The following is a 57,671-nucleotide window of genomic DNA, read 5'->3' as shown; positions in this document are numbered from 1 at the left end:
CCGAGAGATTCTTCAGTGCTGCTCTTCCAAGTTCTTGACACCTTCCATGGTCTTCTCCTTCCTTTGCCAGGATCGACTTCTCCTTGTCCACGTGTGGGTCTGCTGACGAGGCGGCAGGATTCACTTTTATGTTACGACCTGTTAGGTTGCTCGCACTACTGAGTGTGCTTTGTCACAAGGCTTCAACCTTAGGATTTCTCCACCAGTTACTTGTCAGCTACCAAGCGTCTTGGTACTTACTTGGGTTGGACTTTCACCAACTCGCAATTAACAGCGTGCTGGGCACGCCAAAGGCGCAAGCGCCCGGTTAGCGGCGTATGTGCTGGACTGAGCCGTAGGAGATAAAGGAAACATGCCCCTGCAAAAGGGGTATGCCGACGTTGGACGCAAAGTCCGTTTTTAGTCGGCCTTCCTTCCTACCCGAGTCGATGTTGACTTATCGTACGGAGGCGGGTGTTGCACACTAGCCGCTGGGCGCTGGAGCCGGACGTGGCTTATCCGGTTATTAAGTTATCCACAGCCGCAAAATTTTATAATTTCCCACTTGCGTTGCAGGAAAATAAAATAAAAAAGTCAAGAAATATAATTTATGTAAAATTGGGAATAATGGCAATTTAACCTTTAAAAACCATAAAAAAACCCTTATAATTAGAGTATGGTAGTCCTGTCCAAATCCCTAATTATAAGGAGTCATCCATGGACTATAATACCATAAAAACTGTATTCAAGGAATACATTCATCCATTAGATTCAAAAGTTATTCAAAAGATGATTGACCATGCCCAAATCGATAGGTATGTTAAAAAGCTTGACGTGCTAACATTTACTAATCTTTTCATCTATGCCCAGCTCCAAGGATTACCTAGTCTAGGGCGTATAAGTGAAAAAGTAAAGCGCAAGAAAAGTATACAACGACTGGTCGGCATCGAAGATATCAGTAAGTCGCAACTTTCCCGAAAGCTTGGTGCTATACCATCTGAAATATTCCAAGTTATGATGCATCATTTGGTTCAAAAGTTGCACCAGGCACTGGGTCCGCAAAAGGCTGATAAAGCCCTCGAGAAGATTCATTTGATTGATTCCTCTACTATTTCCATGTGTCTTAGTCAGTATGAATGGGCGGATTTTCGTGATACTAAATCCGGGGTAAAGCTACATACATCCATCCATTTTTGCGATGGCGTTTCTTACCCAAATGATGTGATTGTTACTCCTGCAAGACCTGCAGATGAAACACAACTGGATTCGTTAATCGTAGCCGACAAAAATACACTTCACGTATTCGATCGAGGTTATTTCAACTTTGAAAAATTCGATACCTACTGTGCGGAAGGAATTCACTTTGTCACTCGAATTAAAACCAATACCGTTGTACATGTGATAGAGGAATTACCTGTCAACCCTTGCTCTCCCATTATTCGAGAGGCAATTGTGAAAATCGGCAAAATGAAATATCCTCTACGTTTAGTAGAAACACAGGATAACGAAGGAAACAACATTTCTATTGTGTGCAATGACGCAAAACGAAGTGCACAAGAAATTGGTGATCTATACCGGACACGTTGGCAAATTGAATTATTTTTTAAATGGGTGAAACAACATTTAGTTTTGACAAAGCTTTATGGACAAAGCGAGAACGCTGTATACAATCAAATTTACATCGCAATGATCACATTTTGCTTAACCCTATTATTGAATCATCAATTAGGTTATAAAGGTACCTTACTAGAAATGCTGAACTGGATTTCCGATTTCTGTTCAGTAAAACTAACAACCTTTATTTCAGAAATATTCAAGGAACCCGACCGATCATCCAATGGTCGGCGAAAACTGCAACATCAGCGTATTTTTGAAGAGACCCTAGCACAATATGAATCAGGAGATGTTTATCATTTAGATGATCTAACCTACGATCCAATCATTTAAATAATTTACAAAAAATGGATGAAGGACTACCTCAAAAACCCTGTTGTCCTTTTTTCTTTAATAGCAAAGAAATTCAAGTCTGAATATTCCTTATAGGGAATAAATGGTAATTACCCCAAAATTAAAATGGTTGACAAGCTAGAAAGTTTTTTATGCAACGCAAGTGATAATTTCCTAGACGATAAAAAAGCAACCCGAAACAACTATCTGCTCCGGGATGCCATTTACTTACAACTTTCGGATCAACGCTTCAATTTCATTTTTGTCTAAGTCCATAACCTCGCATTGAACTACCCACCGCTTAACAAAGATCGTTTGAAGCGGGGGATTCTGAAATAATCAGACGTACACTGCTGTACGACCGCTTCCCGTTCAACTAGGAAGCGGCTTTTCTGCTTTTTAATTTCGACAAACGTTTTTGTTCCAGAGCAAAGGATGTTCAGCTAAGAGCGCCACGTCCTGTGGCAACGCTGAATTAACCCACGTCTAGCGGGCCAAGAGCACCCGAAACAAAGAATTCACCTGTTTTGTGAAACCTGTCTACATCAAAAAGCTCTGCAAGATAGAAGGCATGTGTATGCACTTTCTTCAGGTGGTTGGAAACGTACCTCCACTGCGCCCAATGATGCGCACCTATCATCTTCTCCGGTAATAGTGCACGCAACACTGGTGGAAGTTTTTCACGAAATCCCATTGCTCTTCTGGCAATTACATAACTTGCCGCCTGGTGAATGGATATCCCGAATCGTTTCATGTATTTCATTTTGCCAATTTGGCTGGTGTAGGCTGGGTTAATCTCATATACAGTCACCCCTATTTTCTCTGCTCTGGATTTAATGGCGGCGATCATTTTCTTATAAGCAAACATGGCCATTTTCCGGTTTGCCTTTTTATTGCCATACGGATTCGATACGTTGGAAGTGGTTGTATTGATTCTTTCCAAAGCAATTGGCTTGTTCGCTTTCAGGGCAATATCTACAACTCCAATCGCTTCAGCTTCGATGATCTTGGTAATTTGCCCTGACGTTTTGCCTTCCAGCTTAAATGGTAATGTGCAGGATGAAAGTAACTGACCTTTTGCATTGATGTTGGCAATGGCGAAATGATCGACATTACAATCTACGCCAATGACCCCATCGGATTTCGAATAGTTTGTTTGCGAATTGGTTTCAACATCCATCATACATTTGACTATATAGTAATCACCATGATCTTCAAGGGACCAGGCAATCGGTTTCCCATACTTTTTCTTATTTTTACAGTTCTGTTGGGTTTGGATGGCAGATGCCACTTTTTCCTGGCCATATGGGAAATGAACTTGTTCCATGTTAATGAAAACCCCACTTGGTGTTTTGAAATGGAGCTGTTTATTTTCTGTATCGTAGTTAAATACAAAATTCCCGTTTGCGGCATCTTTCCGTCCGGATAGAATCATTTTTTGGTTGCGAGATTGTTGCCATTCCTCCAGCCAAGCGTCATGATTGTCTATGTAGAAATCCTTCGTATGTTGCGATTTGAATCGCTTTTTTGAACCGAAAACAACACTTGGAATATTGGTCCGTAACTGTTTTAATTCCTCTTCTTTCCGGTTCAGCCTTGACGTCAGAAAGCCAATTCTTGTTTTGTGTTGTTGTATCGCTGGATCAAGATATGTATGTTCAAATTGATACGCATGATAATAGATGTCCGTTTTCTTTTTATAGCTTATGACAAAGTAATTGCCTTGTTTTTGTTCTCTTGCATGCTTGGGAAATTTAGGTTTGTCTTTGATGATGGATGTTTTGATTTTTCTTAAGGTGGTTAATCTGGAGCGTTCCTGTTTTAATTTCCGTTTGATGGAACGGATTTGTGCTGATTTATTTTCGATATAGATTTTTTTCAGTTCGTCCAGACTTTTTAATTGGGCGTTGGCAGCTTGAACAGCACTGTTGGCATAATAATCGTCCAATTGATATTTTTCCTTGACGTGTAAATGGATCGATTTTTCCCGCCTATTCTGGCCCGAACGTTTTTCCTTGACCAAGGTATTCAATACCAACTGTTTTGCACGGTTGAAGCGGGATAAGCTATCGCGAATAGCTTCAACAACTGAATTGGAAAGTGTATTTTTATAGATTCGATTAGAGAAATATGCTTTTGTGCTCATCCCTTAAAAGCCCCTTTTTCTTTCCATCTATATGTATTATCACACGAATACACGTTCTTGTCAAATTCAAAAAGTCTCCCTTGGAGAGGCGATTCATCCCCTACCTACTCATTTGGTTTTACCCTATACATTCCTTGAGGAAGGGGTCTTCTCGCCAAAGGAAGATAAATTCAATGGAGGCACCCTTCTCTAGCAATTTTAAAGTTACTTTCCTTTTCTCTTCAGCTTTTCCCCATAAGAAATCGGGATCTCCATAATTTTATTCGACGCATCCATGTGTTTGATTTCATCCTTCAATTATTTTTCTTCGTGTTCATTTAATTTTAAGTAACGTTCAAAAAGTCCGTAGACCTGCTTTGTTTCGTGGATCCAATTTCATTTTGACTAACCTTTTCCGTTTGGATCCCCACTTCCTACTATAAACAATCTAACCCGAAATCACCTGCTAAACCACATCGATATACTCCCCCAACGTATCTGTTGTAAAGTACTCGGCAATCCCCTTTTTTCCAAGAAGATAGGATACTATTTCATCATTGGTTAAACCCAATTCTCTTAACCCCCGCACAATCATTGTTAAATAGGAGGCTGAAGGCTTGTTGAATGTTGTTCGGTCCATCGGCGTGTTTGCTGTAAATGTAAACATCGGAAATCCGTCTTCTTCGCCAAGATAAAGAAGGCTTCCATACCATCCATCCGTTATGGTTTGCTTACCCTTTTGCAGCACCTGCTGCAACTCTACTAATAAGCCGGGCTGATTATTTTCTTGGGCAACAACCTCTGAGAATTGCTCGGCGGTAATCAAATATTTCCGGGCATACGTCCGATCCGTATAAACTGGCCTGTCCCCAATAAACGCTACTCCGCCATCACCCCATTTGCTCCGTTCTTTGGCAAAATATAGCGGGTACGGCAACTCCACCTTTTCACTTCTTTTCGGCGGGGTTTTATCCGTGCATCCGCATTCTTTTGCTGTCGATCCTTTTGGGGTATCTCCGTATATATAGCACAGAAAACGATCTTCGCAAATATTGGAACCATAGCTTACGTACCAAACATCCATTCATATCTCCCCTGTCGTACGGTAGTTTTGTAATAATTATAAAGCACGCTACCGATTTTAATCCAGTTACACGAACTTCTCATTGACGACACCAATTCATGGGTATAATATGTGACTAAAAAAGAGTCTTTTCATGAAACGCATTCAGGAACAATGGAAATCTATAAGGTTTATCAGGATGGCAAGGTGTTAAGAAATAAAAAGTTGTAAAATTTATAATAAGTCATTTAATTCACAAAAAGGTGGTTTGAATGCTGTGTGCTTACGAGAGATATATGGTACTGTTTAAGCAAAGGGTTATTCAAGAATGGAGCCAGATTATGAATAAACTTAGTAAAACGTGAATTTATAAAGTTTAGGATAGCTTCTAGGACTACCATGTTTTCCTAGAAGAATTATAGATGGGGGGAGCCTGATGAAAAACTCTATTGTGTTACGTGCAGTAGATATCGGAAACGCAGAAGACTTATCGTTTGTAAAAAATGCAGCACAGTTATTACAGGAACTCGTTTCAAACGGTGCAGCAATTGGGTGGGTTGATCCACCCTCAACAGAAGAGGTGGCTAGCCTACTTCGAGAGTTGGCCATTGCAAGTGAAAATAGTGACGCATGCCTAATTGCGATTTGGGTCGATCAAGATCTTGCGGGTGTTGGGTACTGGAGACGCTACAATCGTCCGACTCATCATCCCCATGCCGACATAGAAAAGGTGGCAATCGATCCACGGTATCAAGGTCGTGGCTTAGGTCACCAACTCATGAATCAATTGATTTCCGCTGCTATCAATGCTGGGATCGAGGTGCTAACGCTTGACTTTCGTGGTGACAATACGCGGGCCGCAAAACTGTACAAATCTCTAGGATTCACAGAATACGGTCGATTGCCCCGTTTTGTTGCCGTCGGTAATGCCCGATATGACACAATATTCTATGCCCTTGATCTGCGATAATCCAGAAATGGGCACGCTAATCGAATAAAGGACGTCCTTCTGAATTGTGCCGTTTTGTTGAAGTGAATCTGTAAGCATTTTATAAAAATAGCTTAATTAAATTCTTTGTTCTTGATTTAAGGAGAGTTGTTATTTACATGTCTGAACATAATGATGATTCATTTCGTGATATGAATATGAAACAAAAAATAGGAACAGTTGTGGGAGTAACACTTTTCATAGCCGTAGTATCAGGTTTTATTATAGGGATTTACCTGTTTGGGATGGCGGGTATTTTTGAATTGCTTGGTATTCAATACACATCTGTTTGGTCATTGATTATTTTTGTTGTCAGTTTTTTTATTCTTAAAAACTCACCGTAAGTGCAGGAAAGGAGTGTATTTATTATGAAAAAAGGTATGATGATATTTTTACTTGTTGTAAGCGTATCAATTTTACTTATGGGATGTGGTACAGGAAAGAAAAACGATGATAGCGGTCTTGCAGATAGCTTTGAAAAAACGCAAAAAGTTGAAGTATTCTCATCAGATGGTTCTGATGTTACAACAATTTCAGACGATAATGATATTGAAAACTTTGTTGATGCGTTAAATTGATAAGTAGGGTTCAGCGGATATCCCTTCAGGAGCTACTAAAGGAAAAAGATTTAAAATGTATCAAAAGGATACTGTTAAACTAGGCGAGTCAGAAAAGCAAAAAGATAATTTAAATGAAGTTGCTGCTATGACAACATACAAAGATCTTCCTTATATTGAATTTAGTGTAAAAAGTTATTCATTTAATTTCAAGGTGCCAGAAGAGGTTGCTGAATACTTGAATTCAAAGCAATAATAATTACCGCAAACTAGGGCAATTATGGAATAAGAACGCGTCCTTTAACTGAACAATAGGACCAGGCTATGGAGGAACTGCTATTTTTAAAGTTGGATTTTTACGCTAAGGCGAAAATATATGAAAGGAGTGTCGAATATGTCATTAACCATTATTATCATAGTAACAACGCTTATCTGGATTGCGGTATCTCGAGAGGCTGTAAAACCTTCAGAAGAGATAAACTGGCGAAAAACAATAACTTTAATGTCAACAGGTTCCTTACTGACACTAGTCCTGACCATTTCACTCTTTCAAGACATCCCATTTTTAAAATAGTTTTTGTTTAAGTTGCCACAAACGGCCGCAATTGTTGAAGAGATATAAGAGGATCACCCATTGTATTGATGATATGGGTGATCCTCTATTTTATGTCCACGTAAAATAAGCACCAAAACAGAGCAAATTAAATACTAACTTGATAAGCTATTCATCGAATTGAAGTTCTTCATAAAGATAAGTATGTATCACCTATTCGAGCACTTCTTGTTTTCCAATTCAAATCACCTGATCACTAATGATTACACCCTCAACCGCTAAACCTTCAGGAATGGGACATCGAACCCCCATTCCCTTTCTGTTCTGCTGATGGGACAAACGGATGGATAACCAGTAACTCCATTAAATTTTTTGGTTGACAGAACAATTGCGAGTCTACGTTCTGCTTGCTCTGTTCCTGTTCGAGGATTAAAGTCAAAATAAATTAAATCCCCTCTATCTGGAACTTGCATATTATAATTCTTCCTTTCCAACTGATTCGCTAAAAAATTCTTCGTGTGGATTCTCTCCTGCACAATTCGCTAACAAATCATCCAATGATACTGTCGCGATTAAGCCGATAAATGGCAGCGAAATACCAAAAAGAATACCCGAGAACATCGTTCATTTTGTCTTTGGGATCAAGGTTGAAATGAGCAGAACAAAGCTTACAATGTAAAACAAGAATATTAGGGATTGAAGATAGTCTTTTAGAAACCATGAACCAGAAATGATCAATAATATGGAAAAGGATACGGATATGACAACAACCCAAAATAACAACGTGCCTAAAAATTTCCCGAGCAAAATTTGTAATCTGGACGTCTTTGTTACGAGTAAACGCATCGTTCTCATTTCTACTTCCCTGTTTATCGAATCGTGGGATATTGCAAAAGCAAATAAAAATCCGAATACCAGGACAATCAATGCAATTGCGGCAGTATATACTGACCCTTCCTCCCCGCCATTTTCGAGAATTTTGTTGATCAACGCTTGATTGTTATCCGCAAATTTAGCAAACTGGTAAGAAACGAACGTTATGAATAAAACAATGATAATAGACCTTATACTTCTAAAAGAATCAATAAATTCCTGTTTTAGTATATGAATCATTTTTCTACTCCTTTCTGTGATTACCTATTGCATATCGTAGGTTTTCATTTTATTTAATTCTCTTATTCTTTTTTTCTTTAATGACTCTCTTCCTTCAATCCATCCACCTAGTAAAATAGCCAATCCGAGAATAAATGCGAAATAAAAATCAGAGGTATCTCCATCTTTTACTTTTGCAAATACCCAGCCCCACATGAAGACCGTAAAAATGATTGGTAAGATGGCACCAAAATAAGCTCTTTTTCTTGTTGAAAGAAAATGTTGAATTACAAGGGTTAAAATCGCGAATATAATATTGTAAACATATTCCATCACTTGTCACCTTTTTCCTTTTTATATTTCTCAATAATCAACTTCGCATCCTCTAAACTAATGCGATCATCAATCGAAAGTCCCTTAATAAATTTCACAAAGTCCTCGTTATCCGCAGCATCATTTACTGTTATTTTCTGAATTAGCCTATCCAGCCTAATTCGTACAGTTGGATAGGAAACATCATAGATTTTGGCGATTTCCTTTAAGGAGCCTGAATTCAATACAAACTTTTTAATGAATTCCATATCTTCTTCATCTAAAGCCAAAATCCAATTTGGCACATTTTTAATATCCATCCCTTTACTCCTTTCATTTTCTAAATATAGTTTAACATATTTATTAATAAAGTAAAACGAAAAATAAATATTATTTAAGTTTATTTGTATATTTTATTTAATAATAGTTACTCAACACAAAAAAATCCTGTTTTTGAAAAGCTAATCAAAAACAGGATTTTGTATAATATCCTTAGTATTCTCGCTTTTTATCTCTCCTAACATTATTCACCCAGGCTCTATCCTCATCCATCATTTTCTTCGCCGCATAAATCGTCAGAAACTGGATGACGATAATCGGGATACCCATGATTCCGGAGAGAACTTCCAGTGGATCCAGACCGCCGATGCGCATTAATAGCAAGGCAAGCGCGGTAATAATTGCCGCTACAATAATACGTACCGATTTTGACGGCTCGGCTTTACTCATATTCTGTGTACCCGCATACGTGGCAATGGTATACGTCGTAGAATCAAGTGTTGTCGTCAAAAAGATCGTGGCGATGATAATAAATGCCGCAATCATAATCGATGAAAAAGGCAGCGAGTTTAATATTGCAGGAATAGCTGCCATTTCATCTTCAGCGACGATATCCAGTACTGACACTTCGCCGGTCAAATACCGGTGAACACCAAGACCTCCGAGGATACCGGTTGCTACCCATGATATCATCGTCGGCGCTAATAAATATGTCAAAATCATTTCTTTTATTGTCCGCCCTTTTGATACTTTTGCTGCGAAAACACTGTGTAGCATTGCCCACGTCGCACTGTAGGCATACCAGAATACGGTATTTGTTTCGATAAATGTACTGCCGTTCAGATCCAGGGAATTGGTATAAAACGATAAATCAACATAATGGGAAACGAGAAATCCAATCGTATCGGTAAAGTAATTCAAAATAAATATTCCCGGCCCAAAAAGCAGGATTCCCAGTGCAAAAATAGCTGCCAGGTACATGTTGAGCGTACTTAACTTTTTAATTCCTTTTTCAATCCCCAGGTAGGCGCTTGTTGAAAATAGACAAACCCAAATAATCGTTACAATTAAGGTCAGGCCAAACGTGATGTCAATATCAAATAACTCTGCAACATTATAGGTCACAATCGGTGCGCCAAGTCCCAGGGTTACCGCTGCCCCAGCAAGTATACTAATAAGAAAAATAATATCTAGAATTTTCCCGCCGATCCCATCGGTGAATTGGTCACCAAATATAACGCGACATGCTTCCGATATCCGCATCATCGGGCGTTTCCGAACGTGCAATATGTACCCCATTGCTGGCGCCGCCATCACGAAGATTGCGAATACTTGCAGATTCCACATAAACATGCCATACGCATTTCCCCACATCAATGCGTCAATAGATTGCGGCTCAACTCCCAAGGGCGGGTCATTCGCCACGGTTGCCCACTGAACCATCCCTGTCCGCATGATGGTCGAACCGAGCCCCATCGCAATCAAAATGGACGCATATTCGAACAACGTAAATCTTGGTTTCTCATTCGGATCACCGAGTACCACATCCCCATATTTGGAAAATGAGAGAAATAGTCCGGCGCCAACCAGAATAATCGTATACCAGATATAGCCCCATTTAAAGTTAGCCACGATACTTTCAAATATGGTGTTCATTAATTCCAGCGATCCGCTTTCATTTAATGAAAATGGGATGCTGATCGCTATAATAATAATCAATGAGGGCAGGAAAATACGATAGTCAATCAGCCCTTTTCTATCTTTTACTCTTTCTTTCATACTCAATGAAACCACCAACTCCTCATATATTTTTTCTTTATTCTGTATCCGTTTATAGTCTTTCTTAAACGGGTCTTTCCATACAAGGGGACGAAATTGATAGAATCCTGCCTAAACCCGACTGAGATTGGGAAGTTGAGCGCTAATCAGAGTGGATTCGGCGTATTTTCTAGTTTGTTCAGCACTAATCTGGGCGGGTTCAGCACTTTTCCAGTCATGTTCAGCGTATTTTGAAAAAATTGTTCAGCACTAATTCAGACGGGTTCAGCACTTTTCCAGTTTGTTCAGCACTAATCCAGTCATGTTCACATAATCAGAGCAAGTCCGCGAGGTGCACAATTTTAAGCGTGTTCGACGCAAAAATCGATCAAGAAACCGATCCCTTTATCTCCCATTACACATCCATTGCCTTCCCTCCCCACAACCTTTACAATGATCAGTGTGAAAGGAGTCTAGCAATGAACACAAACTACAACCTGCCTGAACAGATAAAGAACATGCTGCAAACAACGAAACGGAAAAATAACCACACTTTGCAAAACCTTATCGGGGAAGGCGGCTATGTTCCACCACATATCGATTTGGTCATTGACGCGATTTCCGCCTTAAGCCTGGGGAAAAATATTTTACTAAAAGGTCCAACCGGGGCTGGGAAAACAAAATTTGCGGAGACGCTATCCAATATGTTCTATCAGCCGATGTATAGCATTAACTGTTCGGTCGATTTGGATGCAGAAAGCTTGATGGGCTTTAAAACGTTGGCATATGAAAATGAAAAACAAGTAATTGAATTTGTACCGGGCCCAGTTACAAGCGCAATGATGCATGGAACTTTTTTATATATTGATGAAATCAACATGGCAAAACCGGAGACATTGCCGCTTCTAAACGGGGTGCTTGACTACCGGCGAACCGTTACCAATCCGTTTACGAATGAGATCATAACAGCCAAAGAAGGTTTTAATGTCATTGCTGCGATCAACGAAGGTTATGTTGGTACCGTCCCACTGAATGAGGCATTGAAAAATCGCTTTATCGTAATTGACGTTCCGTATTTGGAAGGCAAACAGCTCAAGCAATTGATCCAAACGAATACAAGGCTAGCCAATGAAACGACAATTGATCTATTTGTGAAACTGTCTGCGGATCTCATTCAGTCTGTCTATCAAGGCAAGCTGTCTGAAGATGCCGCATCGATCCGTGCGCTGCTTGATGCGTGCGATCTGAGCACATTAATCCCTGCAAAACGGGCAATTATCCGGTCGATTGCAGATAAACTGGAGGAAGAGCGCGAACGGAAATTTGTCAGTAATATAGCAGATACACTGTTTTAGAAAGGAGCATGCTGGATGGTGGACAACCGGTGGATTAATACAACTATCGATACGAATCTGTTTCTGCAGTTACAAGATTTAACGGCAGTATTATCCGGAAATGCGGATTTTACCTTTGAATACACGTATGGGTCATCAATCGATATCATTGATCATAAAGTGACTGGCAGCAGCCTTTGGGATATGGATAAACGGGACATCAAGGAATCTGGCTATAAGACGGATATATTTTTGCGAACAGAAGGGACATTGCATCACACCCATGTCCCTTCTTTAAAAGCGTATTTGCAAGATATGGATGAATCGAAGTTGTTAAAATTCGCCATCCAGCTCGTCACATTATTGGAGGATATCAGGCTAGAGGAAATGATAAAAAGGGAACGACCTGGGACGAAACGGGACTTTGCCATCCGTACCAAGTATCTCAAACACTATTTTGCGACACAATTAGCGACAAACGTGACAAGAAGCTATGCCCTTGATGAACTATTTTGCCTCATTTATTTATTATTACAAGCAAATGAGCCCGATCCAGCTTTTCCTCAGGCAAACACAGCCCAGCTTGATCGTCTGGAAAGCCTGAAACCGCTCCTATTTGCAAGCTTTGAAGCGAAAACGACCGCCGATATTACCGAAATCGCCTATAATATAGCATTTTCACTAACAGATCAGAACAAAGACATGGTCAATGACTATTTTACGTTTCCGATTTCTCATATAGAGCACTTGACACAGAACACGTTGTTTGATGAATTAACCCGGACAGACGAGCTGGCGAACCAGAACACGGAAGAAGTGGATGAAGAAAACAACAAGTATTTCGATCAGCCCTTCTCCACGTGGCATCGGGAAAACCAAAATAGTGACCGGAAGCAAAATTTTCTCCAATTCGAACTGGAGGTTGGCACGAAGACAAACATCCGGGGCGGTGCAGCACGCGAAACCGAGGATGCTGATCAAGCGATGGGCAGTGTTCAGGGTGCTTCTGGAAATAGTAAACGTAACGACTATTCCGAATTAGAATCACTAGAAAAACAGGAGGATAAGCGGTCGGGAAATGAATCCAGTGACCGTATTTATGGTGAGGAAAACAAACATGCCGTCGCAATCGAAAAAAATGCAGGAACGTCATCTGACGCTGATCTGGATTTATATCGACAATACGTCCAAGAGATTGAGCCGTTCAAACGGAAGCTCGCGGCTACCATTGAAAAAACAATCGAACACAAAAAGAATGCTCCGAGAAAGGATTTGGTTATTGGCCGGCTTTCCAAGAAATTGTTGCCGCTTGTTATCGACGAAAATCCGCGCGTGTTTTATAAGAAAAGTCAGGAATCAAGTGACATGGACGCTGTATTCACCCTGCTTGTTGACTGTTCCGCATCAATGCACAATAAAATGAATGAAACGAAACGAGGGATTGTCCTATTTCATGAAGTATTAAACCAATTAAAAATTCCTCACGCCATTGTCGGTTTTTGGGAGGATGCCAATAAGGTGAAGGAAAATTACCAGCCGAATTTTTTTCACCGAATCCATTCCTATGACGATTCTTTCTACAAAAACGACGGAGCAAGGATCATGCAACTCGAACCGGAGGAAGACAATCGGGACGGCTTCAGCATCCGTGTCATGACGAAGGAATTAGCCGCTAGAAGAGAAAAGAACAAGTTCCTGCTCATCTTTTCTGACGGTGAGCCGGCAGCTTCGGGATATGATCAGAATGGCATTGTCGATACGAATGTTGCGGTTGTGGAAGCACGTAAAAAAGGCATTGAAGTTATCGGTATGTTTCTTGCAGATGGCGTGATTGACGAGCATGAAGATGCCACGATGCAGAATATTTACGGGAAAGAACGCTTGATGATCCCGAGTGTTGCCGAGCTGCCGGAGTTGTTTGCACCGTTGTTGAAGCGACTATTGTTGAAGGTAATTTAAGAGAACAGTCCCTTCCGCTCCGTTATAGCGCCATGGGACTGGTCCCGACTTAAAAACGTTCTATATTTATTGATTAACCTCGTCCTCTTCACGAAAATATTCAAAAATAGGTTGAAGATTACTAACCGCTTCTTCCTCAATACTACCTATATTTACGATTGAATAATCCAATAATGTTATCAGCGATTTTAGTTTCCTTTGCATTATTCCTTCTTTAAGCATGAAAGACGCAGCATCCGAATGAACCTGCATTTTGTCAACTAATTCTTTTAAGAACTCCAACGCACCATATGCTATTTCTGTTTCTGACTTAATTTTAATCAATTGACTGTCCAATTCAAACGCAAGTTCCCGATACCTTTTCATTATTTACCCGCTCCTCTTTTATACCCCTTTGATACTTGCAAACCTGGCACCTTAGTAATCCAGCATAACGGTTGATTAATCAACCGTTATGCAAAAAAATAGATGCGTGAACAGTAGCAGCTTTTAGTTATTTCACTTCTCCTCCCTATTTATTTGTTAACTATAGTATAGAATTTTTCGGTTGATTTGTCAACCGATTTTATAGAATTGTTTGCTCAACTTACCATTATAAAGTAAACTTAGTATATAAATTCAAAAAAGAGGTTTTCAAATGGACTTTGGAACATATATTAAGGAAATTAGGAAAAGTAAAAATGTTTCATTAAGGGAAGCTGCGAGACGTTCGGGGATATCCCATCCCTATTTGTCACAAATTGAGACAGGAAAAAACACGAAACCTACTCCTACTATTATTAAAAAACTTGCCTATGGATTGAACGTTCCATATATGCAATTAATGGATAAGGCCGGTTATACTGATTATACCTATGATACTATTGCGGAAACGTTAGATGCAGATAATCACTTAGATAAAAGTCAAGATTTATATGTTTTATTAAATAGGGAAGATGATTTGTATTACAGAAATTATTTACTAACCGATGACGATAAAAGCTTTTTGATTAACATTTTGGAGAGAACAGTTCCCAATAAAAAGTCAAATTGAAGAAGTAAAAAAGTAGCTTAAAATATATGTGAGCGGACTTTGTTTTACTGGTCCAAATTATATACGGCAGGATTTAAGAAAAGCAAGGATTATCAGGAATTAAGCCGGACAATTGCCATAAACCTCTTAGGATTTAATGTTGATACCGCAGCTGACTTTCATTTTTGTTATCAACTTCTAAACAAAAAAACAAAAAACGTTTGACGGATAAATTGGAAATCCACTTTATCGAAACATTAGAATTCATGGATTTCATAAAGAATATAGACCTTCATAACCCGCTGCACCGATGGCTGATCTTTCTAAAAGTTGATAACAATTTGCTTTTGAAGGTGGTAATTTCAATGGATAAAAACATTACCGAAGCAGAAGAAAAGCTTAGCGCTCTAAACCTCGATAAAGAACTCAAGAAAGCGTGTGGTGTCAGGGAAAAAGAGATAAACGACGAAATAACCCGTATGCGCGGCGCTAGAGATGAAGGGAAGATAGAAGGAAAAAGAGAAATAATTGAAGCAATGAGAAAAAACGGCATCACAGACGAGATATAATCAAAATGACCGGGCTTAGCCCACATGAATTAAAATTAATAAGCAAAAGAGATTTATGAACATCCTGATATTTATAAAAATCCTTCACACCGGACACGCATCCCGTATGAAGGATTTTTCTTTTAAACAAAACTACAATAGCGAGGTGTTACAAGTAGCTCAGCTCACTATATCAATAAACTAGTAAATATCCCAGGGTTCATGTCTATAATATTTCATTTGCTAGTGATCAATGAATTGTTTATTTTCAGGTCGCACCAACCCAACCGGTTCACCATCGTATCACAACAAACTTGTATATGGAAAAATGAATCAACAGAACGAATCATTTTTGCGTGGATTTTTAAGTCCGAAAATTTTCCGGAAATATAAACCGAAATAGGATCCTGCGAGTGCCATCACCATCCAAACCCAGCCATGCAGACTGAATGAGGCAATCCCGCTAAAATAGGCACCAATGTTACAGCCAAATGCCAGTCTTGCACCGTAACCCATCAGAAGACCGCCGATAATCGACGAAGTAGCTACACCAGGTTTGATTTTTCCCGGCTTGAAATTGCCCTGGAAAGCAGCGGCAATAAAGGCACCAAGGATAATTCCAAAGTTCAATACACTTGTAGAATCGGCAAGTACGGTTTGCTGAAGTGCCTGTGTATTGTCTTGCCAATACGACCAGCCTGCGACATCGACACCGAAAAATTGCAGGAATTTGGATCCCCAAAGGACGAAAGCAGACGTAACGCCCCAAGGTGTCCCTCTTACAGTAAGCACCAGTGCATTAAGTACAGCGAGAACAACACCCGCGGTTACTAGCGGCCATGCACCGCGCCATAATTTTTTGACTCCTGCTGTTGTAGCGAGCGGCTTCATTTGTGGCGGTTTTCTCTTATTAGCAATTTTTACTGTAACACCATAAATACCAAAGAAAATAAGCAGTTGCACCAGCAATCCGCCAAAATAGCCCAAGCCAGTTGATTCAGCTAAAGAAAGTGGTGGCAGTGATGGCAGGTCAAGCCAAAAACCAAGGTGATATGCCCCAATGACAGATCCGGCAATAAAGCTAATCAACGTGAGTACCATGGAAGACTTTCCGCCACCCAAATTATATAATGTTCCGGATGCACAGCCATTTCCCATTTGCATACCGATGCCAAATAGGAAAGAACCAACAATGATACTAACTCCGACTGGCGAAATATTTCCTGTTGGCGTTTCTCCGGTAAAACTGAAACCAGTACTTAAGATAATGGCAAATAATATAGATGCTACGGCAAGCATGATCATGTGGGCTTGCAATCCTTGCACATTACCCACTGAGACCAATCGTCTAAAGGCTGAAGTGAAACCAAAACGTGCATGCAGTAATGTAACCCCCAAAGCGATGCCTAGCAAATATAAAACTCCTTGTACGGCGCCCGAACTAATAACAATCATTGCTAATAATATAATGGCCGCGATCGAACCAATCCATACAAATGGCCGTTGAATCGGGTCAAGATTTGTTACGATCGTTGTTGGCTGTTTTTTCTCATAATGTAAAGCGTGTGCTTCTTGTGCCATCCCAATTCCTCCAATTCTGATAAAATTACTTGTATTTAATAGTAACGATTATTGTAATACATTTTTGCGGGATTGTAAATAGTCAGTCCCTACCCCCGTTATATTCATGAACGCTCCTTCCACCTCATCCATAAAAAATCCTCCATACCGGGCACGTTACCCGTATATGGAGGTTTTCTCTTTTAAATAAAACTCTTCGTGCTATTATTGCGGCTAAATTTATATATAGCGATGAGAAAAAATGCAGCTGCAAAAGCGAATAAAATTAAAATGTTTAAATACAAACTGCCAAAGCTGCTCCCTTCCTGCAGTTTCGTCAACGTATCCAACGTCCAGCGCTGCGGCAGAAACTCGGATATTTTCTGAACCGATTCCGGCATGACTTCTACCGGCCAAAAACAACCCGACAACATGACAGTCGGCATGATAATCAAATTAGTTAGGGCATTTGCTGCACCCCGGCTATTGGAGAACGCTACAATAACCAACGACACTCCAACCGAGATCAGCGAAAATATCGCCATCACCAGTAACGCCTTCCAAAGGGAAATATTTAAATCAATATGAAAGACATAGGACAGAAAAGCAAGCGTAATAACGACTTGAACGAGCATGACCATCATATTGACAAGTACATTGGAAAAAATATATTTTCGTGCCGAAATTGGTGTGGACAATAATCGAAAGTATGTGCGATTTGCCTTTTCCGCCAAAATAATTTCTGATAGGTTAGCGGCTGATATCATCATGATCATGATCAAAAAACCAAGGGCAGACAATGTCATCGATTTGCTGGTAGATGAATCCTCAAGCGCAGTCGTATTCAACTGAAAGTCCGTTTGCTTATAATCATGATACAAGCTGCTAAATGTATCCAGTTCCCCTTCAGCTGCCTTGCTAAGCGCAGTCAGGTTATCGATATACTGATACAAATATGATTTGACAAAACCTGTAACACTTTCCCCTTTAATCGATGTCAGGTCAAGTGAATCTGGTTCTCCAGTTAACACACTTTCGGAATAGCCTTGTTCAAAGGTAATAACACTGTCAACCTTTCCCGATATCACATGTTCCTTTACATCTTCCTCCTGTATTTCCTTCACCCTGATATTGTCTAGTCCTTTTAAAAAGGAAATCGTCTCCATAGAAATTTGCTTATTATCATGATTGACCACACCAAGGGTCAATTCACTCCCTTGATCTCCGTTAGCAAGTAGCGCAATAAAGATGCCTACAAGTGGTGTGACCAAATATAATAAAATATTTCCCTTTTTTCGGAATGTGGTCCGTAATGTTTTACGCATTAACCATAAAATATCTCCCATTTATATTCCCTCCCCCCGTCGAAATGATGCCGTCGAAATCAGTAAAAATAGGAAGGCAAGCCCAATATTCATGACGATCGCTGGCATTATGAAAGATGAATCATTTGCATAAACGAGATTGAAAACAGCTTTATTTTCCAATGTCAGCGGAGACAGGCTGCTGATAACTTTTAATATACCTTCTGGATTCTCAATTGGAAAATAGGCCCCTCCAAAAAGCGATGCCAACTGGACGACAATCAAGACCACCATTGTTGGCGCTGCAGGCGTTTTGATTAAAAAAGAAACCCCAACTCCAAAGCTAACGGCAAAAATGATTTCTGTCAGCAGTACGAGAAATACCAAGCCCAAATGCTCTCCCCAATTGGCATGAAACACAAGCTTACTAAAGGCGACCACCAACATAATACAAGCCATATTAATGACAATACTGCCCATTACTTTGCCAATAAAAATGTCCCGTTTATGAATTGGTGCCACGATTAATCGGCTCGCAGTTTTACGCGAACGTTCATGGGCAATCAGTTGACTTCCCGACATGGCCGCATACAATGCAATCATCGTTGTCATTACAATCGCATAATAATCCATCGAACCAGGTTGTTTTTTCGGTACGAGTGCATGATCATCGATGTAATCATGTTTGACTGCATTCGAAAATACGATCTCAGCCTTTTCAGGAGCCACCTTGGTAATCTCAGACACCAGATTGTACCGGTCCACAAAAGAAGCAAGTGCCCCCTGTAAAATACTTCCTTCTATACTGCTTTGATCATTCACAAATAGATGAAATCCCGACTGATCGACAGAAACGTACCCATCCACTTTTCCTTGCTCCACCTGTTCTTTACCGTTCATACCATCCGGGAGCGGTTTAAAATGAATCCCTGATTGTTCCACTTCCTCTGTAAATGCCTTAAACGGTTCAGAAAGGCTGTCATTCGTATTCTCATACAACACATCCATATCATCAATCGAAATATCTTCGTTGAATGCTCCCGTCAATGCCGTACCAAGCACAAGCATGAGTACAATGGGGAAAGCAAGCATAAATACCAGTGTCCGAATGTCACGAAATTCATGTTTGATTTCCTTCCAGGCTATTTGCAGCATGTTCATCGTATTTGCCCCCTTCGTTACGAATCCCGTAAATTTCTGCCGGTCAACGTTAAAAATACCGTTTCCAAATTTGGTTCCTTTTCATCGAGTGACCGGATTTCTAATTGATTACGGATAAAATAGTCAATGATTTGATTTAAGTTGTTCACGCCTAACTCTGTATGAATTTGTACCGTATTTTCATCCACTTTTACGTCTGTCACCCCTTGGATCTTATAAATAGTATCCACGTCAATCGCTTCTTGCGACTTTACCTCGATAAAGATAAGTTTGGAATCTGTAATGAGCGATTTTAGTTGCTCCTTCGTTCCTTCTGCTATAATTTTTCCATGATCGATAATCGCAATCCTACTGCATATTTCCTCAACTTCTTCCATGTAGTGACTCGTATAAATGATCGTGCATCCCATTTCATTCAGCTTGTGGACCGACTGCAATATATATTTTCTCGATTGCGGATCAATCCCGACAGTTGGTTCATCCATAATAATCAATTTCGGCTGATGGGCAATGGCACAGGCGATATTTAACCGACGCTTCATCCCGCCGGAAAATGTTTTGGGATAACTTTTCTGCTTTTCGGTTAGACCGACAAATTCCAACGCTTCTACCGTCCGATCGTGCAACTCACCACCGCGCAAGCCATACAAACCAGCGAAAAATTTCACATTTTCATAGGCGGTTAAATCCTCATAAATTGCTATTTCCTGAGGTATCAGTCCGATATGCCGCTTGACAAACTCGCTATCTTTGCTCGTTTCTTTCCCCAGAATCATGATTGATCCTTTGTTTTTGCGCAAAAGGCCGGTGATCATATTGATCGTCGTACTCTTACCAGCTCCATTCGACCCCAGAAAACCAAATATCTCTCCCTCCGCAATCGCTAGTGACATGTCATCAACAGCGATAAAATCATCAAATTTTTTCGTCAGATCTTGTATTTCTAAAATATTCATCTCTTCACCTCTCCGATTGGTGTCAGTTGTCAATAAGACTGCACTTGCTTTTTTATTGATGCTTTAATTATAAAAAAAAGAACGCACTGGCATAAGTGCATTCTTTCATGACTTGATATGAAGTTTTTCATGATTTACCTTCATCTTGTTGAATCGGCAGCAGGGTTGTCACAGAAAATCCGTCATTGCCATCAATAATGATTTTTCCGTCGAGCGTAGCTGTTCGTTCTTCCATCCCGATAATTCCCAGCCCCTTTTCGATTTTAGCTGCGCCCTTGCCATTATCCTTCACAACAATCCGAATCAGCTTATTCAGGACGTTTACATCAACTGCAATCAGAGTACTCGCCTCCGCATATTTCAACGAATTGGTAAGTGCTTCTGTCACATTCTCTTGGATAATCTTCCACTGCATGTGTGTAATTCGGTCCATATTCCCTCTATAGGTCAGCATAGTACGCTTATCGTGTCTGGCTTGAAATTCATCAATATACAGTTTTAAACGGTTAATCCCCACCTGCTCGATTGACGGTTTCAGATTTTTTAATGTCAATCGAATGCTCTCAATGCCGTCCTGGGTAATCCCAATCGCATTTTGCAATAATTGTTCTGCTTTTTCCTGATCGCCTCTCATAAGCCTTTTCGCTGCTTCCATTTGAATAAGCGCTCCCGTAATCGCATGACCGATATCATCATGAATCTCCTGGGAAATTCGGTTGCGTTCCTCCAATTTAAACATATAAGCAGATTGCTTCATATACGCATCATTCTCATTGATTTGTTTCATCAGTTTTTGCTGCATGATCCGCATTGCATCCAGCTGCTCTTCCTTTTTTACCAGCTTTTCGTGAAAAAATTTCCCCATTGTATATGTAAAAAATGTATAAATTGCTATTAATACATATATCGCTCTTATTTCTTGCTGCACGTAAAAGACAGGAACAATGGCCAGAATAAAAGACAAAATTGTGCGCGTCTTCCATTTATCCAGCAATTCCACAACTGATAATGGTAGCAGCAATATAAATAATGCACTTACATGAACATTTCCCATGATTGACAAAGTCATGGAAAAAAGTAAAAACAGGGTAACAAGCACCTGCCGGGATGAAAGGTGCAAGCAAATATTGATGCACAGATACAATAAGAGCAAAAGCACTGCCCAGGAAAGACCGATCGTTTCCTGATAAATAAGGGTCAGCCCCATAAAGAAAATAAGGATCAGCTTATTGAGAATCGCCCATCTTTCCATCTAATACACTTTTCCTGTTAAGTAATAAACGGCAATTTGCGTACGGTGCTTCAACCCGGTTTTCCCCAAAATGGTGGTGATATAATTGGCCACCGTTCCCCCTGAAATATACATATGTTCAGCTATTTCCTTGTTGGAATAACCCTTCGCAATAAAAGCCATAATTTCCAGTTCCCGCTTGGTAAATAAGCTTGTGTCGATCTTTACCTCAGCAACCTGTTCGTTATTGGATAGGCTTGATTTAAGCTTATCCAGCATTTCATCCTGGATAATGCTTGTGCCATAATAAACACTTTTGAGAGCATCGCGTATCCGCTCAGGGTCATTATTCTTCAGCAAATAACCTTTCGCCCCATTTTTGATGGCACCAAGTATGTATTCATCATCATCAAACGTCGTTAAAATGACTGGCTTTGTTCCCGTGGTATCCACAATCTGCTTTGTCGCTTCCACCCCGTTCATACGGGGCATCCGTACGTCTAATAAGGCAATATCGACATCATGGTTCTTGCAATATTCCACAGCTTCATCCCCGTCATTCACCAGTACCAGCACTTCAAATTCTTCATAGGTTGATAGAATGATATTCAGTCCTTCCCGGATGAACGAATTGTCATCCGCGATAATTAGTTTAATGGCCACAAGCATCCCTCCCATTGGTATGTTTATTTCGAACGTATCTAATTTACATAAATCATAATGGAAACGGGGATGTTTGGCAACGTCACGAAACACAATTGTACCCTTGCATACGAAGAATCCATTTCGTTCAACAGATAGCCGTTCACAGATATTTAAAAGTCCATAATGCAGACTTCAATACTATAGGATTACATTTTGTCATATTTTGAAATGAACTGTAATTAAATTGTATCCTCTTTCTAATCTAATAATCTATATAATTTGCTAGAATAGAATCTAGTAATCAAAAATACACCAAGGGAGAGTACATAATGTTAAACAGGAACCATTCTTTAAAAAAGTATATAGTATCTACAGGTTTTGTCACGTCACTCGCATTTACACCAGTGGTCGCCGGAAGTGTTTTTGCTCATGGTGCAGCACCAAATGAGAGTACAAGCCAAAACAATGCAACCGTTAATGAAGCAGCTGGTAATGAGGAAGCTGCACCCGCTGTTACCATAAGTTCAGATCTTATTTCAGCGGGTGACAGAGGTAAAGCTGTTACGAATGTACAATCAGCATTAAATAACCATGGTTACAATCTGAATGTTGACGGAATTTTTGGACCAAATACGGATAATGCTGTAAGAGATTTTCAACAGGATAATGCTCTTGCAGTCGACGGAATTGTCGGACCAGAAACGAAAAAAGCTCTAAATACTGCATCTAACACGGAGGAAGAGGAGTTAACCATTACCGAGGCACCTACCCAGCAAACAGAATTTGCAACAGTAAACACTTCATCTTCTTCAGCGTCTGATGTTGTTTCGATTGCCGAAAGCTTGGTTGGTACCCCTTATCTATTTGGCGGAACAACGCCTGAAACAGGGTTTGACAGCAGTGGTTTCGTCAACTATGTATTTGAACAAGTCGGCATCTCATTAGACAGAACCCACGCTGAAATGTGGGAAAATAATGGTACGCCTGTAGATAACCCAAGCCCTGGCGATGTTGTATTTTTCCAGAATACGTATAAAGACGGTGTATCTCACAGCGGTATCTACATTGGCAACAACCAAATGATTCATGCAGGTACAGAAGAAACAGGGGTAGAAATTGCATCTTTGGATAACAGCTATTGGCAAAGTCATTATCTTGGTGCAAAATCGTTTCAATAGACAAGCCCAGTATTGAATTAAACACCTTCCAGTTGAAATTCCGTACTATTTTTCCACTGGAAGGTTTTTTTAGAGTCCCACTACAATGATGCATGCCTTTCCCCCAAAGCTGGCACCTATCAAGTCCTTTTTCCCAAGGCACGTAAAAATTCAATTAAAAGTTTTGCAATTAAAGGTTTTGTATGAAATTCCAAAAAAATGCAGGTGCATGAATCAATATCATGCGCCTGCTCTCGTTTTGTTCGTAACATTGGTTTTTCACTTTACAAATTGTATAATTTTTACGCATGATCTTTGGCGAGGTCCTTCCACGCAAAGGTTATGCCAATACCTACTGCCAGTAAAATAGCTGCAAAGTAAAAAGGATAATCCAAATCTATATCAAACAAAAGCCCGCCAATTACTGGACCAATCACGTTACCAATACTCGTAAACATGGAATTCATACCGGCAACAAAGCCTTGCTCGTTTCCCGCAATCCTTGACAGGTAATTGGTAACAGCCGGACGCATTAAGTCAAAGCCGACAAAAATGGTTACCGTAACAGCCAATATCGTGTAATATTCGTGTACAAGAGTCATTAAAAATACCAAAACGGTCGAGAAAATCAAGCAGTAACGGATTAAACGAATCTCACCAAACCATTTGATAAAATAGCCAAAGAAGACGACCTGAAATATCGCACCCAATATACCGCCACCAGAAATCATAATCGCAATATCTGTCGGTGTAAAACCAAATTTGTGGTCAGCAAACAATGAGAACAACGATTCAAACGATGACAGGCCAAACGAAAATATAAAGATAATCAAAAAAGAAATGAGATAAACTGGTGCGAATATCCGCTTCCAGCCTGTTGTTTGTGCTCCTGGTATCTGCTGTACATCATCATGGTGCCGCTCAGGCTCACGTAGCAGAATAACCGATAGTACAACTGCTACCAACGCGAAACCAGCAGCAAAGAAAAACGGCACTCTCGTTCCAATGCCTGCCAAAAAACCGCCTACTCCTGGTCCAATGATAAATCCAGTGTTAATGGCTGCTGACATATACCCAAGTGCCTTCGGGCGATATTCGAGTGACGTAATATCGGCAATGTACGCTGTAACGGCGGACATGATAAAAGCTGCACTAACACCACCAAACATGCGGGAAATGAACAGGACAACAACATCCTGCCCGATGCCGAACAGAAATTCAGAAAAAGCAAAGATAACTAATCCAATCACAATCATTCTTTTTCGTCCCAAACGATCCACCCATCTCCCAGCAACCGGTGAAGCCAGTAGCTGCAAAAAGGCAAATGCTGCAACAAGATATCCAACAATCGAACCGGATAAATGTAATTCATTCATAATGGTTGGTACAACGGGAATAACAAGACTAATCCCCAAAAATGCCAAAAATAAATTTATTAATACAATGACAAGTGCCATCGTTTGTTTTTTCTCCATACCATGTCGGATTAACCCCCGAATTTTGGACAATAACACTCTTAAACTAGCTTTTCCTTAAAATTACGTTATTTTCTCCAGTTTATCTTCTTCTTTTGTCCGCCTGAGATTATAGCCAATGCTTCCATTCCATCAAGGGTAAAGGCTTTGCCCTCGCTACGCTTCGCCCTTGATTCCATTCCAGGATTGGCTGGTTTCAAGGCGTGGACAAAAGGAAGAAAAATGGAAGGGGGATTAAACCCGTATTTCCTTTATGTCTGCCTTCTTGCCTTTTTGTAACTTGTAGAACTCATTAGGTGCTAAGTCACGAATACTAGAATGAATGCGCCGATTGTTGTAAAAGTCCATGAAATTTGTAATTGCTTCATACGCCTCTCCATAGGTTTCAAATTCAAATCGGGACATACAATCGTCCTCCATGATGCGATGGAATGATTCAATATGGGCATTCATATTTGGCGTCTTAGGCGGTATACGCTCATGTTCCACATTTAGACCCTCACAATGATCTTCAAATGTATTTGAAATGAATTGTGGTCCGTTATCTGTACGTACGACAGGCTTTTCTTGCGCTTCAAATAACTGTCGTTTCAATAAGGCCCGATTTAATATCTGCACAGTATCAACTGCAGTACAATGCAGTCCTATATGATAATTGATGATAGATCTGTCACATACATCGATAATGGAAAAAACAAAGAGAAATCGGTCTTCACCGTGGACATAGCCGTATTTAATATCTGCCTCCCAGAGCTGATTAGATTCAGTAATAACGCGATTTCTTGCCAGTTTCCTAGGATGCGAGATTTTTTTCCTTCTTTGTGGTTTTAAAATATCTAGCTCCTTACAAAGGCGGTATACCTTCTTTTTATTGATTTTTAGTTTATATTGATCGCGGCGTAGGGCCAGGGTTAATTTGCGATAACCATAACCATTACACTCGCCAGATATAAGTTCTAACAAGAATTCTTTGATTTGTTCGTCGGATACTTTCTTTCCGTCCTCATTGATGGAGTAGCCTGGTGCTGGACGGCCCTCACTCACTTGCCTCTCTTCCACACGGTAATTCTTTTGGTAATAGTATGTGGAACGAGGAACATTTACGATTTTCAATACCAATTTGATGGCATATCCTTTTTGGATCCATTTATCGGCTACTTTAATTTTTTCAGCAAGTGAGGGTCCTGCTTTTTTACAAGATCCCGTAAAACGGCGATTTCGAGATCCTTTTCACCCAATATTTTTTTCAAATGGTCATTCTCATTGGCAAGCTGCTTGGAATCAAGATCTGGAATAGTTGTCACATCAACATCTCCGTACTTGCCGTCCTTGTACTCTCGCACCCACCGTGTCACCATGTTGGCATTTAAATCATAACGGCGTGCAACAACAGATGTTTTTCCTGTTTCCATTGCTTCTTTGATAACCTGTATTTTAAATTCTTTTGAATGTCTTGTGCGTTTCATGTTGTAAGCCTCCCTAACACATTAAGTAGTATAATACATTCCACTCTTAGTGTCCAAGTTCATTTAGGGGCTTATGAGATGTTACTCCTTTTATAAACTGTAAAACATAATTTAAACCTTCACATAAGGGAGAGTCAAACTTTTTTATCCTGTTATTTTTGTTTTTACAGATAGAATAAACGATTACTTACAGTATGCGTGAAATTGTAAAAAACATGATCATACATATCAGGATGAAAATAACTTTCTGAACTTATCGTTTCATCCATTTAATCCAATCATGATTGTACTATATTTTAGTTCAAAAGGTCCTTTACGACGACTTTATTTTTCGTAAAAAAGGCAAATAGCACCTGCTACCAACAAACAATAACTGTTCCAAGCATCCTCAGCAGACTCTTGGACAGCCCTATGTCAAAAACAATATGAATCCTTATTACTGTAAAAAAGTTAAGGAGGATTAGGACTAATTTCGATCCAATAATTAATCGGGGATAAGGAGTACTCTTTTGTGGATACCTGAGGAGTTCTTATCACCTGAATTGCTTAATATCCATCTCTATGAATATACTTTATTTATGCAGTGTTTTGGAGGGCATATCAAGAGTGAGTGATATACTCTTTGACAAGCCGAAATTGTTATTCTGAAGTGCGAGAAATCCCCTGATTATACACAATACTTCGAACTTGATAATCAAGTGGCTGATGAGGACATTCATCGTTATGAATGAAAAATATTTCATAATCCTCCCGTCTAGTTTCTCTAGGATTTCCGTTATGTCGGGTGCTTATATGGAAGAGAACACGGAGGAAAATAATGTTGGAGATGACTTCGACTTCGGCCTTGAAAGGATCTTGGATGGGATTGAACAGTATCTAGGCTCGAAAAAGGGACAGCAGTCCTTCTATGATTTGCTAGTCAGGAAAAGGCAATTTTACAAGAACGTTAGAAAAAATTCATTTAACTGTTGACCCTCCTCTTGGGGAAGCCTTTAAAGTACTAAATGAGGTGGTTAAAATGCTTTACACGGTAAAAGAAATGGCTAAATTCGCAAATGTAACGATTAAAACACTTCATCACTATCACAAAATCGGCCTTTTATATCCATATAAGGTGAGTGAAGCCGGCTATCGCCTTTATGGAATGAAAGAACTCGAACGGCTGCAGCAAATTCTATTTTATCGAGAATTGGATTTTCCCCTCAAAGAGATCAAAAACTACTGGATGGTGGGCCTGACCGAATATCCGTCTTGTCCGGGCAGAAGCAGCTAATTCTTGCCCGTAAACAAAGACTGGACCAGCTCATTCAAACGCTGGATGAATCCATTCGGCATGCTCAGAAAGGAGAAATTATGGATCAATCAGCAATGTTTAACGGTTTTAAAAGCGAAGAGGAATGGAAGGCGGCCTTGTCGGAACAAAATGCGCATCTCAAGCAAGAATACGACTTCGATTTACTTGGAAAAAACGCGAGACGTTCCATCCATGAATGAAGCGGCGTTAGAAGCTAAACATTTTCAGGACGCGATGGCTAAGTCGCTAAGGGAAGGATTAAGCGTTAACGACGAAAAGGTAGAGCAGCTAATCCGTGAACATCTTGATTTTCTGAATCAGCATGGACATGAAACTAAGGCAATCGATTTTGTAGCCCAAACCAGGTTCTTCTTACACGATGACTTTCATCTTAACATGCTGGAGAACCAGCAGACGGGCCTTGCCTATTACCTCTGTATCGCGGCAGAAGCGTTTGCTTCCTAAGATGATTTAGAACAAAACAGCGACTTCTGTAACAATAAAGATCCAATCTACCCTGCTTAAATAGGGAGATTGGATTTTTTGAATTCTGCCCCCTATAAACTGGATGAAAGACTCTTTTCTTGCTATCCAAACGAGATTGGGCGCTCATCTAGAAAACAACCCAAGGCTATTGAAGATAGATGTATGCTATTATGTGCAAAGCATTTTCTCAAACTAAAAAACCGCATATTGGCGGGTGATAACATGTACTTATAATCTTTATTACACTATTTACAGAATCACCGTACCGTGCTAATCTTGTAAAAAAGGAGGGAATTTTCAAAATGGTTATGATTTATCAAATCTGAAGGCTCTAATCATTATCTTTTTTCAAAGTGGAAGACAAAACGGTACATGTAAAAGTAAAAGATAATGAGGAGAATATATATGAAGTTCAAAAACGTAATAAACAGATTAAATGCTATACAAAAAGAAGTGGATTTTTCAGGAACCGTATATGTAAAAGTAAAAGATTCCGTTTTCACAGAAAGTTATGGCTATGCAAACCGTACGGAGAAAATTGCCAATCAAGTAAAAACAAGGTACGGGATCGCCTCCGGTTGTAAAATCTTTACAGCTATAGCGATTTGTCAGCTTGTCGAGCAAGGGAAGCTGAGATTTGAGACAAGGCTGGTCGATTGTCTTGACATCCCCTTTCCTTATTTTGATGAAGGTGTCACCGTTCATCATTTACTTACTCATACATCAGGCATACCAGATTATTTTGATGAAGATGAAATGGATGATTACGAAGAGCTTTGGCTGCAAAAGCCAATGTATCTGATCAGACGTTTGCATGACTTTCTGCCATTTTTCCAAAACGAACAGATGAAATCGCCTGCTGGTGCGACGTTTCACTATAATAATGCAGGATATATTGTCCTGGGATTAATTATTGAACAGGTGTCTGGCTACACTTTTAGTGATTATGTGGAGCAGTTTATCTTTAAGAAAGCCGGTATGAATGATTCCGGCTATTTTGAAATGGATTCCTTACCTGAGAGAGTCGCTTATGGTTACATCAAAAAACCTGACGGCGGATACCGAACAAATATATATTCCATTCCCGTAAAAGGTGGCTCAGACGGCGGTGCTTATGTAACTGCAGAAGATATGGTCAAGTGCTGGGAAGAATTATCTAACTATAAGCTTTTAACGAAAGAAATGACGGAAAAACTTCTGACCCCACAGATACAGGTAGAGGAAGATATCTTTTATGGCTATGGGCTGTATATGCAAATGGATCAAGATAAAGTAGTAAAGTATATACTGATGGGCTATGATCCAGGAATAAACTTTCGTGCGGTGTTTTATCCAGAAACATCTTTGAATATTGTTGTTTGTTCAAATAAATCGGACGGTGCATATGAGGTAATTACGGGGATACAGGAAGCATTGAGGTGATGAAAAGGGAGCTGTGCTGGCTCCCTTTTTGTTATTCTCCTTTTTTTCCAGCAGTTCGATTGACTCTGGGATACGCTCAATCGGTTTCGGTGCAAGCACGATCAACTTTGGGCACGGTTCGATCAATTTAAGGTGCCCTCGATCGAATTTGTGTGCGGCTCGAGCGTTTCCAGAGCACGCCCGATCGATTTCTGAAACCGCAGCTCAATTCAATCCTGAAATACAACCTTTCCATCCATAACCGTTAATTCTACTTTCGCCTCTCTAATTTGTTCAATAGGCACATCAAACAAGTTACGGTCAAGAACAATTACATCAGCTAATTTCCCTTTTTCCAGCGTTCCCAAATCATGCTCACGGAACCCTCCATAGGCTGATCCTAATGTATAACTACGTAATGCTTCCGCCAATGTAATCTTTTCATCCGGATTCCAGCCATCTTCCGGATTCCCGTCATTAAACACCCTTGTCACGGCACGATATATTTCCACCATCGGATCCAAATCAACGACAGGGAAATCAGTTCCGAATGCCATTTTAGCTCCATGCTGTTTCAAAGTGTTAATCGGCCAGGTTAAATGTTCGCGTGTTTTTCCTAAACGATCAAGGTAGTCGTTTTCCTTAAACCTATCGGATACAGCCAAATGTTCCGGTTGCATAGATGCAATAACGCCTAATTCAGAAAAACGATTAAGATCATCTGGATGGATCACTTCAATATGCTCAATCGTATGCCGGGAATCCCGAATTCCATTAACTGTTTGTGCTGTTTCAAAGGAATCCAATCCTAAACGGACTGCACCATCACCACAAGCGTGAAGACGAATACGAAAGCCTTCGCTATCTGCATCTACAATCCATTGTTTGACTTCATCGACCGGTATAAGCGTATTGCCGCGCGTTTCCGGACGGTCCGAATAAGGTTCCAAGAGATAGGCGGTGTACGTAGTCGGGACGCCATCCAAAAATTGTTTCAGGCCAGAAAACATGAGTTTATCAGAATTGTATTTTTTTCTTAACATCCTGGGTCGCTCCAAATCTCCGTTTAATGCGGTCAGAAATTGGATACGGGTTGTTAATTTCCCTTTTTCTTCAAACGCTTGATATAGATCAAGATCCCCTAATTCGAGATTAGGAAGCGGAAGCATATCGCTTACCGTTGTAATTCCCAATCTAGCTGCTTGCCCCATGAAATTTTGCAGTATCCTCTCTTTACGCACTCTTGGAATACTAGTAAATGCTTCTTTGGCCAATCCCATCGCTGTTTCATATAAAAATCCTGACGGTTCCCCATTTTCGTCTCTTGTTATCTCGCCAAAAGGTGGATCAGGTGTATTTCGATCAACATGAATAAGCTCCAGTGCTTTACTATTCAGCCAAGCACCGTGGCATTCCGCATTGAAAAGGAAAACGGGGCGATCCGGGATAAGTTTGTCAAGGGTTGAACGATGTGGAAGTTTTTTATCATCCCAAAATACATGGTACCAGCTGAAGCCAATCACCCAAGGATCATCAGGCCGACTGTCAGCAAATATCTTGACCATTTCAGCCGTTTCCTGCTCAGACTTTGCACCAATCAGTGATACACTGTCCTGCGATAGACTCCCAAGAAATAAATGCAGGTGAAAATCCTGAAAACCAGGCATAATTAATTTTTCCCCATAGTGAAGAACCTTTGTATTTGGCCCGATGAAGTCCTTTATTTCTTCATTGGATCCCACTGCCAAAATATAACGCCCCTTAATTGCCACCGATCCGCTAATCGGTTTGTCCTCAACTCCGGTAAATATCGCTTCACTATTTAATATGAGATCTGCCTTTTCAAACGAATGCATTTGCTTCCTCCCCCTAATTTACTAACGGGCCAATTTGATTAAGAATTTACAGTTGTTATGTTTGGCGTTCCCACTATTTCTCCCTGATAAAGATCCCTTCTCTGATCCTTAAACGGTGTAACTGTTCCGACTAAACGATTGCGCCGCAGTGATTCAAGATCTACCTCTCCAACGACCATTGTCTCCGTATTAGGATCACTCTCTCCAATAATTCCATTTTCGGAAAAGGCATAATCAATTGGTGAAAAAATAGCCGATTGTGCATAGTGGGTATTCATATGATAAACCTGAGTTAGATTGCCAACTGCACCTGCAGTAATAACGATGGCCTGATTTTCAACAGCCCTTGCCTGCGCACAGTAACGAATCCTTAAATAGTCTTGTTTGTCTGTCGAAGTATACGGTGTGAAAATCAATTGTGCACCACGTTCTACTGCGATTCGCGCCAACTCTGGAAATTGGATATCATATCCGATTAAAATGGCAACTTTTCCACAATCTGTATCGAAAACATTCACTTCATTACCGGATTGAATCCCCCACCATTTCTGCTCATCTGATGAGATGTGAAGCTTATATTGTTTATCAATCGTCCCATTGCGGTGGAACAGATAAGCGACATTATACACCGAATCACTTTCGGCAACGATATGTGATCCGGCCACGATATTGATACTATATCGAATTGCAAGACTGGTAAATAGTTGTATATAGTCCTCCGTATATGCTGCGACTTTCCTCACCTGTTTACTCGGAACTGTTTCGCCAAGAAATGACAACAGCTGCATGGTGAATAGCTCCGGAAAAACAACAAAATCGGAACGTATCTTTGAACTTGCATCCACATAATATTCACTTTGAGCCGCAAAATCCTCAAATGATTTAATCCCCTTCATTGGGTATTGAATCGCTGAATTTCTTACAGGCAAGGAACGCTTATAATTTTGATCTGACAATGTTGCCAAGTAATCCGGATTGTGCCATTCCATCAAAGTCGCATATTTTAATGAATCATAGTCATCTGGTAAATAATTCGGCATCACTTTTCTTAATTTAAAACCATTCATTAGTTGAAAGGTGAGTACCGGGTCGTAAAGGTTTCGTTTCATTACTTGGTCCGTATACTCATCTACAGTCATTTGGTCTGCGTAAAGATGAAAATTGGGGATCCGGCCGCCAAATAAAATACTTTTTAAATTGAACTTTTGACAAATATTGCGTCGTGCTTCGTACAATCTCCGTCCAATTTTCATATGCCGGTAATCCGGATGAACAACAACTTCAATTCCGTACAAATTTTTCCCATTTGGATTATGATTACGAATAAAACCTTCATCGGCAATCTCATCAAATGAATGATCTTCCCCATATTCATCAAAATTCACGATAATACTCGAACAAGAGCCAACAATTTCCCCATCATATTCAATACAAGCTTGCCCTTCAGGGAAAATTTTTAATTGGCTCTCAAAATGTTCCCGTTTAAACGCAATATCCGGATTACCGAATCCGAGTTGATTCATTTTAATAATATCTTCTATATCTTCATGCTTTGTTTGGCGAACAATTAGTTTTTTCTCCATATGGGATAAATCTACACTCGACACGATGGGTTCCTCCTCTCGGCACCTTAAACTAATTGGCAGGGTTTTATAATAGCTATCAAAAGTTTATTCATAATAAAATCTGATTCTTTTATGCATCTAGGAAAAGGTTTGTTCACGTGAATTAATTTGCCTTAATGGAAACATATTTTTCTTCCAAATACTCTAAAAGTCCATATTTTCCGCCTTCTTTACCAATACCACTCTCTTTCACCCCGCCAAATGGAGCCTGAATGGTAATTGGCGTTGGATCGTTAATACCAACAATTCCGAACTCCAACTCATGCATCATCCGAAGTCCACGGCCCAAGTCCTTCGTGAAACAATACGCCGCCAACCCATAAGAAGCGTGGTTAGCCCTTTCCACCACTTCTTCTTCCGTTTTAAACGTAAAGATTGGCGCTACAGGACCAAATGTTTCTTCTGTGGCGATCTTCATTTTATCATTAGCGTAATGAATAACAGTAGGTTCATAGAAATTTTGGCTGCCAACCGTTTTTCCACCGCAGAGTACCTTTCCGTTATGTTTTTTGGCATCTTCTACATGACTTGAAACCTTTGCTAAAGCTGCATCATTAATAAGCGGGCCAACATCGACTCCACTTTCCAATCCGTTACCTACCTTTAATTTTGAAACTTTTTCCGCCAGCTTTTCCCCGAATTCTTCTGCTATATCTTCAGAAACATATACCCGGTTTGTACTGATACAAGTTTGACCGGTGTTTTTAAACTTTGAAAGCAGGACACCTTCGACTGCTGCATCCAGGTCAGCATCCTCAAAAACAATAAGCGGTGCATGGCCGCCAAGCTCCATGGAGATCTTCTTCACCGTGTCAGCTGAATCACGGATGAGCTTCTTGCCAACAGCTGTTGATCCGGTAAAGGTAATTTTTCGTACGTCAGGATTGCTCGTCATTTCCCCGCCGACTTCCTCTGCTGGACCAATCACAAGGTTCGCCACCCCTTTTGGTAATCCAGCTTCATGAAAACATTCAAACACTTTAATCGCTGATAAGGGGGTTGCTGGTGCCGGCTTGAGCACGATTGTACATCCAGCAGCGAGTGCCGGGGCGATTTTTCGTGTGATCATGGACATTGGAAAATTCCACGGGGTAATCGCTGCTGCCACCCCGATTGGCTGACGAATGACCATTAAGTGTTTATCAGGATGGGACGCGGGAATAGTATCTCCATACACCCTTTTCGCTTCCTCGGCATACCAATTAAGATAGTTAATAGCACTATTAACCTCGCTTTTGGCATCGACAAGTGGTTTTCCGTTTTCTTTTGTAATCGTTTCCGCCAATTCATCCTTTCGTTCCTTCATTATACGGACAGCCTCTGCCAAATAATAGCTTCGTTGATCACCCGTTGTTTTCTTCCAGGCAGAAAATGCCTCCTTGGCACATGTAATAGCTTCTTTGGTTTCTGCTCTGCCAACAGTTACCACAGAGGTGATCAATTCTCCTGTCGCCGGGTTCATAACATCTATTGTTTCGTTGGATTGTCTCCATTCTCCATTTATATAAACCATGTGATTTCCCCCTCCTATATTTCTACAAATTTACCTTCAGATGGTTTTCCGATACAAAGCAGCATTTTCCGCTTCGATAGATTCATAATGACCGAAAAGACCGTCTCCATCCTGCGATGTTCTGGAGCTAACTCGTTTGGAAAATGATTAATAGAATTCGGGGCATTAAATTCATCAGCAAGCCATTCTTGGAATGATCCCTCATTAATCGATTGTTGTTTTGCAATGGCCGTATTGATGAGTTGTTCCGCCCTCCGTTTTCGAAGCATGGAATCGTCGTACTTAAACTCATTCATGTCTTGTAAATGTTGTTTAATAGAATCCGAGCAAATGTGGTTCGTATGTACGAGCTTACCATCATCACCACCGATATAATCAATTCCAAACGGAGAAACCTCCGCATTGACAGCCATTCCATTTCCATTTCCCTCATCACTGCCAATTAAAAAACTTGCTGCAGCAGCAATTTTCCCATCTTTAATCTTCGAGATCGCTTCCGTCAAAGAATAGGAATTTAAGACAGCCCGCAATCCTAGATGAATTGGTAAACCTTCTGATTTTTTATCGGTAATTAATGCATTAAAACAAACACCTACCCCCGCTGAATTAAAACCAATTTTTCCGATAATCCCACCCTCTGTAACCATTTTCACAGCTGGTTTTGTATCGCTCTGAATGTCAAGCAGCAGCAGGCTATTCTTTTGTGTTCCTTTCCAGTCCCAATTCTGGCCGATGATCGTATCATCTGTCACCGGCGGCATTACTGCAATAGCTGTGCAGCCATCAGAGAAGGCTGATCCTTTATAACCTGCCAAAGCAATTTCACTTCGAGCATTTAATGCCAATATATCTTCAAAGTCAACACCCGCACCCTCAGCAATCCCTTCCATTTCCTCTACCATTTGCAAATCATGCTTCTCAATGGCTTGTAAATGAGCAAGCGCTCGTTCCCTGGCATCCTTCCAGCTAATATGCTGATACCCGTGAAACAGTTTTTCATACGTTTTCAGGCTTTGAATTACTTCTTCTTTTCCTTGATGACCATGTTCTCTTCCAATTTCTTTAGCAGACCCAGCAAGTGTCAGACTTTTGATCATTTTCCCGCCCCTTCCATACTAGAGGTGAGATGTTGGAATTGAACCTTTTGAAAAGATGACCAATTCCAACTCTCCTGTTTTATCCTCTTGCAAAAACAATAGCTAAACAGATGCTGTATCTCACTACTCAAGCTTCTTTTCAAACGCGGTGATAGCGTCATCGATAATCGTAATCATTTCTTCTACCTCTTGCTTATTGATGACAAGCGGTGGGGCGATCGCTACTATTTCACGATTGGAGCCAAGTGTTCTTAAAATTAATTTACGGTCAAAGCATTCATCCACCACAGTAGTTGCTGGTGCTACAGAAAGATCAAACAGTTTTCCAGTATCACGATCCTCATAAAGTTCAAATGCAGCTAGCAAACCAATAGCCCGGCAGTTCGTTACATGCGAATGTTTATCTTCCAAATAATTAAACCCTTCTTTTAACGTTTGTTCCATTTTAGACGTATTCTCGATAATATGATCCCGTTCCAGAATCTCAATATTCTTCAAGGCAACCGCACAAGCTGTCGGGTGTCCGCTATACGTAAAACCATGAGACAATACTCCTTCATACTGTACAATTGTATCCCGGATGCTTTGCTTCATCATTACGCCACCTAGTTGGGAATAACCGCTTGTAACCCCTTTCGCAAAGCACATTAAATCGGGAACGACATCCCAATGTTCGACGGCAAACATCTCCCCTGTGCGGCCGAATCCGCAAATGACTTCATCGGCAATAAACAAAATACCGAATTCATCACAAAGCTTGCGAACGGCTCGTAAGTACCCTTTCGGAGGTATATGAACACCACCTGACCCTTGAACAGGCTCCATGATGACGGCAGCAATTGTCTCCGCACCTTCTTTTTCCACGATATCCCTAATACACCCCTCATAATTTGGGTCATGCCTATCTCCTGATTCACAATTGGTGAGATGCGGCTTCGCATGGAACACATCGGCAATATTGGAATCTGCAAAATCATGAAATGCCGGAATACCTGTTGCTGTTTGTGCGGCCACAGTAACCCCATGATAGCCATTTTCCAAGGCAATAATTTTCCGTTTTTTAGATTGCCCTTTTAAGCTCCAATAAAAGCGAGCCAACTTAAAAGCGGTGTCATTCGATTCCGACCCACCAGATGTATAGAAAACTGCATTTAAGTCACCAGGAGCCAGCGCAGCCAATTTTTCAGCAAGTTGAATAGCTGGTTCATTGGAATATCCTTTGAAAGAGGATGCATATGCCATTTTTAACATCTGCTCTTTTGCTGCTTCAGCAAGTTCTTGCTGACCATGACCTAAATTTACGTTCCAGAGCATGGATAATCCATCGAAATATCTTTCACCATTCGTACTATTGCAGTAAACACCTTTTCCATCAGCAAAGATAAGCGGTGTCCCTTGTTCTGCCTGAACCTTCGGCGGTGTTGTCGGATGGATATAGTGCTTTTTATCCAACTCTATTAGTTCCATGGTTTTTAAGTTTTGCGTTTGAACAGCCACGGATAAAACCTCCCAAAAATAATTTTATTTATCATGCTTACATCTTAATCAATGCAATTTCTATGCCAAAACGGATGATCAACCCATTGGCACAGTCATCTTCACACTGTGTCTTAAGTCCACTTATCAGACAAAAAGTAATACAACGGGCTTTTTGTTTTTACAAATATTGTAAATATTTTCCATATATCATTTTGGTATTTTCTCTTTAGAGCTACGCTTTCCGTCATAACAAACGCAAAATTATGAGAAAATGCATACCATTATTTTTTTTTGCATAAAAAATAACGGAAAATCATGCAGCTATTCTACTGTGCACATTCAATTGATCGATAAAGGTCATGATTAGTACAAAACATCCAAAATCATGTGCTGCCGCCCGCACAAAAGTACATGATTGGTGCGTGTTCAAAAGTTGCCAAATTGGATCTAGATAGTCAAGGCGGTGCAGCTTCAAGCACCGGAGAAACCAGTGAGCACGCGAGTTGGCCCTTTTCATTTGGTACCTCTCTGAATATCCTCTATTAGTGATTTTTTTGCCTTTGGGAAATTTTGTGTAACTTGCGACTTACTGCTGATTGGCTAATTCCCAATGCTATTGCCGCTTTTGTTGTAGTTTTGTATTTTTCCATCGCAAGTGAAATTAATTGCTCCTCCACATGGTCTTGTGCTTCTTTAAGTGGTATAATTCCCGTCACCATTGGTTTAGTCTTGCCATTATTGCCAAACTTTAAGAATTGGCTGACAAAGTTCGCTGTAATGACCTCATCATCCGCCGTAACAAATAGTCGTTCAATAAGATTTTGCAATTCACGAATATTTCCCGGCCACGTGTAAACTTCCAATAAACTTAGTGCATCAGGTGTAAAGTGATAATTTTTCCCATACTGCTGATTCAACTTACGAAGGAAATGGTACGCCAATAATGGAACGTCTTCGCTTCTTTCCCTTAGTGGGGGGACATAAATCGGGATAACATTAATTCTATAAAATAAATCCTCACGAAACGTGCCTTCTTCAACCATTTTTCCCAAATCTTTATTCGTTGCCGCAATAATTTGTACATCAACTGGGATTGCTTGTGCGCCACCAACAGGAACAACTTCATTTTGTTGCAGTACCCGTAATAATTTCACTTGGAGATGGGTAGGAATTTCGCCGATTTCATCCAGAAATAAAATGCCGCCATCTGCTTGTTGAAAATAACCCATTTTTCCATTGGGATCGGCACCAGTGAAGGCGCCTTTTGTATAACCAAACAGTTCGCTTTCCAGCAGGTTTTCAGGAATGGCCCCACAATTAATCGTCAAATAAGGTCTGTTCGAACGATTTCCTTCTTTATGAATCGCTTGGGCAATCAGCTCTTTCCCTACCCCGGATTCCCCCAGAACAAGGACAGTAGAAGAAAAGCCAGCTAACTTTCTAATTTGAATCATGATCTTTTCCATTTTCGAGCTGCGGTAAATAATTTTTTTGGAAGCCTCGGTTTTATTTCTAAGACTGTCCAATTCTTCTTTATATTTTCGGGAAATTTCCTTCGTTTGCATTAACTCGGATTTTAGTTTTGTATTTTCCGTAATATCCCTCGAGGCAATGATAATCCGTTGCAGCTTCCCTTCGTCATTAAAAAAGGGATTACCAATAGCTAAAATTTTTTTGCCACTTTCTGTTTCCTGAACAATAGAAACCTTTTTCCCTTTTTCAATTACCAAACGGGCAACAGATGGGGTGAAAACACCTTTCCTTTCCATTTCCAATAAGTTTTTTCCTACTAGATTTTTTAAATCTTCCTTCCAAAAATCCGAAATATAATTTTCACTATGACGAAGCAGTATGCCTTTTTCATTTACAACAAGGATTTCGTCATAAATGGTTGAGAGGATTGCATTTAAATCCTGGTTTAGATCTTTGACAAATTCAATTTCCATTGCCATCTCTTTCACCATTGGCAGGTCCTGTACAATAATGACAGCTCCATCTACTTTCCCTTGAGAATTCTCGATCGGGCTATAGTCTATAAGAACACCCATCTCATCCGTAATATGAATCTGATTCAATAACGTCTCACCTGTTGAGAATACCTTTTCCAAATGATCTTTCCTAAAAATGGATCCTGCCTCAATACCCATGACTTTGTCTAATGTCGAGTGAATCATTCTTAACCCGGATTCATTACAATTGACGACCCTTCTTTCGTGATCCACAACAAACATTCCCATTGGGATCGAAGCCAAAAGGATTTTCAACAAATTGATATTTTTATTCTCTTCTCGAAACAGTTCAACAAGCATATCCTCTCTTGTGATATACCCGATCAGTTTATTGCTTTCATCTTTTACTAAAACAATTGGTTCCCCCATTATCCAGAAAATAAAGGGTAATGTTATGGTATTGTTTGGTTTCAGAATTCCTACATTTTCAAGTGAGATCGCATTGGATTGAAGTCTTTTTAACGTTATGTCCGGGCTTGCCCAACTATCAACCCCCAAATCTTTTAAAAAAACGTAAGCATATACTTTATTTTTTTTCTGTAAAAAAACAAAGTGCTCTTTATTACCGGCCAATTGTTCTGATAATGGTTCTACATCTTCTGAAATCGTAAAAATTGGTTTGAGCTTATCCTGAACTGCCTTATTCATAGAAGTGAAAATCCCCTTTACAATATTTTCTGTCATTTCATCATAACACGATTTTTAAAATATATCGAAAAAATAAAAAATAGATTATTTGACAGGTATTATTAATTGTAAATGGGGTTGGCAGCAGCAATCAGGTAATTCTATTGTTTATTATTTACTCCACAAAAATAAAGGAAAACTTCATTCGCTTTTGCAATCACTTGATTATCCGGCCTTCCTTATTTAATGTCATTCCTACTGTCTTTTAACGGTGTAACTGTTCCGATCAAACGATTTCGCCGCAGTGATTCAAGATCTACCTCTCCTACGACCATTGTCTCCGTATTAGGATCGCTCTCTCCGATAATTCCATTTTCAGACAAGGCATAATCAATTGGTGAAAAAATGGCCGATTGTGCATAGTGGGTATTCATATGATAAACCTGTGTTAGATTGCCAACTGCACCTGCAGTAATAACGATGGCCTGATTTTCAACAGCCCTTGCCTGCGCACAGTAACGAATTCTTAAATAGCCTTGTTTGTCTGTTGCGGTAAACGGTGTGAAAATCATTTGCGCACCACGTTCCACTACGATTCGCGCCAACTCCGGAAATTGGATATCATATCCAGTTAACATGGCAACTTTTCCACAATCCGTATCGAACAAATTCACTTCCTTACCAGATTGAATCCCCCACCATTTCCGCTCATCAGGGGAAATATGGAGCTTATATTGCTTGTCAATCGTACCATTGCGGTGGAACAAATAGGCCACATTATACACCGAATCATTTTCTGCAACGACTTGTGAACCGGCAACAATATTAATACTATAGCGGATTGCCAGATTAGAAAATAATTGGATATAGTCCCCAATATATGTAGCGACCTTCCTTACCTGTTTACTTGGAACCGTTTCACCAAGGAAGGACAGCAGCTGCATGGTGAACAACTCCGGGAAAACAACAAAATCGGAACGTACCTTTGAACTTGCATCCACATAATATTCACTTTGAGCTGCAAAATCCTTAAATGATTCAATCTCCTTCATTGGATATTGAATTGCTGAAATTCTAACCGGCAGAGAATGCTTATAATTGTAAACCGATGGTGATGGGATGTAATCTGGATTATGCCATTCCATCAATGTTGCATATTCTAGTGAATCGTGATCATCAGGTAAATAGTTTGGAAGAATTCGTTTAAACTCAAATCCATTCATTAACTGGAAATTCAAGACAGGATCATACAAATTCTTATCGATAACCTGCTTAACGTACTCCTCTGGTGACAGCTTATCCGCGTATTTATGGTAATTGGGAATGCGTCCTCCAAAAACAATACTTTTCAAATTAAATTTCTGGCAAATACGACGGCGTGCTTCATACAACCTTCGCCCAATTTTCATATGCCTGTAATCAGGGTGAACTACAACATCTGTCCCATACAGGTTAAGACCTTTTGGGTTATGATTCCGGATATAGCCATCATCGGTAATTTCATCAATAGTATGTTCTTCATTATAATCATTGAAATTAACGATCAAACTAGAACATGACCCGATGATTTTACCATCATATTTTATACAAACCTGTCCTTCTGGAAAAATTCTCAGATGGCTTTCATAATGTTCCCGTGTAAACGGAATTTCCGGATTAGCAAAACCGATCTTCGCCATTGCAATAATCTCATCGATGTCTCCATGTTCAATCGGACAAACAGCGATTTCTTTTTCGTAATCGGCTTGATCAATTTTCGGCATCAATGTTCCCTCCCTTTTACATTTTTATATTGGCTACAATTTATAAAATAATAATTCCTTATCGATACGTACCCTTTCTACGATATACGGTCACGGAACTTCATATAAAATTTCATCATGCCTACTGCTTTTGCATGTTGACTGTGAAATGGTATGGGACGTAATCGGGCTTTTTCCAGCGGGTTGTCTCCTCCGCCTTCATGGAGTATATTTTTTGCAATTAGTTTTCCAGCCATGGAAGACATTGCAGCACCATGTCCGGCAAAACCAAACGCATAATACGATCCGTCCTCCAATTGCCCCATGTATGGCAGCATTTCCTGCGTAAAGCCGACTTTACCTCCCCAGCGATAGTCCACTTGCGCATTCTTCAATTGCGGAAAAACAGTAATCATCCCCGCACGTAAGTTATTGAAAAGATTCTCTTGATCTCGTTTGCTTGAGGAACGTCCAGATCCCCCGAATGCCAACCGATGATCCGCTGTCAGCCGGAAATAGTAAAGCAAATTCTTTGTATCCGATACGGCCCTATCATGCTTGATTAAGTCCTGACATAGTTCTTCAGAAAGAGGTTCTGTTGCGATCATAATACTTTCAACAGGAACGATGGTCTTTTTTATCGTTTTCTGAAAATCCCCTGAATAAGCATTTGTAACAATAACAAGCTCTTTAGCGATTACTCTTCCCTTGTTGGTGTTTACGACAACCTTACCAGACTCTTTTCGGTAACTCAAAGCCTCTGACTGTTCATAAATTGTTCCCCCCATCTCTTCGACTGCCTCTGCTAACCCGAGCGCATAATTAAGTGGGTGAAAATGAGCACTGCTCTCATCGACTCGACCACCGTGATAAAAAGGTGTGTTTAATTCCGAATGAAGATCCTGCTTTTCAACAACCTTAATTTTTTTATAGTCAAAATCTCTTTCCATCACCTCTTGCTCCCTTTTCATTCCATCTAGGTGTGAAGGTTTATATGCAGCATGAAAGTCTCCATTTCGTCTAAATGCACAAGAAATTTGATGTGTATTGATTATATGTTCAATAAGATCAATAGAATCGAGCGAAAGCTGCCACATTTGCCTTGCTGCTTCTAATCCCTTTTTCTTCGCATGTAACTCCATTGAACCGATATAACCAGTCAGCACCTCCCCACCATTCCTGCCACTGGCACCAAAACCAACACTTTCTTTTTCCAAAATAATGGTTTGGCAGTTTTTCCGCTGAAGATGGTAGGCTGTAGATAATCCTGAAAAACCACCGCCAATTATAACTGCATCACAATGTTGTTCACCCTGAAGTGCCTGCCGTTCCTTCCGTTCGTTTGCCGTAGCTTCCCATAATGACTGTTGCTCCATTTTTTCACTCCTTCTTTCTCTTTAAAAGCCTAATATAAGTGCGTGTTCAAAAAGTCGCCGAAGAGGGTCTTGAAGGTCGAGGCGGCGTAGCTCCCGGCACCGGAATGTACACAAAAAGGTACATGAGGAGCGGGCTTGCACAGGACGTGCTGACTTCTGCTGTTGGCGATTGTCGTGGGCGGTTTTAGCAGAAGATCCCCTTCCGCCAACTCTAGAGTTCGCAGCTTATCATTTGGTGACTTTTTGAACATCCTCTATAAACCTTAAAACAGAAACTTTTTGTCTTTTGACGATGTAAATTTCATAAAAAGCAAAACAGATAACAGTACCAAAACCATCAATAGGATCGAAAGTGCTGCACCGAGTTGCCAGTTCATCTCGACCAAAAACGAATCACGAATGACATTTCCAACCATCACCAATTTATTCCCGCCTAATAAATCGGCAACTACAAATACACTGATTGCAGGGACAAAGGTCATAATAAAGCCAGCAATGATCCCCGGTAATGTTAACGGTAAGGTAACTCTAAAAAATGTTTTAACTGGATTTGCACCCAGATCCTCTGCCGCTTCCAAATAAGACTTATCCAACTGTTCAATGGAGGAATGGATAGGTAATATCATAAAAGGGAGAAACCCATAGACTAATCCAACAATAATGGCGAAGGATGTATATAACATTTTGACTGGTTCTGAGATAATTCCGAAGTGCATTAAAATATTATTAATGACCCCACCATCGTTTAACAATGCGTTCCAAGAATACAAACGAACAACAAGATTTGACCAAAATGGAATCATTACTAAAAACAATAATATATTCTTCCCTTTATCAACACGTGCAATAAAATAAGCAAAAGGGTAGGCCATGACAAGACAAATGACAGATGCAGCAAATGCCCAAAGGACGGATTGCCATATAATCTTTAAATAAAAGGAACTAAATGCCAGCTTATACGATGAAAGACTAAATTCATAGATTGTTCCCCCGTACCCATCACTAACCGTAAAACTAATGACGACAATCATTGCTACCGGAATGACTAAAAACAAAAGCAGCCAAAGCATACTTGGTGATAGCAGTGAATATGCCAGTTTAATATTTTTTATCATGTATTTCTTCCTTTCTATTTCTTGGTCTGCGTCATTCTTTTACCAACAACTAGAACCATGATAACGATGAAGAAAATCATGATTGTGGAAAGAGCATTAATTTCCGGCGAAACCCCTTTTCGCACCATTGAATAAATCAGGACAGGCAATGTACCTGAACCAGGTCCCGTATTGAAAAAGGCAATCACAAACTCATCAAGTGATATAGTGAAAGCCATGAGTGCACCAGCTAATACTCCCGGAAAAATTAACGGAAAAGTTACCTTCCAGAATGTCTGCCAGCTATTGGCTCCAAGATCTTTTGCGGCCTCTTCCAATGAAGAATCAAACCCATATAACCTGGCAACGACTACAAGCATGACGTATGATGTTGTAATCACTACATGACCGGGAATCACCGTAGGAACACCCAATGTAACATGCAACCAGCCATATATGGCAAGTAGTGCAACCCCAACAACAATATCAGGAATGACGACCGGTATGTAAAACAAAAAATTTACAACTTGTTTGCCAAAAAACTTGTAGCGATGAATCGCAAGTGCTGCCAGTGTACCTAAAATGCTCGCAATTAATGTTGTAATCATGGTTACAATAATACTGTTTTTTAGTGCATTTATTATTTGTTCGTCATGAATCAGTTTAAAATACCAGTCAAAGGTAAAGCCTGTCCATACCGTTCCTAGCTTTGAATCATTAAATGAAAATATCATCAATACAATCATCGGGATATAAAAGAATAGGAATACAAGCATCGAATAGACAAACAATATTCTTTTTGTTTTGACTCTCATTTTTACACCTGCCTTTCACAAGCAATAATGAAAACAATTGTATCAACGGAACATGGGGAAAGTTGTTCATCAACCCGACAAGCATATCCCCATGTATGTTTTTACTTGGCTCGTACCTCTTGCCAGGTTCGATTCATCATTTGCAATTGCTCTGGTTTTAAGTCTTTGTAATACACAGCACTTTCTGGAATAGAAGGATAGGAATTTGGATTATTTTTCAATTCACCACTCATCAATTCCTTTGCTGCTTCATTTGGGTTGCTGCTAGGTGTATTCTCCGACAATTTTGCGCTTACCTTAGCACTTAATACGAAATTAATAAATACTTCCGCAGTGTATTTTTGTTTAGATGTTTTCGGAATTACCAGATTGTCGACCCAAATAGTCCCCCCTTCTTCAGGCATGACAAATTTAATGTTGGGATTTTCTTTATAGGCTCTTGCGGCTGAATCGTTATAAGTATGGGATATCCAAGCTGTTCCATTGACTAAATCAGCATCGGGTTCTGAACTATACTTAAGAATATTTGGGTTTAAATCGATTAGCGCTTGTTTTGCCTCTTTTAAATTTTTTTCATTTGGCTTGTTCGCGTCATAACCAAGTTTTTGCAAAGCCATTGTGAGGGATTCCCGTGAATCATTTTGAATGGTTACGTGCCCTTTATATTTTGGATTCCATAGATCTTCGTAACTTGTCGGCTTTTCTACTTTCGTCTCGTTATAGGCAATACCTTCCGTTCCATACATATAAGGAACAGAATATTTTTTACCATCTGTGCCTGGATCATATTCCGGCTTTTGAAATTTTTCTTCTATGTTTTTGAAGTTTGGAATATTATCCATATCAAGTTCAGCAAGAAGACCCTGTTTAATCATTCTTTCCACAATGTAATCCGTCGGAACAACGATATCATATGGTACATTTGCTTTGTTTAACTTTGTAAGCATTTCCTGATTCGAACTGAACGTATCATAGATCACCTTGACACCATATTTCTCTTCGAAATCCTTTATAATTGCTTCGTCACCGTATCCACCCCAATTGAAAAAGTACAATTCGTCTGCAAGTTCCTCGTCTCCAGAGTCAGCTGTGGCATCGTCTGCAGATCCACAAGCAGATAGGCCGATAAGTAAAACACCAAACGTGATCAACCAGATAAATTTCTTCATTCGTGAACCTAACCTCCAATTCATTTTTGATTCGTGAATTTGCAATGAACTTACCGTAAAATGACAGAATCGGCTGGCTCCCAACTAACGGAGATTGGATTACCCTTTTTTACGCCATCCATTTTCCCGTTGGATTCATGAACAATCATTTCCATCCCGCCATTAAGTTCCACAACAATTTTAGTTGTCGTTCCAATATAAACTTTTTCTTTAAACTCTCCAGTTAGTACAAATAGGTTATCCTGCTGTTGGTCCGATATTTTGGCATTTTCCGGTCGAACGGAAATATATACTTCTTCTGCTTCTTTAAGATTGCTGCTTTTGGGAATCAGAACATGTTGACCAGCAACCTTCAACGAGGCATAATTTCCATTCAGGTTATCAACCACCCCCTTGAAAATGTTTGTTTCACCGATGAAATTTGCTACAAATCGAGTCTTCGGTTTTTCATATATTTCATTCGGTCTGCCCGTTTGTTCAATTTCCCCTTCATTCATGACCACAATCCGATCTGACATCGTTAATGCTTCTTCCTGATCGTGGGTTACATAAATGAATGTAATGCCCAGACTCTTCTGCAGACGTTTTAACTCCATTTGCATTTGTTTCCGCAGTTTTAAGTCAAGGGCGCCCAGCGGCTCATCAAGCAGTAGGACCTTTGGATTGTTAACAATCGCTCTGGCAATGGCAATTCGCTGTTGCTGGCCTCCACTTAATTGTTTAACACTTCGATCCCCATAGCTTTCCAGTTGAACCATTTTCAGTGCCTGTTTAACACGTTCTGCTATTTCCTGTTTATTGATTTTTTTCATTTTTAGCCCAAATGCCACGTTTTCAGAAACAGTCATATGTGGAAATAGGGCATAACTTTGGAATACCGTGTTCGCCTCTCTTTTGTATGGTTCAACATGATCAACCTTTTTTTCGCCAATTTTCACACTACCAGAAGTCGGTTTTTCAAATCCGGCAATCATACGTAATGTTGTCGTTTTCCCACACCCTGAAGGTCCAAGCAAAGTTAGGAATTCCCCTGCCCTGACATTCAGATTTAACTCATTAACCGCCTTATAGTTGCCAAATTGTTTTGTTACATTTTCCAATTGCACCATATTCTCTCCCAAGCTCAACCCCTCCAAATAATTATTTTCTGTAAATGATTAAATATCCAGTTAAGTTTGTTTGTTTACAATTCATGTTGGCAAATTGTGATAGGTATTCTTTTTCAATTAGGCAGATAATGTGATGCCCCTTAACCTGCTGGTAATAATTCAGATTGAACAAATCATTTTCCTTTATTAAAGGATATCAAAGAGTCAGTAAATGATAGTTGTGACCTCCTACACTCCACTGCTCAAAATTATCCTTCCGCCATTCAGACCCAAATTGGCAACTTTTGAACACGCACTCTATGAAAATACTTTTTCCAGTAATAATTGATAAAATTTTCCATTACACTTTACATTTTGTTAAAGTAAGCAACAAAGCAAATTCTGTTGATTTGCTTGAGTTAGAGTGCAGCTGACTTCTCTGCCTCATCCATTTCAAAATCTGCCATTTTGGTTCTGAAAAATTTAGTCAGGAAAAGCATATAAATAAAGCCGATAGTAATCCAAACGAGTCCAGCAATAAGTGCATCAGCATGGAGAAAATACCATAAGACCCCGGTTAGGCCAGCCCCTATAACCGGCATTATTACGTAGGAGAAAAAATCTTTTGGCGTTTTGTACCTCTTTTTACGGAAGACAAAATAAGCAATGACAGACAGATTAACAAATGTAAAGGCAATCAATGCCCCAAAATTTATAACAGCAGAAATCAATTCCAGGCTTGGAGATATTGCAAGCAACGATACAACTCCAACTATAATAACCGAGTAAACTGGGGTTCGGAATTTCGGATGGACATAGCCAAATACCTTTCGCGGCAGTACCCCATTTCGCCCCATTACATACAATAGGCGGGAGACACTTGCATGTGACGCAAGTCCGGACGCTGTCGTTGCTGCAAAAGCACCGGCCAGGAATATCATTTTAAAAATGGTTCCGCCGACATACAAACCGATTTCAGGCAATGTATCATCCGTTACGTTAAAATTGGATACATCCGGGAACAGGGCTTGGGCAAAATAACCTGCAACAAAAAAGATACCTCCGCCAATAAGCACTGTCAGCATAATTGCTTTGGGCATCACTTTAGAATTTTTAGCCTCTTCTGTATACATTGTAATCGCATCAAATCCTATAAATGAGAAACATACAACCGTTGCGCCCGTCAAAACCGCGGTCATCTCTACATTTGCGTGAAAAAGTGGTGCAGTTGTCAAGATTGTGCCCTGTCCCATACCGTTATACAGTTTAACAAACGCAAGGACAATAAAGGCGGCGATTAAAACAATTTCAAAGGTAACGAGAATGGAATTCAAACTAGATGTTTTTCCCATGCTCCAGACATTAATTCCAGTCACAATAATGACATAGCCTACAACCCAAATCCACGCGGGAACATCAGGGAAAACGGATTCCATATAAATTCGAATAATCAGTGCATTGACCATTGGCAGCAGCAAGTAATCCAATAGGGCAGCCCAGCCAACCAAGAATCCAAGATGCGGATTCATTGTCTCCCTCGTATACGTATAAGCGGAACCTGCACTAGGAAACACTTGCACCATCTTTCCATAACTTACAGCAGTAAATAACATCACAATTAACGCAACAATATAGGCAAGTGGGACAACACCATTCGTTTCCTCCGATACAATCCCGAATGTATCAAATACAACTGTCGGTGTCATATAACCTAAACCAAGTCCAACAATGGCCCAAGGTCCAAGTGAACGCTTTAGCGTGTCTTTTTCCGTCATGTGATAACTCTCCTTTTAATCATTGATCTCTTTTTAATAACTTTAAAAGCGATACTAAAATGAAGGATACACAATTGAACAAGGTACGGGTACTCAATCACACAAAATCCCCCTTTGATCCAAAATAATTCGGATAATTTTAATAAATGCAATTTCTGTGCCAACCTTATATCTAGCATCACCAAGCTTTAAAAAACAAAATAGATTTGGTTTCTTATGAATAATTGCATAATCTACTATTTTTTGCATAACCAGGTTATTTCCTCGGAATAAAGGGAAATTTCATTCAGTGGAGGGTTTCCTACGGCACAGGACGTGCTAGTGCAGGCGTTGTCACGGGATGTGACGGTTTTAGCCTGCCCTTCCTCCCTCACTGAATGTTAGTTGAGGCTCACACGATGTGGGTAACAAAGACGAAGGCATAAGGCAGTGGCATTCTTAGTCTTTGTTCCTAAAATCAGAAATTTACGGGCTGTTATACCCACCTTCCCATTTTCGGTTTACTCACACTTAGAGGTGGAGGTACTACTGCCCGTTAATGCGTGATAAAATTAAGTGGACAGTAAAAGCTTTTTATCTTTCAATAATACATCAAAGAAAAAGCACCCTTAATTCCTTGTCAAAGGTGCTTTATGCCAAAATTTTATATTAAAGATGGTGCCGGTCCTGCTTTACTTTTGCGAATAATATCTTCCTAGCTAAACCCATCATGACACTCTTTATTGCTTTTTTTATTTTTTTATTGACATTACATATACTCCCTCACTATTCATCTTTTAGAAAATCCATTATAAATGATACGTACTGTTGTTTAGCAGATAACGTCATCATAAACAAGTGGCACACCGCTATTGGTGTGCCACTTTCCTTATTTACACGGTTACCTCAGATTTATTCCAGATAGTAAGTGGACATTATGGCAAAATCCTTTGATCATTTCGTATACTGCTTATATCCAGCGAGTCGTTATAACCTTTTTACGCGTATAGAATTCAATCCCGTCTTTCCCATTCACATGAAGATCTCCATAGAAAGAATCTTTCCAACCCGAGAAAGGGAAAAAGGCCATTGGCGCCGGTACACCGATGTTGACTCCAAGCATACCTGCATCAATCGTTTCACGGAATTCACGAACACTTCCACCATCATTGGTAAAAATACACGAACCATTCGCAAAACGTGATTTATTTGTTAATGTTACAGCTTCTTTAAGATTTTTCACCCGGGAAATAGATAGGACTGGCGCAAATATTTCATCCTGCCAAATCTTCATTTCGCTCGTGACATTGTCAAAGATAGTCGGCCCGACAAAATACCCTTCTCGTTTAATACTTTCATCATTTCTTCCATCCCGAACAAGTGTCGCACCTTCTTTTTCACCTGTTTCAATATATTGGAGTGTTCGTTCCTTATGCTGATCACGGATAACGGGTCCGAGAAAAACACCTTCATCCAAACCATTGCCAATCTTAATTTCATTTGCCTTCTGTACAAGTTTTTCAATTAGTTCATCGGCTATTGGCTCTTCCACTGCTACCACAGAGCAGGCCATACAGCGTTCTCCAGCCGAACCGAACGCAGCACTAATGATTTGTGTTGCAGCATTCTCCAAATCAGCATCTTTAAGAACGATTGAATGGTTTTTAGCTCCGGAAAGCGCCTGAACACGTTTAAGGTTTTCCGTTCCTTTTTTATACACATACTCAGCTACAGGCTGTGAACCAACAAACGAAATAGCACCAACCTTTTCATGCTCCAATAGACCATTTACAACATCATGTGCTCCATGAACAATATTAAATACACCCTTTGGCAAGCCGGCCTCTTCCAGTAATTCCGCCAGACGATTAGCCAGAAGCGGTGTACGTTCGGACGGTTTTAACACAAACGTATTCCCAGTTACAATCGCCATCGGAAACATCCAGCACGGAACCATCATTGGAAAGTTGAATGGGGTAATTCCTCCAACCACTCCGATCGGATAGCGATAAACGCCCGATTCCAGTCCTGACGCAATCGATGGCAATTGTGATCCCATTGATAAAGCAGGTGCTCCCGCAGCAAATTCTACACATTCGATCCCGCGTAAAACTTCCCCATAAGCTTCTTTATAGCTCTTGCCGTTTTCAACAGTAACCAGTTCGGCAAGTTCCTCCCAATGGTCTACCAGTAATTGTTGATACTTAAATAGAATTCGCGCACGTTTGGGGACTGGAACCTCCTTCCACGACTGGAACGCCTCGGAGGCTACTGCCACAGCATTGTCTAAATCTTTACTTATTGAAAGGGGTACCTGTGCGATAACCTCTCCTGTTGCTGGATTGTATACTTCCGCAGTCTTATCCGATACAGCCTCAATCCATTCCCCACCAATATAATTTTTAAGCGACTTTAATTGAGTTTGTGTCATATATGAATTACCTCCCGCTTTTTTGTTAATAAGAAAGTCTTGTTATTTGATTTTTTAAGACGCATTTTCTTTAAATACCTTTTTTACAACAGAGATAATGAACGCTAAATCCTCATCTGTGCAAGAAAGTGGTGGACATATTGCCAAAATATTATTATATCCAGCTACCGTATCACCATTTTTGCCAATAATCAGGCCACTCGCTTTACAATCACTGATGATTTTATTCACGCGATCAGGTGAGGCTGGTTTCTTCGTATTTTTGTCCTCCACCATTTCAATTCCCATGAGAAAGCCTAAACCACGTACATCACCAACAAATGGATGGTCTGCCAATTCGGCAAGCTCCTGTTGTAATCGCTCACCCAATACCGCAGATCTTCCCACCAAATTCTCCCGTTCCATAATTTCAATATTCTTGAGCGCCAATGCACAAGCTGCCGGGTTGCCGCCAAACGTGTTCACATGACGGAAATGGCTGTTTTCTCCATTATCTTCAAAGGTTTTATAGATATCTTTACGAACCGCGGTAACTGACAACGGTAAGTAAGCACTGGTCAGTCCCTTCGCCATCGTAACCATATCCGGTTTGATATCAAAATGCTGATGGCCAAACATTTTTCCAGTTCTGCCAAATCCGCAAATAACCTCATCGATGATTAATAAAACACCATGCTTTTTACAAATCTCCTGTACTTTTTCCACATAGACACGATCCGGAATCAGAATACCTCCACCCGTGATTAGCGGCTCCATAATGACACCGGCAACAGTTTCTGCTTGCTCCCAGACAATTTTATCTTCCAGTTCCTGTGCCCGTTGCAAATTATATTCCTTCACCGATACCCCAGCTGGTCTCCGGTAATTATCAGGCGGTGAAACGTGTAAAAACCCGGAGGTAAGCGGTTCATATTTATATTTTCTTAATGCCTGCCCTGTTGCCGATAATGCCCCCAATGATCCACCATGATAGGCCCGGTAACGCGAAATAAATTTATGTCTTGCCGGTTCTCCATTCTGCTGATGGTATTGCCGGGCGATTTTAAAAGCAACCTCATTGGCATCAGAACCGCTATTGGAATAAAAGATCATATAGTCATCGTCAAGCAGCTCATTTAACTTTTCAGCAAGTTCAATTCCTGGTACATGGCTCTGCGTCATCGATGTGTAAGCCATCTGCTGCATTTGTTCATATGCTGCCCGCGCCAGCTCCTCGCGACCATAGCCAACATTTACACACCATAATCCTGACATGCCATCCAAATATTTATTGCCAGCATAATCAGTGATCCATGCTCCCTTTCCTTCCGTTACCACCACTGGCCGTTTCTTGTCGTTATATTGTGAGATATGATGCCACACATTCTCGCGGTCTTTCTCCACAATAGATTGGGATTGCCTTGCATCTTTAGCAGTCTTCATCTCCACTTTCTCCTTCCAATAATTGATTTTATCCTTTGTCCATAACCTATTATTGTAAGCGGTTACTACCCAATGCTGTTATTCCCTCCTAAATCAGTCGTCCTTGTGTTGACAGCCTCTTACCGATCCTTCATAATTTATTTTACAAAGAATTATAAACATTGTAACTTCACACTTTGTAACATGATACATGAATTGCTTTAACATTGTGGAGGGATGCATTTTGATCGGAAAATTCGAATTAACCATAAGTGATATTCTGCAAAGAGATATCTTTAAAACTGCCAAAGTGATTGCCGGAAATGAGGGATTAGATAAGCTGGTAAGATGGACACATATTTTAGAAACGAACAAATTTGATTCCCTAATCAATGGTGGTGAGTTAATTCTAACCACCGGCGCTGGCCTGAAACTCGACTCTTCCACGGAGTTGACTTATTTCAGGAATTTAATTAATAGAAATGCAGCAGGGATTTGTGTAGAAATTGGCACACATGTCACTCATATTTCCAATGAGGTGATACAATTAGCCAATCAATATCAATTCCCCATCATTGTATTTGATCGTTTTGTAAAATTTGTTGATATTACGCAGGACCTTCATTCCCTAATCATTAACCAACACCACCAAATGCTCAGTCAGTTAAATGAATTATCAACGAAATTTAATGAGCTTTCATTATTGCCCAATGGTATTTTGAAAATCCTTCAGGAACTGAATACTTATTTAAAAGAAGAAACCTTATATATTACGGATGAGGCGCGGTCATATTATTACCCACCCGAAACAAAGTACATAGAAGAAAAAGTTCGTTCACACTTATCAGATTTTGACTTCCATCCTGCAAAGGAAAACTTCATTTCACTAGATGAAGGGAAATTTGCTGTAGTAGCAGTTAAAGGATTAGGGCAAATTTGGGGTTATCTATGCTTGCAGGTTGGTCAAAACGTATTGAAGGATTTTCTTTTCTCCGTGATGGATCGAGCGGCACTATCCATTGCACAAATTACGTTAAGAAACAGAACTATTGAAGAGCGAAAACAGAATATAGAAGATAAGGTTGTTCGAAACCTATTACATGGAAAGGACTACGATGCTGACGAACTCCACACCATAGTACCTTTGTCTGCGAATAATTTTCATTACAGGCTGATTTTAATGCAAAACAATCGACCGGAAATTAACGCCGAAGAGGAAGATTGGAACGAAATAAAACTGCAACGATCAGTGATGTTCCGCTCTTTGTTTAAAAAACACGGGTTCTACCCTGCTGTATCTGTAAGTAAAAGTGATACCGCTATTATTGCATCCTTTCGGGTAAAAGGTGAATCCGAACAAGGGATAGCTAAATTTTCTCCCATCGTGCAGGCAATAATGGATATGTGTGTCAAAAATATTTTTGACGGCAGTACATGTATTTTAGGAATTAGTAAGATTAATAAAGATATATCCGCTTTAGCAACCAGTTATCAAGAAGCTAAAAAAGTTCTTTTCTTACAGAAGGCTAACATCAAATCATCCATTTTCTATGAAAATATTGGCGTGTATCGATTGCTTTTCGATCATCGAGGTGAGCATTTAAAATCTTACATTAACGATTTGCTGACACCCTTAATCAAGTATGATCAGGAAACGAAAAGCGAACTATTAAGAACCCTGGAAGTATATTTGAATTGCCGCGGTTCCAAAAAAGAGGCTGCAGAGCAATTATTTATTGTCCGGCAAACACTGTATCATCGTCTCCGAAAAATAGGAGAATTACTTGGGAAAGATTTTATGGAACCCAGTAATCGATTGGCTTTGGAAATGGCTATTAAGGCATATTATATTTTGGACGCTATTGGAAATAGTTGAAAGAGATCATCTGGATTTCTTTCAACTATTTCTCATAGAACAACTACTTCGTGACCAAATCCAAAACCGTCTGCAACATAACATTTACCCCGTTTTCACAGTCCTCCCATGGTGTCCATTCATCTTCCGCATGGCTCTTACCGTTTACACTCGGCACAAAGATCATAGCAGTTGGAATATATGTTGCGATAAACTGTGCATCATGTCCGGCACCACTGACCATGCGCTTATAGGAATATCCGATATTTTTCGCTGATTGTTCTACTGCATTTACGATTTTCTCATCAAACCATACTGTATTCCGATCCCATTGTTTCGTTGTTTTCACCTCACATTTTTCTCTGCCAGTGGATTCAGGGAGCCCCTGAATAATTTCCTCCACTTGCCTGATGGTTTTGGCATCCTGATGTCTTGCCTCAAGGGTAAACACAACCTTATTGGGAATGACGGTATGAATGTTTGGACTAACATTCATTCTGCCAATCGTATAGACCAATTTATCATCCAGTTTGTTCATTTTCTCACGTATTTCAGTAATTAAATTATTGGTAGCAAATAAGGCATCTTTTCGCATTGACATTGGAGTTGTACCCGCATGGTCGGAATCACCGCTAACCTCGATCTCATAATTGACCATCCCAACCACACCTTCAACGACACCAATCTGCAGTGATTCACTTTCTAACACAGGCCCCTGTTCAATGTGTAACTCTAAAAAGGCAGCTGCATCTGTTAACCGATTTGTTTCCTTTCCTGCAAAGCCACTGTTCTTTAGTGCCTCCCCAAATGTAATGCCCTCCGTGTCTGTTGACTGCAACATGGTCGATTTATCAAACCAGCCGGAAAGCACACCGGAAGACATCATCGCGGGTTCAAATCGCGCCCCCTCTTCATTGGTAATATTGGCAACTACAATAGGCACCTGAGGCTTGATGCCATTTTCAACGATGGTCCGGACAACTTCCAGTCCTGTCAATACACCAAGCACACCGTCAAAACGTCCACCTTTTTTTACGGAATCCAAATGGGACCCTACAACCACTGGAGGCTGATCATTATCTATTCCCGGCAATGTTGCGTACATATTGGCCATATCATCCCACACGACCGTCATTCCAAGCTTTTCACACTCGGATTGGAAATGCTTCCTAGCTTTAAGATCTATGTCAGACAATGCTAAGCGGGTAACACCATTGTTTTCGGTTCTGCCAAAATCAGCGAACTCCTCGATGGTATTTTTTAGCCGTTTCCCATTGATCAGTACCTTTTGTTTTTCCATCATTTTTTGCCTCCCCTTCCATTTCTCTCTTGTGTTTACTCAGTCATTTGTTCTTGCTGCTTGATGTACAATGTCGTAAAATACTTTCGACTATCCGGGTGTGTTAAACGTATTGTCTTTTTATCTGAAGTCATTTTATTCTCGAATTCGACTACATCTCCATCAAGCGTACCTTTTGAAGCCGTCATGATATACCCTTTTTTCACCAAATCATCCACTTGACGTTTTTCTGATAGAAATGCATCATAGCTTGACAAGGCCATGTTCCCTCCTTTATCCATTAACCTACTACTTCTTCCTGACTTTCTCCACTACTTTCCTTAATTACCCAATCGCGTCCGACGGTAATTCCCAAGTATTTTTCGTCGTTTGGATCCTCTATTTCGGCCTGTGGAAATTTTTTGAAGTACCAATGTTTAGCCAGCACATAGTAAACAGCTCCGGCTATAACAAATCCGACGATAAACGAATAATCCATAAAAAGAATGGCAATAAAACCGCCAATCACCCAAGCAATAAAACCAACGATGTTTACACCACCATGGAACCTGAACTGTCCGTCATGCTCGTATAGTTCCTGTACATTTACCCTTCGTTTCCGCAACATATAATAATCGACAACGAGAATCCCGCTTATCGCTGACAAAACGGCCCCAAAGAATAAAAGCGCCTGGGTCAATATTTCATAGACACTCCAAGGCTGAATAACCGTTCCCACAATCCCGACAACAAATACTGCAATCGCATTGGATACTTTTGGCCCCAATACATTTGAAAAAATAGCAGCAGCAGGTACGATGTTTGCAGCCGTATTCGTGGACCACTGTGTCAGTACAATCATCAGAAGCAGCATTGCCAGCATCCAGCCGGAAGCAGTCTCCTGTAGCGCGATAACCGGGTTAGAACTGCCTGCAACCATAAAGGCTGCCGCACCAATCATGATCATAAATGTTTCCGTCAATGGCATGGCAATCAGGCTACCGATCAAATTCGTTCTGTTTCGTTTAAACCAATTTCTTTCATATTTAGGTGCCTTAAAAAACCGTGATATGGTCGGGATATCGCACCCCAGTGTTGCCCAGAAACCCATATTGGCAAAAATAACGATCATAAATGCTGTAACCGCGGCGCCTCCTGTAACTGGACTTGCTGCCCAAGCCCATACATTGCCACCTTGTTCGGCAATATCCGCTGTTAACGTGTTATAGATGATCAAGGATAAAATAATAATGATCGGGGCAGCAATATCGGCAAAGCGTTCCACCCATTTAATACCGGAAGCAGTATTAATTAACTGTACAATGGCAAATATCAAATAGCATAACAACCAGTTATCAAATTCCGGATTGATCGTATGGATGATCGAATTGATCGCGGTTGAACCGAAATACGTATTTAGCCCAAACCAAAATGATGCTGTGACTGCTCGTGCTATCGAGGGGATATGAGTTCCAACTATACCAAAGGGTGCTCGCATATAAACTGGAAAAGACAAGCCATGTTCCACCCCGATATCTCCGACAATTGAAATAAAAATACCAACCGCAATACAGCCGATCAACGTTGCCAGTACTACCCAGGGCAAGGAAATACTTTGAACTCCGGAGGCGCCGATATCAAAGGTTGCTAAAAGTATGGCCATCCCAACCCACATTGCAAAAAATCCCATGACTCCTATCTTCCGCTGATTATAACCAATTGGAAGTAAATCCGGTGACTTTAGGTACGAGTTGTTGTTTTCATTAGTCTTTCCCATCGTTTTTCCCCTTTTAATTTATTGAGGATCACGAAGCTGTTT

The 57,671-nt window shown here is 40.2% G+C and carries 47 protein-coding genes and 2 pseudogenes; 14 read left to right on the top strand and 35 right to left on the bottom strand.

What is annotated here, in order from left to right; translation table 11 throughout:
* The first annotated feature begins 696 nt into the window (after positions 1 to 696).
* On the top strand, positions 697 to 1,926 hold the full coding sequence (locus CZ382_RS00700; protein WP_088049343.1) for an IS4 family transposase: 1,230 nt from the start codon (positions 697 to 699) through the stop codon (positions 1,924 to 1,926).
* A 475-nt stretch (positions 1,927 to 2,401) separates the two neighbouring features.
* On the opposite strand, the gene CZ382_RS00695 is transcribed toward CZ382_RS00700, so the two are convergent.
* Entirely contained in the window at positions 2,402 to 4,072 is a 1,671-nt protein-coding gene (locus CZ382_RS00695) for an IS200/IS605 family accessory protein TnpB-related protein (protein WP_235000363.1), read from the bottom strand.
* A gap of 445 nt (positions 4,073 to 4,517) precedes the next feature.
* Positions 4,518 to 5,135 carry a hypothetical protein gene (locus CZ382_RS00690; RefSeq protein WP_088049342.1) on the bottom strand — a complete coding sequence of 206 codons (618 nt, stop codon included), beginning with the start codon at positions 5,133 to 5,135 and terminating at the stop codon, positions 4,518 to 4,520.
* A gap of 430 nt (positions 5,136 to 5,565) precedes the next feature.
* On the opposite strand from CZ382_RS00690, the gene CZ382_RS00685 reads away from it, so the two are divergent.
* From CZ382_RS00685 to CZ382_RS00665, 5 genes are all read left to right on the top strand, one after another.
* On the top strand, positions 5,566 to 6,084 hold the full coding sequence (locus CZ382_RS00685; RefSeq protein ID WP_200809504.1) for a GNAT family N-acetyltransferase: 519 nt from the start codon (positions 5,566 to 5,568) through the stop codon (positions 6,082 to 6,084).
* A gap of 137 nt (positions 6,085 to 6,221) precedes the next feature.
* Positions 6,222 to 6,446 carry a YrvL family regulatory protein gene (locus CZ382_RS00680; protein ID WP_230856177.1) on the top strand — a complete coding sequence of 75 codons (225 nt, stop codon included), beginning with the start codon at positions 6,222 to 6,224 and terminating at the stop codon, positions 6,444 to 6,446.
* Positions 6,447 to 6,470: 24 nt separating this feature from the next.
* Complete coding sequence (locus CZ382_RS00675; RefSeq protein WP_088049340.1) at positions 6,471 to 6,680, top strand: hypothetical protein; 210 nt, start codon at positions 6,471 to 6,473, stop codon at positions 6,678 to 6,680.
* A 55-nt stretch (positions 6,681 to 6,735) separates the two neighbouring features.
* Positions 6,736 to 6,915, top strand: a complete 180-nt coding sequence (locus tag CZ382_RS00670) for a hypothetical protein (RefSeq protein ID WP_088049339.1) — start codon at positions 6,736 to 6,738, stop codon at positions 6,913 to 6,915.
* Between the two features lie 138 nt (positions 6,916 to 7,053).
* Entirely contained in the window at positions 7,054 to 7,233 is a 180-nt protein-coding gene (locus CZ382_RS00665) for a hypothetical protein (protein WP_188724959.1), read from the top strand.
* A 257-nt stretch (positions 7,234 to 7,490) separates the two neighbouring features.
* Here the strand turns inward: CZ382_RS00665 and CZ382_RS00660 are convergent, their stop codons facing one another.
* The 5 genes from CZ382_RS00660 to CZ382_RS00640 all read right to left on the bottom strand — a co-directional run bounded on the left by CZ382_RS00660 (position 7,491) and on the right by CZ382_RS00640 (position 10,674).
* A complete protein-coding gene (locus CZ382_RS00660; RefSeq protein ID WP_088049338.1) occupies positions 7,491 to 7,685 on the bottom strand; it encodes a type II toxin-antitoxin system PemK/MazF family toxin in 195 nt (64 codons plus the stop codon).
* A gap of 151 nt (positions 7,686 to 7,836) precedes the next feature.
* The gene (locus tag CZ382_RS00655; protein ID WP_088049337.1) at positions 7,837 to 8,325 is read right to left on the bottom strand and encodes an ABC transporter permease; all 489 of its coding nucleotides are present in this window, start codon (positions 8,323 to 8,325) and stop codon (positions 7,837 to 7,839) included.
* Positions 8,326 to 8,349: 24 nt separating this feature from the next.
* Positions 8,350 to 8,637 (bottom strand): hypothetical protein, encoded by a 288-nt coding sequence (locus tag CZ382_RS00650; protein ID WP_088049336.1) that lies wholly within the window; start codon positions 8,635 to 8,637, stop codon positions 8,350 to 8,352.
* Positions 8,637 to 8,936 (bottom strand): DUF2089 family protein, encoded by a 300-nt coding sequence (locus tag CZ382_RS00645; RefSeq protein WP_088049335.1) that lies wholly within the window; start codon positions 8,934 to 8,936, stop codon positions 8,637 to 8,639. Before CZ382_RS00645 ends, CZ382_RS00650 begins: the two co-directional genes overlap by 1 nt.
* Positions 8,937 to 9,108: 172 nt before the next feature.
* Positions 9,109 to 10,674 (bottom strand): BCCT family transporter, encoded by a 1,566-nt coding sequence (locus CZ382_RS00640; protein WP_088049334.1) that lies wholly within the window; start codon positions 10,672 to 10,674, stop codon positions 9,109 to 9,111.
* Positions 10,675 to 11,132: 458 nt separating this feature from the next.
* Between CZ382_RS00640 and CZ382_RS00635 the strand changes: the two genes are divergently transcribed.
* Both CZ382_RS00635 and CZ382_RS00630 read left to right on the top strand, forming a co-directional pair.
* Positions 11,133 to 12,008 carry an ATP-binding protein gene (locus CZ382_RS00635; protein WP_088049333.1) on the top strand — a complete coding sequence of 292 codons (876 nt, stop codon included), beginning with the start codon at positions 11,133 to 11,135 and terminating at the stop codon, positions 12,006 to 12,008.
* Positions 12,009 to 12,023: 15 nt separating this feature from the next.
* Positions 12,024 to 13,946 carry a vWA domain-containing protein gene (locus tag CZ382_RS00630; protein WP_088049332.1) on the top strand — a complete coding sequence of 641 codons (1,923 nt, stop codon included), beginning with the start codon at positions 12,024 to 12,026 and terminating at the stop codon, positions 13,944 to 13,946.
* A gap of 66 nt (positions 13,947 to 14,012) precedes the next feature.
* On the opposite strand, the gene CZ382_RS00625 is transcribed toward CZ382_RS00630, so the two are convergent.
* The gene (locus CZ382_RS00625; RefSeq protein WP_088049331.1) at positions 14,013 to 14,312 is read right to left on the bottom strand and encodes a hypothetical protein; all 300 of its coding nucleotides are present in this window, start codon (positions 14,310 to 14,312) and stop codon (positions 14,013 to 14,015) included.
* A gap of 271 nt (positions 14,313 to 14,583) precedes the next feature.
* On the opposite strand from CZ382_RS00625, the gene CZ382_RS00620 reads away from it, so the two are divergent.
* On the top strand, positions 14,584 to 14,979 hold the full coding sequence (locus tag CZ382_RS00620) for a helix-turn-helix domain-containing protein (protein WP_088049330.1): 396 nt from the start codon (positions 14,584 to 14,586) through the stop codon (positions 14,977 to 14,979).
* Between the two features lie 39 nt (positions 14,980 to 15,018).
* Positions 15,019 to 15,527 (top strand): annotated as a pseudogene (locus tag CZ382_RS00610) (Rpn family recombination-promoting nuclease/putative transposase).
* Between the two features lie 312 nt (positions 15,528 to 15,839).
* Here CZ382_RS00610 and CZ382_RS00605 read toward each other — a convergent pair.
* The 6 genes from CZ382_RS00605 to CZ382_RS00580 all read right to left on the bottom strand — a co-directional run bounded on the left by CZ382_RS00605 (position 15,840) and on the right by CZ382_RS00580 (position 22,387).
* Positions 15,840 to 17,087, bottom strand: coding sequence for a YeeE/YedE family protein (locus tag CZ382_RS00605; protein WP_088049327.1), 1,248 nt, complete (start codon positions 17,085 to 17,087; stop codon positions 15,840 to 15,842).
* 182 nt (positions 17,088 to 17,269) lie between these two features.
* Complete coding sequence (locus tag CZ382_RS00600) at positions 17,270 to 18,412, bottom strand: ABC transporter permease (RefSeq protein ID WP_088049326.1); 1,143 nt, start codon at positions 18,410 to 18,412, stop codon at positions 17,270 to 17,272.
* On the bottom strand, positions 18,413 to 19,531 hold the full coding sequence (locus tag CZ382_RS00595; protein WP_088049325.1) for an ABC transporter permease: 1,119 nt from the start codon (positions 19,529 to 19,531) through the stop codon (positions 18,413 to 18,415). It abuts the gene before it with no gap.
* Between the two features lie 17 nt (positions 19,532 to 19,548).
* Complete coding sequence (locus tag CZ382_RS00590) at positions 19,549 to 20,487, bottom strand: ABC transporter ATP-binding protein (RefSeq protein WP_088049324.1); 939 nt, start codon at positions 20,485 to 20,487, stop codon at positions 19,549 to 19,551.
* Positions 20,488 to 20,614: 127 nt separating this feature from the next.
* A complete protein-coding gene (locus tag CZ382_RS00585; protein ID WP_088049323.1) occupies positions 20,615 to 21,739 on the bottom strand; it encodes a sensor histidine kinase in 1,125 nt (374 codons plus the stop codon).
* On the bottom strand, positions 21,740 to 22,387 hold the full coding sequence (locus CZ382_RS00580; RefSeq protein WP_088049322.1) for a response regulator: 648 nt from the start codon (positions 22,385 to 22,387) through the stop codon (positions 21,740 to 21,742).
* Positions 22,388 to 22,692: 305 nt separating this feature from the next.
* On the opposite strand from CZ382_RS00580, the gene CZ382_RS00575 reads away from it, so the two are divergent.
* Positions 22,693 to 23,541 carry a C40 family peptidase gene (locus tag CZ382_RS00575; protein WP_088049321.1) on the top strand — a complete coding sequence of 283 codons (849 nt, stop codon included), beginning with the start codon at positions 22,693 to 22,695 and terminating at the stop codon, positions 23,539 to 23,541.
* Between the two features lie 281 nt (positions 23,542 to 23,822).
* Here CZ382_RS00575 and CZ382_RS00570 read toward each other — a convergent pair whose 3' ends face one another.
* Both CZ382_RS00570 and CZ382_RS00565 read right to left on the bottom strand, forming a co-directional pair.
* Positions 23,823 to 24,995 (bottom strand): MFS transporter, encoded by a 1,173-nt coding sequence (locus CZ382_RS00570; protein ID WP_088050929.1) that lies wholly within the window; start codon positions 24,993 to 24,995, stop codon positions 23,823 to 23,825.
* 234 nt (positions 24,996 to 25,229) lie between these two features.
* Positions 25,230 to 26,461, bottom strand: a protein-coding gene (locus CZ382_RS00565; protein WP_088049320.1) for an IS3 family transposase whose coding sequence is annotated in 2 segments (ribosomal slippage) — positions 25,230 to 26,191 and positions 26,191 to 26,461 — 1,233 coding nt in all. Because the reading frame shifts where the segments join, the coding sequence is not laid out codon by codon here.
* 1,018 nt (positions 26,462 to 27,479) lie between these two features.
* Here CZ382_RS00565 and CZ382_RS00555 point away from each other — a divergent pair.
* Positions 27,480 to 28,220: pseudogene (locus CZ382_RS00555) on the top strand (MerR family transcriptional regulator).
* Positions 28,221 to 28,646: 426 nt separating this feature from the next.
* Complete coding sequence (locus CZ382_RS00550) at positions 28,647 to 29,663, top strand: serine hydrolase domain-containing protein (protein ID WP_088049318.1); 1,017 nt, start codon at positions 28,647 to 28,649, stop codon at positions 29,661 to 29,663.
* Between the two features lie 209 nt (positions 29,664 to 29,872).
* Here the strand turns inward: CZ382_RS00550 and CZ382_RS00545 are convergent, their stop codons facing one another.
* From CZ382_RS00545 to CZ382_RS00475, 16 genes are all read right to left on the bottom strand, one after another.
* Positions 29,873 to 31,498 carry an amidohydrolase gene (locus CZ382_RS00545; protein WP_088049317.1) on the bottom strand — a complete coding sequence of 542 codons (1,626 nt, stop codon included), beginning with the start codon at positions 31,496 to 31,498 and terminating at the stop codon, positions 29,873 to 29,875.
* 38 nt (positions 31,499 to 31,536) lie between these two features.
* Complete coding sequence (locus CZ382_RS00540) at positions 31,537 to 33,105, bottom strand: bifunctional GNAT family N-acetyltransferase/carbon-nitrogen hydrolase family protein (RefSeq protein ID WP_088049316.1); 1,569 nt, start codon at positions 33,103 to 33,105, stop codon at positions 31,537 to 31,539.
* 121 nt (positions 33,106 to 33,226) lie between these two features.
* Complete coding sequence (locus CZ382_RS00535; protein WP_088049315.1) at positions 33,227 to 34,636, bottom strand: NAD-dependent succinate-semialdehyde dehydrogenase; 1,410 nt, start codon at positions 34,634 to 34,636, stop codon at positions 33,227 to 33,229.
* Between the two features lie 14 nt (positions 34,637 to 34,650).
* On the bottom strand, positions 34,651 to 35,733 hold the full coding sequence (locus tag CZ382_RS00530) for a C45 family autoproteolytic acyltransferase/hydolase (RefSeq protein ID WP_088049314.1): 1,083 nt from the start codon (positions 35,731 to 35,733) through the stop codon (positions 34,651 to 34,653).
* A gap of 123 nt (positions 35,734 to 35,856) precedes the next feature.
* Positions 35,857 to 37,230: an aminotransferase family protein gene (locus CZ382_RS00525; protein ID WP_327365016.1), complete on the bottom strand. Its 1,374-nt coding sequence runs from the start codon at positions 37,228 to 37,230 to the stop codon at positions 35,857 to 35,859.
* Between the two features lie 524 nt (positions 37,231 to 37,754).
* Entirely contained in the window at positions 37,755 to 39,869 is a 2,115-nt protein-coding gene (locus CZ382_RS00520) for a sigma 54-interacting transcriptional regulator (RefSeq protein WP_088049313.1), read from the bottom strand.
* A 218-nt stretch (positions 39,870 to 40,087) separates the two neighbouring features.
* Complete coding sequence (locus CZ382_RS00515) at positions 40,088 to 41,611, bottom strand: bifunctional GNAT family N-acetyltransferase/carbon-nitrogen hydrolase family protein (protein ID WP_188724964.1); 1,524 nt, start codon at positions 41,609 to 41,611, stop codon at positions 40,088 to 40,090.
* Between the two features lie 77 nt (positions 41,612 to 41,688).
* Positions 41,689 to 42,966 carry an NAD(P)/FAD-dependent oxidoreductase gene (locus tag CZ382_RS00510; protein WP_088049311.1) on the bottom strand — a complete coding sequence of 426 codons (1,278 nt, stop codon included), beginning with the start codon at positions 42,964 to 42,966 and terminating at the stop codon, positions 41,689 to 41,691.
* A gap of 263 nt (positions 42,967 to 43,229) precedes the next feature.
* Positions 43,230 to 44,081, bottom strand: coding sequence for an ABC transporter permease (locus CZ382_RS00505; protein ID WP_088049310.1), 852 nt, complete (start codon positions 44,079 to 44,081; stop codon positions 43,230 to 43,232).
* A gap of 14 nt (positions 44,082 to 44,095) precedes the next feature.
* A complete protein-coding gene (locus CZ382_RS00500) occupies positions 44,096 to 44,875 on the bottom strand; it encodes an ABC transporter permease (protein WP_088049309.1) in 780 nt (259 codons plus the stop codon).
* 101 nt (positions 44,876 to 44,976) lie between these two features.
* Entirely contained in the window at positions 44,977 to 46,044 is a 1,068-nt protein-coding gene (locus CZ382_RS00495; protein WP_088049308.1) for an ABC transporter substrate-binding protein, read from the bottom strand.
* 50 nt (positions 46,045 to 46,094) lie between these two features.
* Complete coding sequence (locus tag CZ382_RS00490) at positions 46,095 to 47,153, bottom strand: ABC transporter ATP-binding protein (protein WP_140392724.1); 1,059 nt, start codon at positions 47,151 to 47,153, stop codon at positions 46,095 to 46,097.
* A gap of 398 nt (positions 47,154 to 47,551) precedes the next feature.
* Positions 47,552 to 48,907, bottom strand: a complete 1,356-nt coding sequence (locus tag CZ382_RS00485) for an APC family permease (RefSeq protein ID WP_088049306.1) — start codon at positions 48,905 to 48,907, stop codon at positions 47,552 to 47,554.
* Positions 48,908 to 49,000: 93 nt separating this feature from the next.
* Positions 49,001 to 49,156, bottom strand: coding sequence for a hypothetical protein (locus tag CZ382_RS23585; RefSeq protein ID WP_155555320.1), 156 nt, complete (start codon positions 49,154 to 49,156; stop codon positions 49,001 to 49,003).
* Positions 49,157 to 49,856: 700 nt separating this feature from the next.
* Positions 49,857 to 51,317: a CoA-acylating methylmalonate-semialdehyde dehydrogenase gene (locus CZ382_RS00480; protein ID WP_088049305.1), complete on the bottom strand. Its 1,461-nt coding sequence runs from the start codon at positions 51,315 to 51,317 to the stop codon at positions 49,857 to 49,859.
* A 54-nt stretch (positions 51,318 to 51,371) separates the two neighbouring features.
* On the bottom strand, positions 51,372 to 52,739 hold the full coding sequence (locus CZ382_RS00475) for an aspartate aminotransferase family protein (protein WP_088049304.1): 1,368 nt from the start codon (positions 52,737 to 52,739) through the stop codon (positions 51,372 to 51,374).
* Between the two features lie 223 nt (positions 52,740 to 52,962).
* Between CZ382_RS00475 and CZ382_RS00470 the strand changes: the two genes are divergently transcribed.
* Positions 52,963 to 54,594, top strand: a complete 1,632-nt coding sequence (locus CZ382_RS00470) for a PucR family transcriptional regulator (RefSeq protein WP_235000362.1) — start codon at positions 52,963 to 52,965, stop codon at positions 54,592 to 54,594.
* 43 nt (positions 54,595 to 54,637) lie between these two features.
* Here the strand turns inward: CZ382_RS00470 and CZ382_RS00465 are convergent, their stop codons facing one another.
* Genes CZ382_RS00465 through CZ382_RS00455 form a run of 3 tightly spaced genes read right to left on the bottom strand, consistent with a single transcriptional unit; the run spans position 54,638 to position 57,629 of the window.
* Positions 54,638 to 55,873: a Zn-dependent hydrolase gene (locus CZ382_RS00465; RefSeq protein ID WP_088050926.1), complete on the bottom strand. Its 1,236-nt coding sequence runs from the start codon at positions 55,871 to 55,873 to the stop codon at positions 54,638 to 54,640.
* Between the two features lie 35 nt (positions 55,874 to 55,908).
* Complete coding sequence (locus CZ382_RS00460; protein WP_235000361.1) at positions 55,909 to 56,136, bottom strand: hypothetical protein; 228 nt, start codon at positions 56,134 to 56,136, stop codon at positions 55,909 to 55,911.
* Positions 56,137 to 56,153: 17 nt separating this feature from the next.
* Entirely contained in the window at positions 56,154 to 57,629 is a 1,476-nt protein-coding gene (locus tag CZ382_RS00455) for an NCS1 family transporter (protein WP_088049303.1), read from the bottom strand.
* Positions 57,630 to 57,671: the final 42 nt, after the last annotated feature.

This window comes from Virgibacillus dakarensis (genome assembly GCF_900155625.1).
GTDB lineage: Bacteria > Bacillota > Bacilli > Bacillales > Amphibacillaceae > Lentibacillus_C > Lentibacillus_C populi.
This window is presented reverse-complemented; position numbering and strand designations above follow the sequence as displayed.

What these genes read in the sequence shown, in the direction of transcription:
- CZ382_RS00700 (WP_088049343.1), top strand. Translation starts at nt 697, where the DNA reads ATGGACTATAATACCATAAAAACTGTATTCAAGGAATACATTCATCCA.
- CZ382_RS00695 (WP_235000363.1), bottom strand. Translation starts at nt 4,072, where the DNA reads ATGAGCACAAAAGCATATTTCTCTAATCGAATCTATAAAAATACACTT.
- CZ382_RS00690 (WP_088049342.1), bottom strand. Translation starts at nt 5,135, where the DNA reads ATGGATGTTTGGTACGTAAGCTATGGTTCCAATATTTGCGAAGATCGT.
- CZ382_RS00680 (WP_230856177.1), top strand. Translation starts at nt 6,222, where the DNA reads ATGTCTGAACATAATGATGATTCATTTCGTGATATGAATATGAAACAA.
- CZ382_RS00675 (WP_088049340.1), top strand. Translation starts at nt 6,471, where the DNA reads ATGAAAAAAGGTATGATGATATTTTTACTTGTTGTAAGCGTATCAATT.
- CZ382_RS00670 (WP_088049339.1), top strand. Translation starts at nt 6,736, where the DNA reads ATGTATCAAAAGGATACTGTTAAACTAGGCGAGTCAGAAAAGCAAAAA.
- CZ382_RS00665 (WP_188724959.1), top strand. Translation starts at nt 7,054, where the DNA reads ATGTCATTAACCATTATTATCATAGTAACAACGCTTATCTGGATTGCG.
- CZ382_RS00660 (WP_088049338.1), bottom strand. Translation starts at nt 7,685, where the DNA reads ATGCAAGTTCCAGATAGAGGGGATTTAATTTATTTTGACTTTAATCCT.
- CZ382_RS00655 (WP_088049337.1), bottom strand. Translation starts at nt 8,325, where the DNA reads ATGATTCATATACTAAAACAGGAATTTATTGATTCTTTTAGAAGTATA.
- CZ382_RS00650 (WP_088049336.1), bottom strand. Translation starts at nt 8,637, where the DNA reads ATGGAATATGTTTACAATATTATATTCGCGATTTTAACCCTTGTAATT.
- CZ382_RS00645 (WP_088049335.1), bottom strand. Translation starts at nt 8,936, where the DNA reads ATGGATATTAAAAATGTGCCAAATTGGATTTTGGCTTTAGATGAAGAA.
- CZ382_RS00640 (WP_088049334.1), bottom strand. Translation starts at nt 10,674, where the DNA reads ATGAAAGAAAGAGTAAAAGATAGAAAAGGGCTGATTGACTATCGTATT.
- CZ382_RS00635 (WP_088049333.1), top strand. Translation starts at nt 11,133, where the DNA reads ATGAACACAAACTACAACCTGCCTGAACAGATAAAGAACATGCTGCAA.
- CZ382_RS00630 (WP_088049332.1), top strand. Translation starts at nt 12,024, where the DNA reads ATGGTGGACAACCGGTGGATTAATACAACTATCGATACGAATCTGTTT.
- CZ382_RS00625 (WP_088049331.1), bottom strand. Translation starts at nt 14,312, where the DNA reads ATGAAAAGGTATCGGGAACTTGCGTTTGAATTGGACAGTCAATTGATT.
- CZ382_RS00620 (WP_088049330.1), top strand. Translation starts at nt 14,584, where the DNA reads ATGGACTTTGGAACATATATTAAGGAAATTAGGAAAAGTAAAAATGTT.
- CZ382_RS00605 (WP_088049327.1), bottom strand. Translation starts at nt 17,087, where the DNA reads ATGGCACAAGAAGCACACGCTTTACATTATGAGAAAAAACAGCCAACA.
- CZ382_RS00600 (WP_088049326.1), bottom strand. Translation starts at nt 18,412, where the DNA reads ATGGGAGATATTTTATGGTTAATGCGTAAAACATTACGGACCACATTC.
- CZ382_RS00595 (WP_088049325.1), bottom strand. Translation starts at nt 19,531, where the DNA reads ATGAACATGCTGCAAATAGCCTGGAAGGAAATCAAACATGAATTTCGT.
- CZ382_RS00590 (WP_088049324.1), bottom strand. Translation starts at nt 20,487, where the DNA reads ATGAATATTTTAGAAATACAAGATCTGACGAAAAAATTTGATGATTTT.
- CZ382_RS00585 (WP_088049323.1), bottom strand. Translation starts at nt 21,739, where the DNA reads ATGGAAAGATGGGCGATTCTCAATAAGCTGATCCTTATTTTCTTTATG.
- CZ382_RS00580 (WP_088049322.1), bottom strand. Translation starts at nt 22,387, where the DNA reads ATGCTTGTGGCCATTAAACTAATTATCGCGGATGACAATTCGTTCATC.
- CZ382_RS00575 (WP_088049321.1), top strand. Translation starts at nt 22,693, where the DNA reads ATGTTAAACAGGAACCATTCTTTAAAAAAGTATATAGTATCTACAGGT.
- CZ382_RS00570 (WP_088050929.1), bottom strand. Translation starts at nt 24,995, where the DNA reads ATGGAGAAAAAACAAACGATGGCACTTGTCATTGTATTAATAAATTTA.
- CZ382_RS00550 (WP_088049318.1), top strand. Translation starts at nt 28,647, where the DNA reads ATGAAGTTCAAAAACGTAATAAACAGATTAAATGCTATACAAAAAGAA.
- CZ382_RS00545 (WP_088049317.1), bottom strand. Translation starts at nt 31,498, where the DNA reads ATGCATTCGTTTGAAAAGGCAGATCTCATATTAAATAGTGAAGCGATA.
- CZ382_RS00535 (WP_088049315.1), bottom strand. Translation starts at nt 34,636, where the DNA reads ATGGTTTATATAAATGGAGAATGGAGACAATCCAACGAAACAATAGAT.
- CZ382_RS00530 (WP_088049314.1), bottom strand. Translation starts at nt 35,733, where the DNA reads ATGATCAAAAGTCTGACACTTGCTGGGTCTGCTAAAGAAATTGGAAGA.
- CZ382_RS00520 (WP_088049313.1), bottom strand. Translation starts at nt 39,869, where the DNA reads ATGAATAAGGCAGTTCAGGATAAGCTCAAACCAATTTTTACGATTTCA.
- CZ382_RS00515 (WP_188724964.1), bottom strand. Translation starts at nt 41,611, where the DNA reads ATGCCGAAAATTGATCAAGCCGATTACGAAAAAGAAATCGCTGTTTGT.
- CZ382_RS00510 (WP_088049311.1), bottom strand. Translation starts at nt 42,966, where the DNA reads ATGGAGCAACAGTCATTATGGGAAGCTACGGCAAACGAACGGAAGGAA.
- CZ382_RS00505 (WP_088049310.1), bottom strand. Translation starts at nt 44,081, where the DNA reads ATGATAAAAAATATTAAACTGGCATATTCACTGCTATCACCAAGTATG.
- CZ382_RS00500 (WP_088049309.1), bottom strand. Translation starts at nt 44,875, where the DNA reads ATGAGAGTCAAAACAAAAAGAATATTGTTTGTCTATTCGATGCTTGTA.
- CZ382_RS00495 (WP_088049308.1), bottom strand. Translation starts at nt 46,044, where the DNA reads ATGAAGAAATTTATCTGGTTGATCACGTTTGGTGTTTTACTTATCGGC.
- CZ382_RS00490 (WP_140392724.1), bottom strand. Translation starts at nt 47,153, where the DNA reads ATGGTGCAATTGGAAAATGTAACAAAACAATTTGGCAACTATAAGGCG.
- CZ382_RS00485 (WP_088049306.1), bottom strand. Translation starts at nt 48,907, where the DNA reads ATGACGGAAAAAGACACGCTAAAGCGTTCACTTGGACCTTGGGCCATT.
- CZ382_RS23585 (WP_155555320.1), bottom strand. Translation starts at nt 49,156, where the DNA reads ATGCAAAAAATAGTAGATTATGCAATTATTCATAAGAAACCAAATCTA.
- CZ382_RS00480 (WP_088049305.1), bottom strand. Translation starts at nt 51,317, where the DNA reads ATGACACAAACTCAATTAAAGTCGCTTAAAAATTATATTGGTGGGGAA.
- CZ382_RS00475 (WP_088049304.1), bottom strand. Translation starts at nt 52,739, where the DNA reads ATGAAGACTGCTAAAGATGCAAGGCAATCCCAATCTATTGTGGAGAAA.
- CZ382_RS00465 (WP_088050926.1), bottom strand. Translation starts at nt 55,873, where the DNA reads ATGGAAAAACAAAAGGTACTGATCAATGGGAAACGGCTAAAAAATACC.
- CZ382_RS00460 (WP_235000361.1), bottom strand. Translation starts at nt 56,136, where the DNA reads ATGGCCTTGTCAAGCTATGATGCATTTCTATCAGAAAAACGTCAAGTG.
- CZ382_RS00455 (WP_088049303.1), bottom strand. Translation starts at nt 57,629, where the DNA reads ATGGGAAAGACTAATGAAAACAACAACTCGTACCTAAAGTCACCGGAT.